This window comes from Rhodococcus chondri (assembly GCF_036327435.1).
GTDB classification, from domain to species: Bacteria; Actinomycetota; Actinomycetes; order Mycobacteriales; family Mycobacteriaceae; genus Rhodococcus; species Rhodococcus chondri.
On the sequence record NZ_JAUZMZ010000015.1, the window covers coordinates 1 to 48470 of the forward strand.

Here is a 48470-nt window from a genome sequence, read left to right on the forward strand (position 1 = left end):
GGACGGGGATGCCCTCGATGCGGCGGCGGACGCCCTGCTCGCGAGCGCCCGCGACGACTCCGGCCCGGCCGTCGACGTGCTGTCGAGTGCCGCGCCCGCGCTGCGGCGGCGTGCGGTGCGACAGTGGCTGCTCGACGAGGGTGTCTCGGCCCCGCCCAACCGGACCCTACGCGCGATCGACGATCTGGTGGCGGCCTGGCGCGGACAGGGGCCTGTCGCGGTGGGCGGAGGTCCACGTCCGGGCGTCAGGTTGGTCGTGTCGCGTCGGCGTGGCAGGCTGAACCTGGATTTCGTCGACCAGCAGAGGTGTGCGGACGACTGACGGAAGGTAGGACCGGTGTACGAGAACGACATAGCGTCGGTGTTGATCTCCGAAGAGGAGATCAAGCAGCGCACGACCGAACTGGCGCAGTCCGTCGCGAAGCGGTACCCGGTGGGTGCACCCGAGGGCGATCTGCTGCTCATCGGCGTGCTGAAGGGCGCGATCTTCTTCATGACCGACTTCGCCCGGGCCCTGCCCATCCCGACGCAGATGGAGTTCATGGCCGTCAGCTCGTACGGGTCGTCCACGTCCTCGTCGGGCGTGGTGCGCATTCTCAAGGACCTCGACAAGGACATCGCGGGCCGTCACGTCCTCATCGTCGAGGACATCATCGATTCCGGTCTCACCCTGTCGTGGCTGATGCGCAACCTGTCGCAGCGCAACCCGGCGTCGCTCGAGGTCGTCACCCTGCTGCGCAAGCCCGACGCCGTCAAGATCGACGTGGATGTCGCGGACGTCGGCTTCGACATTCCCAACGAGTTCGTGGTCGGCTACGGACTCGACTACGACGAGCGCTATCGCGACCTGCCGTACATCGGCACCCTGCATCCGAAGGTGTACAGCAGCTAATCCCATCCCTCGGTGACCTGCCTGACCGCCACCGACCGCTGGAGGGCTTCGAGGTCCTGCTCCATGAGCCGGAACAGCCAGTAGACCAGGACGAACGCGACGATGCTGCCCACCGACAGCACCCGTACCGCAACCTGCACCTGCGGGATCTCCTCGATCGTGAGGAATGTCGAACCGGCGACCGCGGCCAGCGGAACGGCCGCGGCGAGTGCAAGGTAGCGGACACTGCGCCGGTGCAGGCCCTCGAGTTCGCGGGCGTCGGTGGCGTCTGTCGCGCCGTGCGGCAGGAACGCCGGATACAGCGAGCGCACCATGTAGAACGCCACGAAGAAGAACGGGTACGCGACGGCGATCGCGCCGCACACCACGATGGACGCGACGAAGTGGGTGATCGCCCGACCGTCGAGGTCCCCGGTGATCTGCTGAATGATCACCGGGAACGCGATGCCCGAGATAACCCACAGCGCCATCACCACCACGATGACGCGGTCGGCGAGCAGCAGCGCATCGTGTCTGGCGCGGGCGAGTTCGACCGCGCTGTACGTGCGGCCGCGGTGCAGTCCGCGCGGCACCGTGATCACCCGGCGTCCGAAGTACACGATGACCGCGGTTCCGAGAGGAAAGACGGTGGCGTTGATGATCAGCGCGATCATCTCGAACAGTGCCTGCGAGTCGGGTGGCAGGCGGTCGACGATCAGCGTCGCGTTGTGCTGGTAGTTGTACAGGGCGCCGAGAATGTTCGGGATACCGATCGCGGCCGCCAGCACCGGCACCACCGGCCGTCGCAGGCGTGCCCGCCAGCTTCGCGCCGGAGGATCGACCAGGGCCCGCGCCCGGGCGTCGAGGCACAGATCGAACTGCTGCGCGAGGTCGGTGCCCGACGCCCACCGATCCGCCGGCCGGGGCGACAGGCACCGCACGAGAACGCGGCACAGCGACGGGGGACAGTCCGCCGGCAGTTGCGCGAGTGCCGCCTCACCCGGAGCGGTCCCTCGTCTCTGCAGCATCGAGTCGAGTGCGGTGACCGTGGGAGCGTCCGGGTCGAGGGCACCGCCCTCGGCGTCGTCCGGTCTGCTGCCGGTGAGCAGTTCCCACAGCATCACCCCGAGGGCGTAGATGTCGCTGCGGGTATCGAGTTCTGCCGCGTTTCCCGGCAGGTTCGGGTGACACGCCTCGAGTTGTTCCGGCGACATGTACGCCAGGGATCCGCCCAGATAGGCCACAGGAGAGCTGTTGTCGACGGTTTCGGCGAAGCTGATGTTGAAGTCGGCCAGTTTGGGGACGCCCTCGGCGGTCAGGAGAACGTTCGCGGGTTTGATGTCGCGATGCAGGACGCCGCGTCCGTCCGCGTAGTCCAGGGCTTCGGCAAGGCGTCGTCCGAGCCACGCCACGGTCTCCGGCCAGCTCAGCGCCCCGATCTCCAGTCGCACGGTGGAATCGGTCGGACGAATCTCCCCCTTTTCCCGCAGTGCGTCGTCGACGGCGTCGATCAGCAGCCGGCCGCTGCGCTGCTCGGCCGGTGTGCCACGGACCTTGTTGAGCACCCGCAGCAACGTGCCCCCCGGCATGTACTGCATGTAAAGCAGGCGAAGTCCGTGCTCGGGAAGGATCCTCTGGTCGAAGACGCGCACGATGTAGTCGTGGTCCAGTTGCGCGAGGGTCTGTGCCTCGCTGCCGCGATTCCGGGAGATCTTCACGGCCACCAGCCGTTGCATCGACACCTGGCGGGCCAGGAACACCCGGCCGAAGGCTCCCGCGCCGAGTGTCGTGAGCAGGTGGAAGTCGTCGATGCGCTCTCCCGCGTGCACGTCGTCGACGGTTGCGGGTTCGTCCGAGGGAAAGGGGTCGGTGACGGCCGGTGCCGTGCGTGTCAACGGAGGATTCTCGAAGGTCGCGGCGGTCGGCGCCATATCGGTCGCTGCGGTATCGGACGTCTTCGTCGGATCTGCAGCGACCGTGGGGTCCGGCTCCTGCGTGGCCATGGCGAATCATACCCACGTGCGGCATGCCCTCCGCAGGTGAAGCGGCACGTTCGGGCTTCGCCGCAGCCACGACTCCCGAGCCGGGTGGGAACTTCGGGGCATGTCCCGAACGTTGAGTGTCAGGGTAGGACCGCGCGCAGGCACACGGTCGTTCCCACGCGGTAACCTTGCGGTGCCCGGTTTGTCACCGGGCGAGTAGGGCACGAGCACCGCACAGATGACCGCACTATCGAAAGGACCGGCCGGCCGGGCCGAACCTGTATGAACCGCAAGACAGTGTTCCGTAATCTGGCGATAGTTGCCGGCATCCTGTTGGTCATTTACGCCTTCAGCTACTTCGGCGACGACACACGCGGCTTCACGAAGGTCGATACGTCCGTCGCGATCGCGCAGCTCGATGCCCAGAATGTCACCGAGGCCCGCATCGACGACCGCGAGCAGCAGGTCCGTCTGTGGCTCGAGAACGGCACCGACACCACCGAGGGCAGCACCGAGATCATCGCCAAGTATCCGGAGGCCGCCTCCGAGCAGGTCTTCGACAAGGTGGCCGCGTCGGGCGCAGAGAAATTCGACACGCAGGTCACGCAGGAGAGCTGGCTGACCTCCATCCTGCTGTTCGTCCTGCCGATGATCATCCTGCTCGGTGTCTTCTTCTTCGTCATGAGCCGCATGCAGGGCGGTGGCCGCGGCGGCATGATGGGCTTCGGCAAGTCGAAGGCCAAGCAGCTGTCGAAGGACATGCCCAAGACGACGTTCGCCGACGTCGCCGGCGCGAACGAAGCCGTCGAAGAGCTCTACGAAATCAAGGACTTCCTGCAGAATCCTGCCCGCTACCAGGCGCTGGGCGCGAAGATCCCCAAGGGTGTGCTGCTGTACGGCCCGCCCGGAACGGGCAAGACCTTGCTGGCGCGCGCGGTCGCCGGCGAAGCGGGCGTGCCCTTCTTCACGATCTCCGGTTCGGACTTCGTCGAGATGTTCGTCGGTGTCGGCGCCTCTCGTGTGCGCGACCTGTTCGAGCAGGCCAAGCAGAACAGTCCCTGCATCATCTTCGTCGACGAGATCGACGCGGTCGGGCGGCAACGCGGCGCCGGACTGGGCGGCGGCCACGACGAACGCGAGCAGACCCTCAACCAGTTGCTGGTCGAGATGGACGGTTTCGGCGACCGGCAGGGCATCATCCTCATTGCCGCCACCAACCGACCCGACATCCTGGACCCGGCGCTGCTGCGCCCCGGCCGTTTCGACCGGCAGATCCCCGTCAGCAACCCTGACCTCGCAGGTCGCCGCGCGATTCTGGCCGTGCATTCGAAGGGCAAGCCGATCGACGCGAACGCGGATCTCAACGGTCTCGCGAAGCGCACCGTCGGCATGTCCGGCGCCGATCTCGCGAACGTCGTCAACGAGGCTGCGCTGCTCACCGCCCGCGAGAACGGCACCGTGATCACCGAGGCGATCCTCGAAGAATCCGTCGATCGCGTGATCGGCGGCCCCCGCCGCAAGAGCCGCATCATCAGCGAGCACGAGAAGAAGATCACCGCTTACCACGAAGGCGGGCACACCCTGGCCGCGTGGGCGATGCCCGACATCGAGCCGGTCTACAAGGTCACGATCCTGGCGCGGGGCCGCACCGGCGGCCACGCGATGACGGTGCCCGAGGACGACAAGGGTTTGATGACCCGGTCGGAGATGATCGCACGCCTGGTGATGGCCATGGGTGGTCGTGCCGCCGAGGAACTGGTGTTCCGGGAGCCCACGACCGGCGCGTCGTCCGATATCGATCAGGCGACCAAGATCGCTCGCGCGATGGTCACCGAGTACGGCATGAGCGCGAAACTCGGTGCGGTGCGCTACGGGCAGGAACAGGGCGATCCGTTCCTGGGCCGTTCCATGGGCATGCAGTCCGACTACTCGCACGAGGTCGCGCGCGAGATCGACGAGGAAGTGCGCAACCTCATCGAGGCCGCCCACACCGAGGCATGGTCGATCCTCAACGAGTACCGCGACGCCCTCGACCTGCTCGCCGGTGAACTGCTCGAACACGAGACCCTCACCCGCAAGGACCTCGAACGGATTCTGGCCTCCGTCGACAAGCGTCCGCGCATCACAGCGTTCAACGACTTCGGTGAGCGAGTTCCGTCGGACAAGCCGCCGATCAAGACGCCGCGCGAACTCGCTCTCGAACGCGGCGAGCCGTGGCCGCCCGAGCAGGCGCAGCCGTCGCTCGAAAAGCAGCCCCAGCCCCAGCCACAGGCGCAGTACCCGCCGCAGCAGTACCCGCCTCAGGGTTCCGCGCCGCGGCCGCAGTACCAGCCTGCAGGGCCGGGCAACGGATATTCCGCACCGCAGCCTCCTACGGCCGCGCCGTCGCCGACGGCCCCACAGCCGGTGCCTTCCTCCGAGCCCCTGCCCGGCTTTCCGTCGCAGCCCCCGAATCAGGGTGGTCCACGGCACGCCACCCGGCCCGATTACGGTGCACCTGCCGGATGGTCGGCACCCGGATGGCCTCCGCAGGATCCGGCGGGAGAACAGCGCGGCTCGTACTCGGGTTACCCGGATTGGTCCCGCACCGGACCGTCCGAGCAGCCCGGCGAGCCCCGCGACGAAGACCGCCCGGCGCCGGAACCGCCGCCGACACAGCCCTGGGAGGGGCCGTCCGGGCAGCGTTGACGGCACCGTCCGGCAACGCCGAGTTCGAAGTCAACGAAGAGTGGAGGACGGTCGGGTGTCGGTAAACCACCTGAATACCAAGGCGATTCCCGGCTCGAAAGATCTCGATGGGGCAGAGTCGCTGAGCTTGTCGTCGGGCCGGGAGTTCGATCAGAACCGGGCCGAGGCGGCAGTACGCGAGTTGCTGATCGCCGTCGGTGAAGATCCGGAGCGCGAGGGTCTGCGCGAGACCCCGGCACGAGTCGCCAGGGCCTACCGCGAAGTGTTCGCCGGTCTGTTCACCGACCCCGACGAGGTTCTCAACACGACCTTCGACGAGGGACATCAAGAACTGGTACTGGTGCGCGACATCCCGATGTACTCGACATGCGAGCACCACCTCGTCTCGTTCCACGGTGTTGCGCACGTCGGGTACATCCCCGGTCCCACCGGGCGTGTCACCGGATTGTCGAAGCTCGCCCGGCTGGTCGATCTGTATGCGAAGCGCCCGCAGGTGCAGGAGCGTCTGACCAGCCAGGTCGCCGATGCGCTCATGCGCAAACTCGAGCCGCGCGGCGCGATCGTCGTGGTCGAAGCGGAACATCTGTGCATGGCCATGCGGGGCATCCGCAAGCCCGGGGCCAGCACCACGACCTCGGCCGTGCGTGGCCTGTTCCAGACCAGTTCGGCGTCGCGGGCCGAAGCCTTGGACCTCATTCTCCGCCGGTGAGTGCGCTCCTGAAAGCGCCGGCGCCTGTCGTGATGGGCGTACTCAACGTGACCAGCGATTCGTTCTCCGACGGGGGTCGCTACCTGGACCGGGACACCGCGATCGCCCGTGGGCTCGAGCTTCGAGCGCTCGGCGTCGACATCGTCGATGTCGGCGGCGAATCGACCCGTCCCGGTGCAGTGCGCGTGGATGCGGAGGTCGAAGCCGGCCGGGTCGTGCCTGTAATCGAGGCATTGACGCAGGAAGGCATCCCCACGAGTGTGGACACGATGCGTGCGTCCGTGGCCGAGGCTGCCATCGCGGCCGGAGTGACGATCATCAATGATGTGTCCGGGGGTCGTGCCGATCCCGCCATGGCACCGACCGTCGCATCCGCCGGGATCCCCTGGATCCTCATGCACTGGCGTCCCAGTGGAGGGTTCGTGCACGCCGGAGGCTCGACGCACTACGACGACGTGGTCCGCGAGGTCTGCGACGAGTTGCTCACCCAGGTCGACGTCGCCCTCGCGGCGGGTGTCGACCCGAAGAACCTGGTCCTCGACCCGGGGCTCGGTTTCGTGAAACAGGCCGATCACAACTGGGAGCTGCTCAATCGCCTCCCGGAAATGATCGATCTCGGATTCCCCGTGTTGATCGGAGCATCCCGCAAGCGTTTCCTCGGGTCGCTGCTCGCCGACCCGGACGGCACCGTCCGTCCGCCGGCCGGTCGTGAGGTGGCGACCGCGGTGGTGTCGGCGCTCGCCGCGACGCACGGCGCGTGGGGAGTGCGCGTGCACGACGTGCGGGCGTCGCGCGACGCCCTGGCCGTGGTCCAGGCGTGGCAGCAGGGACATTCGAAGGGGGTACGGGTGTGAGCGACCGCATCGAACTGCGCGGCCTGCGCGTGCGCGGCAATCACGGTGTCTTCGACCACGAGAAGCGCGACGGTCAGGATTTCCTGATAGATATCACGGCGTGGCTCGACCTTGCGCCTGCCGCGCGCAGCGATGCGCTCGGCGACACCCTGCACTACGGCGTACTCGCCGAACGGGCGGCGGCGATCGTCGCGGGCCCGGCTCGCGACCTGATCGAGACGGTGGCCGGAGAGATCGCCGCCGACGTACTCACTGATCAGCGGGTCGCGCGTGTCGAGGTGACGGTGCACAAGCCGTCCGCCCCGATTGCCCTGACGTTCTCCGACGTGGCCGTCGTCGTCGACCGGAGCCGGAGCGACGTATGAGCCGGGCGGTGTTGTCCATCGGTTCGAATATCGGAGATCGGTTCGCTCACCTGCAGTCGGTCGTCGACACGCTCGGCCCCCGGGTCGTTGCGGTGTCGGCGGTGTACTCGACTGCGCCGTGGGGTGGGGTCGAACAGCAGGACTTCCTCAACGCCGTCGTGGTCGCCGAGGACTCGACCCGGTCCGCGCACGACTGGCTGCTGCTCGGCCGGGAACTCGAGGCTGCCGCGGACAGGGTGCGTGTGCAGCGATGGGGTCCGCGGAGTCTCGATGTCGATATCCTCACTTGCTGTGACGCCGCAGGCGAAGTGCGCAGCGACGACCCCGAACTGACCTTGCCGCACCCGCGTGCGCATCAGCGGGCCTTCGTTCTGGTGCCGTGGCTCGACGTCGAAGGCGATGGGGAACTGACCGTCGGCGGGGTTCGACGGCGCCTCGCCGACCTGCTCGCCGAACTCGATCCCGCCGAACGCGGTGGTGTGCGGCGCTGTGACCTGTCGCTGTCCGCTCCCACACTGTCCGCTCCCACACCACCGGATGCATCGGGCCGGAGGCGCGAGTGCTGAGACCGACCCGGATCCGCGATCTGCTCGGGCTGGCACTGCTCGCTGCTGTCGTGGCGTGGCTGCTGATCCGCAGTATGTACGGGTCGTTGCCGCCGATACCGGTCTACGCCGGCGCGTCGCTCTACCCGGTCGCCGCTCTCGAGGTGGTGCTGGCATTCATGATCCGGTCCCGCGTCGGAAAGCACGAGATCGGTGACGGCCCGAGGCAGCTCCACCCGATCACAGCCGCGCGTGCCGTCGCGCTGGCCAAGGCATCGGCACTCGTCGGTGCGGCGAGCGCGGGAGTCTGGAGCGGATTCCTGCTGTTCCTGATGCCTCAGCGCGCTGTGGTGCAGGCTGCGGCGGAAGACACCTCCGGGGTGCTCGTCGGGGCGTTCGCGGGTGTCGCGCTCGTCGCGGCCGCCCTGTGGCTCGAACACTGCTGTAAGACGCCGGAAGATCCGGATGAACCGTCCGGAGGCGACCCCGCCACCTGAGCGGAGCGCCGCAGCGGCGGGTCGATGCCGGTCTTTTCCCGGGCCCCGCGCCACACTCGACCAGTACCCTGGTGCACATGGTGTTTCCGGGGCGAGGCAGAGAGAATCGTCGTCCGTGGCGCAGCCCCAGTTCGGTGATTGTGGCGGGTCTGCTCGGACTGGCCATGGTGGCTTCCCTGCTGCTGGTGTTCAGCGAGAGCGTGCAGCTTCTCCGGGTTGCCGTCGTCGTCGCGCTGTGGGCGGCCACTGTGGGAGCCATCGCGATGACGAAGTATCGCCGTGAATCGGCACTCGACAAGGCGAAGGCCGACGACCTGAAAACGGTGTACGAACTGCAGCTCGAACGGGAAATTTCGGCCCGGCGTGAATACGAGCTGACTCTCGAAGAGAAGGTGCGCACCGAACTGCGGATCGACGCCGACGAAATGGCAGCTCTGCGTACGGAACTCGTAGCGCTGCGCAGAAATCTCGAGGCGCTGTTCGAGGGAAAGCTCCCGGTCGACGCTGTCGCATTACAGACCGGCGCCGACCGCGCGCGCGAACTGGGCGGCGCCACCCGGGTCACGGCGCCCCGGCCGTCGGGTCCCGCCTTCGCCTCCCCGGACGACGAACCACTCACCGCCGAGACGACTGCCGTGTCGTCCGAGCAGAACGAGAAGCCGTCCGACGCGGCCGAGGAAACGATCGCTGCCGGAGCCACGGAAACCGGCGGCACGACACCTGCGGCAGAGGACGACGAGCCCACCGGACGACGGGGCCGCCGCCGTGCGGACGAGTCCGGTGGCGGCCACACGAAGGGGCGTAGCGTCGCCGAGATTCTCGCGGCGCTCTCGGCAGACCGCTGATCAGGACGAACATACACGCCGCATGAGGCGCAGATCACGTTCGGTCGGCATGGCCCCGATGGAACGCTGCACGCTATTCTCGGGCAGAACGTCTGGTACCCGCACTGCGGGACTGGAACGAACGAGAGGACTCCCGTGAATTCCTTCGGGATCACAAATGCGCCTGCCCCTGCGCGTCTGACGATCGGCATCGTCTCCGCCGGCCGCGTCGGCACCGCCATCGGTGCGGCGCTCGAACAGGTCGGCCATGTCGTGGCGGCATGCTCGGCAGTCTCCGAGGCTTCCAAGCATCGGGCCCGCACGCGTCTGCCCGAATCCCGCATCCTTCCGGTCGACGAAGTCGCGGCGCACTGCGAGTTGCTCGTTCTGGCCGTCCCGGACTCCGAACTGAACGAGCTGATCCGCGGTCTCGCCGCTACCGGCGTGGTGCCCCGCGGAACATTGGTCGTGCACACTTCCGGCGCGCACGGCGTCGGTATCCTCGCGCCGCTCACCGAACTGGGCGCGACTCCGCTGGCCATTCACCCCGCGATGACCTTCACCGGGCACGACGAAGACACCGCTCGACTCGCGTCGACCTGTTTCGGCATCACCGCCGCGGACGAGATCGGCTATGCCGTCGCGCAGTCACTGGTCCTCGAGATCGGCGGAGAGCCGGTCCGGGTTTCGGAGGAGATGCGCCCGCTCTATCACGCGGCCCTCGCTCATGGCAGCAATCACCTGGTCACGCTGGTGGCCGACGCTGTCGAGGCTCTCCGCGTCGCGCTCGAAGGTCAGGAACTTCTCGGCCAGCAGGTCGTCGACAGCGCTCCCGGCGGTGTCGCCGAGCGTGTCCTGCAACCGCTTCTCACCGCGGCACTCGACAATGTGCTGCGCCGCGGACCGTCCGCGCTGACCGGTCCGGTCGCGCGAGGCGATGCGGAGGCGGTCGCCACACATCTGCGGGTCCTGGCCGACGTCGACCCGCGGATCGCCGCGGGATATCGCGCACTGTCGTTGCGGTCGGCGCAGCGCACCGGTTCGAAGCCGGAACTGATGGAGATCCTCGAAGGGGCTGATCACGGTGAGTGACGCAGGACAGGGCGGATACGCGCGCGGGGAGCTGACCGTTCACCATGACCCCGCGGCGCTGACGAAGGTCACGAGGGCACTGCGTGCGGTCGGACGGACCGTTGCCCTGGTACCGACCATGGGTGCTCTCCATTCGGGGCACATGGAGCTGGTGCGGCAGGCCAAGCTGACCGGCGCGGTCGTGGTCGTGTCGATTTTCGTCAATCCCCTGCAATTCGGTGCCGGCGAGGATCTCGACGCGTACCCGCGAACCGTGGACGCCGACCTCGAGCTGCTGCGCGAGGCGGGAGTCGAGCTGGTGTTGGTGCCCTCGGTGGCCGCGATGTACCCGAACGGGCAGCGCACCATGATCCATCCCGGCCCGCTCGGCGCGGAGCTCGAGGGTGCCTCGCGTCCTACCCACTTCGCGGGCATGCTCACCGTGGTCGCGAAGCTGCTGCAGATCGTCGGTCCCAACGCCGCCTACTTCGGTGAAAAGGATTACCAGCAACTGACGCTGATCCGGCAGATGGTTGCCGATCTGAATTTCGACATCCGCATCGTCGGGGTTCCCACCGTGCGCGAGGCAGACGGGATGGCGTTGTCGTCGCGCAACCGCTATCTGGGTGAGGACGAACGCGAGATCGCGACGGCGTTGTCGGCGGCGCTGGTCGCCGGAGCGCACGCGGCCGCCGGGGGATCGGACGCGATCCTGTCGGCCGCGCGTGATGTCCTCGCGTCCGCGCCGGACATCGACGTCGACTATCTGGAACTGCGCGGAGTCGATCTCGGGCCGGCCCCGGAGCGCGGTGACGGCCGGCTGCTGATCGCCGCGCGTCTCGGTACCACCCGGCTCATCGACAACGTCGGGGTCGCGGTGGGTACCGGATTCCTCGAGCGCGCGACCGGGCCCGTGGACCCGAACACCGAAGACGACCTGCTGACCCGCTGATCGAGCAAGAGAAGAACAGAAAGAGCTGAGGCCGAACATGTTTCGTACCATGATGAAGTCGAAGATCCACCGCGCGACCGTGACGCACGCGGACCTGCACTATGTCGGTTCGGTGACGGTCGACCAGGACCTCATGGATGCGGCGGATCTGCTCGAAGGTGAGCAGGTGTGCATCGTCGACATCGACAACGGCAATCGTCTCGAAACGTACGTCATCGCCGGCGAGCGCGGTTCGGGAATCATCGGAATCAACGGTGCTGCAGCGCGTCTCGTCAGCCCCGGCGATCTCGTCATCCTCATTGCCTACGGCGTGATGAACGAGCAGGAATGTAAGGACTACAGTCCGGCCGTGGTCTTCGTCGACGCGGACAACCGGCAGGTCGAGCTCGGAAACGATCCCGCGCACGCGCCCGAGGGGTCCGGTCTGATCACCCCCCGCATGCTCGCCACGCTCGAGTCCCCCTCGTTGGTTTAGCGGTGCTCCTCACGGTCGACGTCCGGAACACCAATATCGTTCTGGGCTTGTTCACCGGCAGTGGTTCGCATGCGAAATTGCTGCAGGACTGGCGTGTTCGAACCGATCCGCGGATGACGGCCGACGAACTCGCGTTGCTCTTCCGCGGGTTGCTGGGCCGCGACGCGGAGCAGATCACCGGTGTCGCCGCGTTGTCCACCGTGCCGTCGGTGCTCCGTGAACTACGCGTGATGCTCGCGCGCTATTGGGACACGGTTCCGCACGTGGTCGTCGAACCGGGGGTGCGTACGGGCGTGCCGTTGCTCGTCGACAACCCGAAAGAGGTCGGTGCCGACCGTATCGTCAACAGCCTCGCTGCCCACCACTTCTATGGAAGTCCGTGCATCGTCGTAGATTTCGGCACCTCGACCTGTGTGGACGTCGTGTCGGGCAAAGGCGAATTTCTCGGTGGCGCAATCGCTCCCGGGGTCGAAATCTCCATGGATGCGCTGGCCTCACGGTCGGCTGCGTTGCGCAAGGTCGAACTCGCGCGTCCCCGCGGAGTTCTCGGCAAGAACACCGTCGAATGCATGCAGGCCGGCGCGGTTTTCGGATTCGCCGGAATGGTGGACGGACTCGTGCGCCGGGTGTGTGCCGAAGTCCCCGGTTTCGCCGGATCCGATGTCGCCGTGATCGGCACGGGCGACAGTGCGCCGCTGATCATGCACGAGTCCCGCACCCTCGAACATCACGAGCCGGATCTGACCCTCGAAGGGTTGCGTCTGGTGTACGAGAGGAATCTGGCGCGCCGGGCGGCGCGTGGCGGTGCTGCCGGCAACTTCCGCGGTGGCTCCGGGGATTCCGTCGGTAGCGATTCTGTGTCATAATTTTCGCCATGATCCGCTGCATGAGTGCCCAGGAGTGTTGTCGAGGCTGACGTCCGCCTCGACCGATAACACTTTCCTGGGAGTTTTCTCATGCGCGCTGCGCTCATTTCTTCGGCACCTGCTTCTGTATCTTCCACCGCTCCGGTAGCGCTGTATCCGCTCGCTGTCGAGCGCACCTACGCCACCGAGCTGGCCGCCGCCGTCACCCGCGGCGCCGTGGTGATCGACATTCGTACCCACGCCCAGCGCGCCCTTCAGGGGACTCTACCCGGCGCGCTGGCAATCGACACGGATCTGGTGGCCGAACGGCTCGATCCGACTCGTCCGGGTCGGCTCGCCGTCGCGGTCGATCACCACGTCGAGTGGATCCTCGTGTCGGCAGAGGGCTCCGATTCCCACCGCACGGTTACCGACCTGCATCAGCGTGGTTTGCGGGGGGTCACCCACCTGGTCGGTGGATACGCGGCGATCCGGGCTGCCGGGATGGTCGAGGCGGTCACCGAGGCCCGGCACATCGCGGAAGACGTGGCTCGCGTCACCGCTCACTGACCTCTCGCACGTGCGGGTGGTATCGGCGGCATATCCGTCCAGGGGTTTCGGATAGTCTGGTTACCCGTGAGTGATGCCAGCGTTCAGCAGCCCGACGATACCCCCGAACAGATCAGGGTCCGCCGCGAAAAGCGCGAACGACTCCTCGCCCAGGGCAAGGACGCGTACCCCGTGGTGGTGCCGCGCACTCACACACTCGCGGAAATCCGTGCCAAGTATCCGGATCTCGAACCCGACACCACGACCGGCGAGCAGGTCGACGTCGTGGGCCGGGTCATGTTCTTCCGTAACACCGGGAAGTTGTGCTTCGCGACGCTGCAGGAAGGCGACGGTACCCAACTCCAGGTCATGATCAGTCTGGCCGGTGTCGGCGAGGAGTCCCTGGCCGCATGGAAAGCGGACGTCGATCTCGGCGATTTCGTCTCGGTACACGGTGAGGTCATCAGCTCCCGCCGCGGCGAACTCAGTGTCATGGCCGATTCGTGGAACATGGCGGCGAAGGCCCTGCGCCCGCTGCCGGTTGCACACAAGGAGATGAGCGAGGAGTCGCGGGTCCGGCAACGGTATGTCGACCTCATCGTGCGGCCAGAGGCCAGGCAGAACGCCCGTACGCGCGTCGCGGTCGTTCGTGAACTGCGTGACGCACTCGAGCGGCGCGGCTTCCTCGAGGTCGAGACACCCATGCTGCAGACGCTGCACGGTGGTGCGGCCGCGCGGCCGTTCGTCACGCACTCGAACGCGCTGGATCTGGATCTGTATCTGCGAATCGCGCCGGAGTTGTTCCTCAAGCGGTGCGTCGTCGGCGGCATCGACAAGGTCTTCGAAATCAACCGCAATTTCCGTAACGAGGGTGCCGACTCGACGCACTCGCCGGAATTCGCGATGCTCGAGACCTACGAGGCGTACGGGACATACGACGATTCGGCGCTCATGATCCGCGAGATGGTCCAGGAGATTGCCCTGGCGGTCTTCGGCAACCACGTCGTCACGCTCGCCGACGGCACCGAATACAACTTCGGTGGGGAATGGAAAACCCTCGAAATGTACCCGTCGCTGTCGCAGGCGATCGGCACCGAGGTGACTCCCGACACGACACTCGACGAATTGGTCGCGCTCGCCGGGCAGGTCGGCCTCGATATTCCCGAGGGGAAAGGCTGGGGTCACGGCAAACTGGTCGAGGAACTGTGGGAGCACATGTGCGGCGACCAGCTGTACGAGCCCACGTTTGTGCGCGATTTCCCCGTCGAGACCTCGCCGCTGACACGCGATCACCGGAGTATGCGTGGCGTGACTGAAAAGTGGGATCTCTATGTCCGGGGCTTCGAACTCGCGACGGGCTATTCGGAACTCGTGGATCCCGTGATTCAGCGTGAGCGCTTCGTCGATCAGGCGCGGCTGGCGTCCGCCGGCGACGACGAGGCCATGGTTCTCGACGAGGACTTTCTCGCGGCGATGGAACAGGGTATGCCGCCGACGACGGGCACCGGAATGGGAATCGATCGATTGCTGATGGCGCTCACCGGTCTGGGAATCCGGGAAACAATCCTGTTCCCAATTGTTCGCCCCACGAGCCGGTAATTCAAAGCGTTATCGGTCGTATTGCCATGCGTTAATTCCCCTGTATCGTAGTTCTCGTCCCGTGGGGGGAAGCGCGTTTCTTCATTCGAGAGGATTTGCACACATGGCAAAGAAGGTCACCGTCACCCTGATCGACGATGTCGACCAGGAGACGACTGCGGACGAATCTGTGGAGTTCGGGCTCGACGGTGTCACTTACGAGATCGACCTGTCGGAGGACAACGCGACCAAGTTGCGCGAGCAGTTGGATTACTGGATCGAGCATGCGCGAAAGGTGGGCGGTCGCAAGCGCAGCAAGGTGACTCCTGCCGTGCCGGTCGGTCGTAAGGGAGTTCGCGGAGCCTCGGATCGTGAGCAGACCGCGGCCATTCGAGAATGGGCCCGCAACAACGATCTCGCTGTTTCGGCCCGCGGTCGTATCTCGGCCGAAATTGTCGAGGCATACAACAAGGCGCACTGAGGTATCGACGCCGGTCACTACGGCGTCCATCGGGTGCGGGGCGATATCTGAAATTTATTCACGTGGATATCACCCCGCACTTGTCGTCTGCGGGCTAATTGTGAGCGGAAACACCGCCCGGACCGTTCTGCGAGCCGATGTTTTCCGTGAATGCCCCGAGATATCGGTAGTAACATCCGCGGCATGGCCCAACGAGTGCTCGAGCCGGGCACAACCTGCTGGCGCACCGAGCGCGCCGATCATCTGACGTCGATCGTCGACGCCGCCGACTATTTTCGGCATGCCAAGTCCGCGATGTTGCAGGCGCGCAAGCGCATCATCCTGATCGGCTGGGACTTCGACACCCGTATCGCCTTCGAACCCGATCGCCGCACCCTCGAAGGTCCCAATCGGCTCGGTGCCTTCCTGAAGTGGCTGCCGAAACATCGGCCGGATCTCGACATCTACCTGCTCAAGTGGAACATCGGCGCGATCAGCGCGCTCGGCCGCGGCATGACCCCGGTGTTCGTACACAACTGGTTCAGCAATCCGCGGCTGCATTTCGAGATCGACGGAGCGCACCCCGTCAGTGCCGCGCACCACCAGAAGATCATCGTCGTCGACGACGCCCTGGCGTTCTGTGGTGGCATCGACATGACCGTGGACCGGTGGGACACCTCCGAGCACGCCGACCGCAGCCGCTATCGGCGCGAGCCCACCGGCCGGCGCTACGGACCGTGGCACGACGTGACCACCGCAGTCGACGGGCAGGCTGCTCGCGCCCTGGGCGACCAGGCCCGGGCACGCTGGCTCGCGGCAACGGGCGAAGAGCTCGAACCGGTGGAGCCGGCACACACGATCTGGCCCGACGGGCTGGAACCCACGTTGCATGACGTGGACGTGTCGATCGCCCGCACCCTGCCGGAATACGGGGACCAGAAAGGCGTCCACGAAATCGAGGCGCTCTATCACGCGGTGATCGCCGGTGCCCGTCACAGCCTCTACCTCGAGAGTCAGTATCTCGCGTCGCGCAGCATCGCCGAGGCGCTCGCCGAGCGCCTGCGCGAGCCGGACGGCCCCGAGATCGTGCTGGTCCTTCCGCGTAACGCCGAAGGGTGGCTCGAACAGAAGGCAATGGACGGAGCCCGCCGGACCCTGCTGCACACGTTGTGGGAGGCCGACATCCACGGTCGGTTCGGGGCGTACTATCCGGTCACCGCGGGGGAGCGGCCCATCTACGTCCACGCCAAGGTCGTGGTCATGGACGACACGCTGCTGCGCATCGGATCGTCGAATCTCAACAACCGCTCCATGGGTTTCGACAGCGAATGCGATCTCGCGATCGAGGCGGTCGAGCCGGGTGACGACATCGGACGTGCCGCCGTGGATCTGCGCAACAAGCTGATCGCCGAGCACCTGGATGTGCCCTTCGACAAGGTGGCCCAGGAGATCACGAACACCTCGCTGATCTCCACGATCGAACGCCTGCGGGGACCCGGCCGTTCGTTGCAGCCGTTCCGGCGCGATACCGTTGCCGACGAGGACAGTGTCCTCGCGGAGAATGCCCTGATGGACCCGGAGCGGGCCCCCGACACCTTCGGTCGTCGGCTCGGTCAGCTACTGAGCCGCTGATCTGCTTGTTCGCTGTTGGCGTACAGCTTGCGGAAACGTACCGACCACGTGCAGCGTTAGCACTCGTAGCGGGGTTTGCGACCTCCGCCTTTCGAGGTGGAGGGGAAGCGCGTGGATACCACGCCAACTAGAGTGTCGAGTGGGATCGTGGAATCGATATCGGTTCTGTTGAACGACTCGAGTGCCGGAGCGAAAAGCGGCTACCGGATCCGGGACAATCCGCGTACCGGGACCGAAGGTCGAGAGTGTGAGGGAGTGCGATGTTCGAAAGGTTCACCGATCGCGCGCGGCGCGTCGTTGTCCTGGCTCAAGAAGAGGCCAGGATGCTCAACCACAACTACATCGGCACGGAGCACATCCTCCTCGGCCTCATCCACGAGGGTGAGGGTGTGGCGGCGAAGTCGCTCGAGTCGTTGGGGATCTCCCTCGAGGGTGTCCGCAGCCAGGTCGAAGAGATCATCGGCCAGGGTCAGCAGGCGCCGTCAGGGCATATCCCGTTCACTCCTCGTGCCAAGAAGGTCCTCGAGCTGAGTCTGCGTGAGGCGCTGCAGCTCGGACACAACTACATCGGTACGGAGCACATCCTCCTCGGTCTCATCCGCGAAGGCGAGGGCGTCGCAGCCCAGGTGCTCGTCAAGCTCGGTGCCGACCTCAACCGGGTGCGTCAGCAGGTCATCCAGCTGCTCTCCGGTTACCAGGGGAAGGAACCGACGGAATCCGGCACGAGCCGCGGCGAGGCCGGCACCCCGTCGACGTCACTCGTTCTCGATCAGTTCGGCCGTAACCTCACGCAGGCCGCACTCGAAGGCAAGCTCGATCCGGTCATCGGTCGTGCGAAAGAGATCGAGCGGGTCATGCAGGTGCTCAGCCGCCGCACCAAGAACAACCCGGTGCTGATCGGTGAGCCCGGTGTCGGTAAGACCGCCGTCGTCGAGGGCCTGGCGCAGGCGATCGTCAACGGTGAGGTTCCCGAGACCCTCAAGGACAAGCAGCTCTACACGCTGGACCTGGGGTCGCTGGTCGCGGGCAGCCGTTACCGCGGTGACTTCGAAGAGCGGCTGAAGAAGGTGCTCAAGGAGATCAACAGCCGGGGCGACATCATTCTGTTCATCGACGAGCTGCACACGCTCGTCGGTGCCGGTGCCGCCGAGGGCGCGATCGATGCCGCGTCGATCCTGAAGCCGAAGCTCGCCCGCGGTGAGCTGCAGACCATCGGCGCGACCACTCTCGACGAGTACCGCAAGTACATCGAGAAGGACGCCGCGCTCGAGCGCCGCTTCCAGCCGGTGCAGGTCGGAGAGCCGACGGTCGAGCACACCATCGAGATCCTCAAGGGTCTGCGCGACCGGTACGAGGCGCATCACCGCGTCTCGATCACCGACAAGTCGCTGGTGGCTGCCGCGACGCTGGCGGACCGCTACATCAACGACCGGTTCCTGCCGGACAAGGCGATCGACCTCATCGACGAGGCCGGTGCGCGAATGCGCATCCGCCGGATGACCGCGCCGCCGGATCTGCGCGAGTTCGACGACAAGATCGCCGACGCGCGCCGTGAGAAGGAGTCTGCGATCGACGCGCAGGACTTCGAGAAGGCGGCAAGCCTGCGCGACAAGGAGAAGCAGCTCGTCGCGCAGCGCGCCGAACGCGAAAAGCAGTGGCGTGCAGGCGATCTCGACGTCATCGCCGAGGTCGACGAAGAGCAGATCGCCGAGGTCCTCGCGAACTGGACCGGTATCCCGGTGTTCAAGCTCACCGAGGAGGAGACCACGCGTCTGCTCCGTATGGAAGATGAGCTGCACAAGCGGATCATCGGCCAGGAGGATGCCGTCAAGGCGGTTTCCAAGGCGATCCGTCGTACCCGCGCCGGCCTGAAGGATCCGAAGCGCCCGTCCGGCTCGTTCATCTTCGCCGGGCCTTCCGGTGTCGGTAAGACGGAGCTGTCCAAGGCGCTCGCGAACTTCTTGTTCGGCGAGGACGACGCACTCATCCAGATCGACATGGGCGAGTTCCACGACCGGTTCACCGCATCGCGTCTGTTCGGTGCCCCTCCCGGCTACGTCGGCTACGAAGAAGGCGGCCAGCTCACCGAGAAGGTGCGCCGCAAGCCGTTCTCCGTCGTCCTGTTCGACGAGATCGAGAAGGCCCACCAGGAGATCTACAACACTCTCCTGCAGGTTCTCGAGGACGGCCGTCTCACCGACGGCCAGGGTCGCACCGTCGACTTCAAGAACACGGTGCTGATCTTCACGTCGAACCTCGGTACCGCCGACATCTCCAAGGCGGTCGGGTTGGGCTTCACGTCCGGTAAGGGCGACGAGTCGAACTACGAGCGCATGAAGAACAAGGTCAACGACGAGCTGAAGAAGCACTTCCGGCCCGAGTTCCTCAACCGCATCGACGACATCATCGTCTTCCACCAGCTGACGAAGGATCAGATCATTCAGATGGTCGATCTGATGATCGGGCGTGTCGAGGTGCAGTTGAAGAACAAGGACATGGGTATCGAGCTCACCGACAAGGCGAAGGCGTTGCTCGCCAAGCGCGGCTTCGACCCGGTGCTCGGGGCTCGTCCGCTGCGTCGGACGATTCAGCGTGAGATCGAGGATCAGCTCTCCGAGAAGATCCTGTTCGGCGAGATCGGCGCCGGCCAGATCGTTCTGGTCGATGTCGAGAACTGGGACGGTGAAGGCGCCGGCGAGGACGCGAAGTTCACGTTCACGCCGAGCGAAAAGCCGGCCGAGGTGCCGGATTCACCGGCGGTGGTTCTGGCCAAGACCGGTGAGGGCGAGGCAGAAGCCCAGTAGCTTCGAAACTCGTCGAGTACGAGCAATACGCCCAGGGGCGGCACTCCTTCCGGAGTGCCGCCCCTGGGCTTTCTCGTCCCGTCCGGTCAGCGGCTGCTGCCCGCCCGGTCGCGCCACGGTGCGCTCACTCGTCCGGCCCAGTTGGCGAGCCGCTCGGTGGGGCCCGCGTCGGCCGCGGGCCGGACGACGTCACCGAAAGGCACCCGTCCGCCACGGGGAGTTTCGGGTAGGGCCTGCTGCATGATGGTCAGTGCCGCCTGGGCGGAGGTGGGGTCGGCCTCCGGGTTCTGTCCCGTAGCGACTGCAAGATCCCATCCGTGGACGAGCGCCTCGTTCAGTGCGATGAGTACTGCCGCTCGCCCCGGGAAGGTGCCCCACGGCGCGGTGACGGTGCTGTCGAGCAGCGCATCGTCGTCCCACACGGTCCAGTAGCGGTCGGCGGCGGAGCGCAGGACGGTGGTCCAGGCATCGTCGGGCGCGGTCGCGCTCTCGGGGACCGCGAGGGGATCGCCGCCCGCGCCGATGATGCGGCCGCGGTCGACGGTGCCGACGATGTGCCCGATCAGCGAGCGGACATCGAACTCGGGGCAGGGGGTGGGGTCGGTGAACTGCTCGGGCCGAACACCGTCGATGAGGGTGGCGACCCAGTCGAGTGCGTTGCGGAACAGAGGGCGGGGATCGGTCTGTGTTGAGGTCATGAACCAATGGTCGTCCCGATACACGACATCTTCTGTCATGTATTCGTGGAAAGATTTCCGGTCGTGCGAGCCGAACGATTGCTGTCGCTGACGTTGATGCTGCGGTACCGGGGCAGGATGACGGCCCCGGAGATCGCACGCGAACTCGAGGTGTCGGTGCGCACCGTGCTGCGCGATATCGAGGCGTTGTCGTCGGCGGGGATCCCGGTGTACGCCGAACGTGGCCGTGACGGAGGATTCGCTCTGCTCCCCGGCTTCACCACCGATCTCACCGGACTGACCGTCGACGAAGCTACAGCTCTCCTGGCCGCGAGCACGTCCGCAGCTCCCGCGACATTGGGCATGGCCCCGGCGTTCGCCGCGGCGATGCGGAAGGTGACGGTTTCACTGCCCGAGGTCCAGAGGGCAGCAGCAACGCGGGCGTCGGAACGGATTCTCGTCACCGGATCGGGCTGGCTGGCAGAGCCCCCATACGACCCGCACCTCGGACTCGTGCAACAGGCGGTGTTCGACGACCGGCGGGTGCGTATCTTGTACCGGCCTCGCGACCGCGAGCCGGGCTGGCGCACCGTCGATCCGCTCGGACTGATCAGTGCTGCCGGACGCTGGTATCTGGTGGCGTTGCACCGCGGCGCCCAACGCACCTACCGGTTGTCGCGCATCGTCGATGTACGGAAGCTCGACACTCCGGTGCGCCGCCCGGAGGGGTTCGACCTCGCGCAGGTCTGGCAGCGCCGCCGCGCCGATTTCCGCGCGGAATTGACCACCGTGACCGCGACGGTGCGGGTGCGGTGCCACCGCTCGGCGGAATTGGCCGCGGGTGGAATCTCGGTGGGCCGGATACGCGACGACGGCGACGGGTGGCAGCGAGTCGACATCGAATTCGGCGGCGCCGCGCACGCCGGGGCCCTGATGTGGCAGCTCGGCGACGACGCCGAGTTGCTGAGCCCGTCTGCCCTACGCGACGAGATCCGGGCACGGGCGGAACAGCTGGCCGTGCGGCACGGATCGTCCGCACCGGACCGGACGATTGTCGGCGAACCGGCCCGGAGGCCGCCGGACGGGCGGTAGGTTCGGCCGTGAGTGATTCGTCTTCACAGATCTTGTGGATCCTACGTAGCGACGAGAGGGAACGAGCATGCCCACACGCACTTCGCGCACTGCCTGGAACGGCGGACTGCAGGACGGTTCCGGCCAGGTCGAACTCACCAGCTCCGGACGCGGCACGTTCGACGTGTCCTTCCCCAAGAGGGCTGCCGACGATGCCCAGGGCGCCACGAGCCCCGAAGAACTGATCGCCGCCGCGCACTCGTCCTGCTTCGCGATGCAGCTGTCGGCGCTGATCGCCGAGGCCGGGGGAACACCGCAGAGCCTCGACGTGAAAGCAGATGTCTCGCTCGGCCCGGACCCGGCCGGAGGCTTCCGCCTCACGGGCATCAAGTTGACGGTGCGCGGTGAGGTCGAGGGCCTCGACGCCGACGGATTCGCGAAAGCCACGCAGGCCGCGAAGACCGACTGCCCGGTGAGCAAGGCCTTGACCGGCGTGGAGATCACTCTCGACGCCGCACTCGAGTCCTGAGGGAACATCGCCCGGCCGGGCGGGGTTGAATCGGCTCGTGACCCTGCCTACCGAAACCGCCGTTCCCACCGCCCACATCGAAGTGTGGTCCGACATCGCGTGCCCGTGGTGCTACATCGGCAAGCGGCGGTTCGCCGAAGCTCTGGACAGCTTCGAAGATCGCGACCGCATCGCAGTGACCTGGCGTTCGTACCAGTTGTCTCCCGACACTCAGGTGGGCCTGCGTAAACCGGAGGTCGAGGCACTCGTCGAGATGAAGGGGATGCCGGCCGACCAGATACGGCAGATGTTCGCGCAGGTCGCGGCCACCGCGACGCAGGTCGGTCTCGACAGCGATTTCGACACGGACATCGCCGCGAACACCTTCGACGCGCACCGGCTCGTGCATCTGGCCGGCGACAAGCGCGACGATGTGCTCGAGGCGTTGTTCCGGGCGCATTTCCTCGAGGGCGAGGTCGTCGACGACCGGGATGCACTCGTGCGCATCGGCGCGTCCGCAGGACTGGACGCGGAGTCGGTCCGGGACGATCTCGCCGCCGGCGCGGGAGCCGACGCGGTCCGCGCGGATCTGGCCGCCGCACGCGAGCTGGGCGTGACCGGGGTGCCCTTCTTCGTCGCGAATCGCGCCGTCGCGGTGTCCGGTGCGCAACCGAAGGACGTTTTCGTGGCCTTGCTGGAGCGCGCGCTCGCCGACGTCGACGCCGAGACCGAAGCCTGACCCGGCGACGGCCTTACGTACCGGCCAGGGCGTCGAGGTAGCGCTGCGCGGTGCGCCGCTGCACGAGGTGGCCCACCGGCCCGGCGATTTTCGTATACCAGCGACCGTGACGTGAGAACGCGACAACCCGGCCCCTCACGACGCCGTCGGTGCCGCGCTCCACGAGGAAGGTTTCCTCGCCGATCTCGGGGTGCCCGGTCAGCGTGCCGTATGTGAAACCGCGGGTGTCCGGCTCGTCGAGGACATCGACGACGCGGCACCACGCCGGCAGCCGCAGCGGCCCGAAACCGAACTCCAGCCGCACCTCGAGCCCTACCGCCGCGGGCGGCGTTCCGGGGGCGATGCGCAGGCCGGCGGCGCGATGCATGTCCCAGCGCAGCAACCGGTCGGCGGCTGCCCGGAATGTGGCGTCGCCACTGCCCAGCACTCGCTCGACCTTCAGATGCCGGTAGCCGGCCGGGAGCGTCCCCCGGCTGGCACCGACCTCCGGATAGGTAAGTGCGCGCCCTGCGTCGTCGGACACGGTGCTGTCAGGACTTCTTGACGTCGAGGACGACCTCGAATTCGAGCAGCGACGCGCCGCTGGCAACCGGCTTCTCGGCCTCTCCGGCATGCGCGGCCTTCGCGCCGCCGTCGCGCCAGGCAGCGAAGTCCTCCTCGGACTCCCACTGCGTCACCACGAAGTAGCGATTCTCGCCCGCGGTGGGGCGCAGAAGCTGGAAGCCCAGAAAACCGGGAGAACTGTCGACGGTGTGGGCGCGGTTCGCGAACCGCTTCTCCAGTTCGGGGCCGGCGCCCTCGGGAATCTCGATTGCGTTGATCTTCACGACTGCCATGCGCGAGAGCCTACTCCGCTACCTTGGGCGTTTGTGTTGCACGACGAAGGCGGTACCGGGCGTCCGATCCTGCTGCTCCACGGCCTGATGGGCAGTGCTCGCACGTGGCATCGGCACGTGCCCTGGCTGCGCACATTCGGGCACATCCACAGTTTCGACGCCGCCGGTCACGGTCGTCCGGCCCCGGCCGAACCCGGCACGGAAGCGTTCGTCGCCGACCTTGCGGCGCACCTCGACGGATTCGACGAACCGCTCGTGGTGATCGGGCATTCGATGGGCGGTCTGCACGCGTGGTGCCTGGCCGCGGCACATCCGGACAAAGTGGCGGCGCTCGTGATCGAGGACATGGCACCCGACTTCCGTGGCCGCACCGCCGCGGACTGGGCGGCGATGATCGAGCAGTGGCCGCAGCCGTTCCCCACCGACGACTCCGTCCTCGAATTCTTCGGACCGGTCGCGGGCCGGTACTTCCTCGCTTCCTTCGAGCGCCGCCACGACGGCTGGTACCTCCACGGTGACGTCGCCACCTTCCGGGACATCTCGGAGGAGTGGGGGAGCCGGCACTTCTGGGACGAGTGGCGTTCGCTGACGGTCCCCGCCCTCCTCGTCGAGGGTGAGCACACCATCACCCCGCACGGTCAGATGCGCGAGATGGCCACTCGCCCCGGCACGGAGTACGTGCGGATCGAGGGCGCAGGGCACCTCGTGCACGACGACCGGCCCGACCGGTACCGCGAGGTCGTCGAGCGCTTCCTCGGGGGACTGGGATAGCCGCCGACCCGTCTCAGCCGTTGCCCTCCCCGGCGAGCGCGAACCGACCGTCGTCGGTCTGTTCCACGAGCCCGTCGACGAGCAGCGAATGCAACGCCCTGTCGCGCTGGCCGGGATCGCTGAGCCACACGAGGTCGAGGGCCTGCCGTTCGACCGGTGTGTCGCTCTCACGCAGCACCGCCATCAACTTGCCGCGCACCTGCCGGTCCGTTCCGGCGAACTTCTGTACGCGCTTCGCCGGCCCGTCGTGCGCAGGCCGGCCCGCATCCACCCACGCGCAGTTCGAGAGCGGGCAGCGTCCGCAGTCGGGGGTGCGGGCGGTGCACACGGTGGCGCCGAGTTCCATCAGCGCGGCGGAAAAGGTCGCGGCACGGGCGCGGGTGCGCGGTAACAGCGCCTCTACGTCGGCGAGGTCTCTTGTGGTGGAAGGGTTTCCGGGTTCAGCGCGACCGTGGACAGCCCGTGCGACGACACGGCGCACGTTGGTGTCGACGACGGGAACACGTTGTCCGTATGCGAAGCACGCGACCGCTCGCGCCGTGTACGCGCCCACGCCGGGCAGCGACAGCAGCACGGCGACATCTTCCGGTACGCGGTCGCCGTGGTCGGCGGCGAGCACACCGGCGCACTCGTGCAATCGAAGTGCGCGACGCGGATAGCCGAGCTTGCCCCACGCGCGCAGGATGTCGGCCCGGCCGGCGGCCGCCATCGCGGAGGGCACCGGCCAGCGGCGTACCCACTCCTCCCAGATCGGCGCGACCCGCGCGACCGGGGTCTGCTGCAACATCACCTCCGACATCAGGATCTGCCAGCCGGTGACCCCGTCACGTCGCCACGGCAGATCCCGTGCCTCGGCGGCGTACCACCGTTGCAGTACGGTCGTGTCGACCGGCACTTCACGTCTCCCTCCAGGACACCCTGAGGTGTTGCTTACTTTCCGGTAACCCCTCCGCGCGAAACCGGTCACCCGTACGGGTGAATAATGTGCGCATGCCGAACTCCAACCCGATTTCAGCGTGGAAGGCCCTTACCGAGGGTAACCAGCGCTTCGTCAGCGGCGCCTCGCTGCATCCCAGCCAGGGCATCGCCCGCCGTGCCGAACTGGTCAACGGACAGCATCCCACCGCGGTGCTGTTCGGTTGCGGTGACTCGCGCGTTGCCGCAGAGATCATCTTCGACCAGGGCCTGGGCGACATGTTCGTCGTCCGTACCGCAGGCCATGTCATCGACAGCTCCGTGCTCGGATCGATCGAGTACGCGGTGGAAATCCTCGACGTGCCGCTCGTCGTCGTCCTCGGCCACGACAGTTGTGGTGCGGTCGGTGCGACCCTCAAGGCGCTCGACGCCGGCGACGTGCCCTCCGGCTTCATTCGCAGCATCATCGAGAGGGTGGCCCCGTCGATCCTCATCGGTCGCAAGGAGGGCCTGACCACCGTCGACGAACTCGAGGGCCGCCACGTGGTGGAGACCGGCAAGCTGCTCGAGGAGCGTTCGCAGATCGTCGCCCGGCGGATCGCCGACGGCCGGTGCGCCATCGTGGGCGTGACCTACAAGCTCGAAGACGGCCGTGTGCGCCTGCAGGGCAACATCGGCGACATCGGGTTGACCCCCACCGGTGTGACCGCCGACTGAGCGACACGCCGACGCCGATGTGGCAAGCCGTCGCGGGCGGCACATACCGTATGAAGCGTGCTTGAACCCAACGGGCCGCTGCCCCCCGAGATCTACTGGCGACGCCGCCTTCTCGCCATCGCCGTGTCGGTGGTCGTGTTGGCGTTGGTCGTCTGGCTGGTCGTGGCGCTGACCGGCGGCGACGACCCCGAAACGGAACCGGTGGCCGCCGAGTCGCCGTCCACATCGCACACCACCACGAGTGCGCCGGACGGCTCCGCGGAGGCGGCGTCCGCGTCGGGGAGTTCCTCGGATGGCCGTTCGGATGGCGGGGACGACGAGGAGTCGTCCTCGCCGGCATCCGAATCCTCGGCGAACTCGGGTTCGACCACCAGTTCCGTCTCCACGTCGGGTGCTGCCACTTCGGGTGCCGCGACAGCGGCCGCGGCGGGTCAGTGCCCCGACCAGTCGCTGGCCGTGCGCGTCACCGCGGGCGAGGCCAATTACCGGGCCGGTGCGGAACCGGATTTCACGATCGTGATCACCAACATCGGCACCACTGCCTGCGAGCGCGACCTCGGAGCGGGATTGCAGCAGGTGCTGGTCTACACGCTCGACGGCAACCAGCGGCTGTGGGCGAACACCGATTGCTTCCCCGAAGCTACGGCCGACATACGTTCCCTCGAGCCCGGCGATCAGGCCGCGTTCTCGGTGAAGTGGTCCGGTACGACGTCGGAGCCCGGCTGCGAGGCTCCGCGCGAACCGGTCGGTCCGGGCGCCTACACGGTGGTCGGTCAGCTGGGGGGTCTGCGCAGCAGCCCCGAAGCCTTCAACATCACGCCGTGATCAGTCGTAATGATTGATCGAGGTCTCGGCGAGCCGTGACAGTCCTTCGCGGATGTACCGCGCCCACAGCGCGCCGATACCGTCGACCGCCTGCAGGTCCGCGGCAGTAGCGGCCAGCAGGCCTTGAAGCGTGCCGAAGGCCCCCACGAGGCGGTGGATCTGCCGTGTCTGCAGTCGTGGGACGCGGTGCAGAACGCGATAGCCGCGCGGACTCATCGGCGTATCGAGCGCCTCGATCGTGCCCGGAAATCCGAAGGCCCGCGCGAGCGTCGTCAGATCCAGCAGGTCCACGTCGGTCAGGTGGGCGAGCTTCTCGAGGGCATGGTCGACGTCGAAGGTCGACGGCGCTTCGTCACCCGACAGGTAATCGCGGACGATGAGCTGCCGCGCCAGTTGGTTGTCGCCGACGAGTTCCTCGAGCTGCAGGGCGAGCTGTCGGCCGTCCGTGCCGAGCTCGAGGACGTCCTGCTCGATCTCCATCGCCAGGCGGTGCATCATCTCCAGTCTCTGCGCAACGGTCAGGGTGTCGCGCAGCGTCACGATGTCCTCGATCTCGACCACCGACAGCTGGCGCGTGACATCGTCGAGCCGGGCCTTGTACCGCTCGAGAGTCGCGACGGCCTGGTTGGCGCGCGAGAGAATCATCGCGGAGTCGTTGATGACGTGACGGTTGCCCTCGACGTAGACGCTGACGATGCTCATCGACTGACTCACCGAAACCACGGGATACCCGGTTTGGATGGCGGTCCGCTCCGCGGCGCGGTGCCGGGTGCCGGACTCGACGGTGGGGATCCGCGGGTCCGGAACCAGTTGCACGTTGGCACGCACGATCCGGGAGCCGTCGGTGGAGACCACGACGGCGCCGTCCATCTTCGACAGCTCGCGCAGACGGGTCGGAGCGAATTCGACGTCGAGCTCGAAGCCGCCGTCGCACAGCGTCGCGACCTGCTCGTCGAACCCGAGGACGATCAGGCCTCCCGTGCGTCCCCGGAGAATGCGCTCGAGTCCGTCCCGCAGCGCCGTGCCGGGGGCCAGACGGGCGATCGTCTCGTTGAGGGTCGCGGAGACCGCCCGTTCGCTCATGTGCGGTCGTCCTCCCCGTTCGATCGTGCGGTGTTCATCGTGCGGTAATCATCGTGCGGTAATCATCACAGTTGCGCGCACTGCCCATCGGAGGCAGCCGAACGCGGAACTACATTACTTGCTTATGAGCAGCACCTGGATCTTGCCCGACGACCTCGTCGTTCCCGAACTTCCCGCCGGCCATCCGGGCGTCGGCGCTCCGATGCCCGAACACTGGTCCAAGTGCTTCGGATGCGGCGACGATCAGCCGACAGGTCTGGCGATGCAGTTCACCGTGGGCGAGGGCCTTGCGGTGCACGGGCGTTTCGAGGTCGCCAAGCGCTACCAGGGCGGACCGGGCTTCATCCACGGCGGCATCCTGATGACAGCGTTCGACGAGGCCCAGGGCATGGCCTGCAATGCGGCGCTGCGCACGGCGGTGGTCACCGGGCATCTCGGCACCGACTTCAAGCGGCCCATTCCGCTCGGCGCGGTCCTCGAGTTCACCGCGCGTGTCGACGGTGTGGTGCGCCGCAAGGTGTACACGAGTTCGGAGGCACGCATCGTCGACGGCCCTCTCGCGGATCCCGACGTGGTGGTCGGCACGTCGCACGGGCTGTTCGTCGTCGTCGGACACGAGCACTTCGCGAAGGGCACGGCCTTTGCCGACGGACTCCCCGGGTCCGGCCGGGACATCTCGGCAGTCTGACCGCGGCGGCTTCAGTCGGGTAGCAGCGGGACGCCCGGCCGGTGGTCGCGGCCGAGCAACGTCGCCGACGTGAGCGCCCCGGACCCGAACCGGCCGTGCACGTCGTCGAGTACCGCGTCGAGCGCGTGGCGGTCGACCGGCCGATGCGTCGCGACGAGGTGCGATCCCGCCGACGGCGGCACAACTGCGTCGAACGGCAGCTCGAGCTGTTCGGTGCCTTCGCCATCCAGATTCGTCACCGCGATGCCTATCAGCGTCAGGCCACGGTCGGCGATCAGCGGCAGCGCCGACTCGAGCAGATCGCGTGCCGCGCGGTCGATGAGGTCGGTGCGTGCGGTGGCGCCGTCGAGGGTGTGCGACCGCGTCACCCTGGTGTAATCGGCGAACCTCAGCCGCAGCACCACGGTGCGACCGAGGCGGTGAGCGCGGCGCATCCGGCGGCATACCTTCTCGACGAGCAACTGCAGCGTCGCGTCCACCGCGTCGAAGCTGTGTGGTCCGCGGCCGAGTGCGTGCTGAGCGCCCATCGAGCGCCGGCGGCGTCCCTGTACGGGCCGTGGGTCGTGCCCGTTCGCCAGGGCGTGCAGGTGCCGCCCGGTTGCCCGTCCCAGCAGAGCGACGAGGTCGGATTCCGATTCGCGGGCCACGTCGGCAACCCGTCGCAGTCCGTGCGCATGAAGAGTCGCCGCGGTCACCTTGCCCACGCCCCACAGCCGCTCGACGGGCAGGGGATGCAGGAACGCGAGTTCGCCGTCGGGCGGGACGAGAAGCAACCCGTCGGGCTTGGCGACACCGCTCGCGACCTTCGCGAGGAACTTGGTGCGCGCCACCCCGACAGTGATGGGCAGGCCGACCTCGGCAGCGACCTCCCGGCGCAGCCGAGCGGCCACGTCGACCGGTTCTCCCGCGATCCGGCGCACACCGGCGACGTCGAGGAACGCTTCGTCGATGGAGATGCCCTCCACGAGTGGAGTTGTCCGGTCGAAGACCGCGAACACGTCCTTGCTCGCGCGTGCGTACGCCTCCATGCGCGGAGGCACGTCGATCACGCCGGGGCACAGCGCGCGGGCAGCGCGGCCGGACATCGCGGTCTTGATGCCGAAGGCCTTCGCCTCGTAGCTCGCCGCGAGGACGACGCCACCGCCGACCACCACGGGCCTACCGCGCAGCCACGGATGGTCGCGTTGTTCGACCGACGCGTAGAACGCGTCGAGGTCGGCGTGGAGGATGGTCGCTTCCCCGGACACGAACATATGTTCGCACGCGGGTGCGACACTGTCACCGGGTGAGGGTCATGAGTGCCTGCCCGACGCTCGACACCTCGTAGGTCTTCATCGACGGGGGGATGCCCTCCACGTCCCGGGGGATCACGCCGCGTGTGAAGCCCAGCCGGTTCGCCTCCGCGAGACGTCTGCCGGCCCCGGCCACCCGGCGCACCTCACCCGCGAGACCCACCTCGCCGAGCAGGACGGTGCCCGCGGCCACCGGCTGATCGCGTACCGCGGACGTGACGGCGAGTGCGAGTGCGAGGTCGGCGGACGGATCGGTGATGCGCATGCCGCCGACCGTCGATGCGTACACGTCGCACTTTCCGAGGCCCTTGACGTTGCATCGCCGTTCGAGCACGGCGAGGACCATCGCGACACGGGCGGAATCCAGCCCGCTCACCGCACGCCGGGGCGACGGGTTCTGGGTGGGCACCACGAGGGCCTGCACTTCGCCGAGCAGCGGCCTCTTGCCGTCCATCGTGACCGTCACCGCGGTGCCCGCAACCTCCTCGGTGCGGTGCTGCAGAAACAGGCCCGACGGGTCGCTGACGCCGACGATGCCACCCTCGGTGAGCTCGAAGCAGCCCACTTCGTCGGCGGCCCCGAAACGGTTCTTCACGCCACGCACCATGCGCAGCGTCGAATGCTTGTCGCCCTCGAAGTGCAGTACGACGTCGACGAGATGCTCGAGTGACCGCGGTCCCGCGACGGCGCCGTCCTTGGTGACATGCCCGATGAGCAGCACCGGCACGCCGCTGGACTTGGCGAGGGACGTCAACGCGCTCGTCACGGCGCGCACCTGCGTGACGCCGCCGGAGACACCGTCGACGTCGGCGGCGAGCATGGTCTGCACCGAGTCGACGACCAGCAGGGACGGTTTGACCTGCTCGACGTGACCGAAGATGGTGGCGAGATCGGATTCGGCGGCGAGGTACACCCGCTCGTGCACCGATCCGGTGCGCTCGGCGCGCAGCCGCACCTGACCCGCGGATTCCTCACCGGTGACATACAGCGACCGCTCGTCGTTGCCACGTTGCGCCCACCGGTGCACCACCTCGAGCAGCAGCGTCGATTTGCCCACACCGGGCTCACCGGCCAGCAGAACCACCGAGCCGGGCACGACTCCGCCGCCCAGAACACGGTCGAGTTCGGAGATCCCCGTGGGTTTCGCGTAGGTGGCCTTCCCGTCGATCCGGGTGAGCGGGGTGGCCGGCGTGGTCGGCAGTACCGCTGCGGCACCTGCCCTGGCAAGAGAGGTGCCGGTCCGTGCCGCGACGGCGGCGGGTTGCGCAGGGGCCTCGTCCATCGATCCCCAGGTGCCGCACTCGGGACACCGGCCGACCCACTTCGCCACGGTGTGCGAGCAGTCCGAACAGCGGTAGAGCGATTTCGTTTTGGCCACGGCCGCAGGATAGGCGCAGATGCCGACAGGGCCGGGGTGAGGAGAGCGAAAGGCCCGGGGGAGTCGATGACTCCCCCGGGCCTTTCGTAGGAATTATCCGGAAGCCGCGAGAACTCTCGGCTGCGTCAGTGGCTTTCGCCGACGATCGGCGACAGTTCCGACTCGTGGCGCGGAGTCTCCGGGCCGGCGTCGACGGGCACGGAGAGCGTCACGTCGCCGGCCTCGGCGAAGGAGAAGGTGACCGGAATGGTCAGGCCCGGGCGGACGCCTTCCTCGAGGCCGGTCAGTTCGACGGTCTCGACGGTCGGAACGATGCCGGGGGTTTCCTGGGTGTCGGCAGGCTGCGGCGACTCGTCGGTGCCGACGGACTCCACGAGCTGGGTGGCCGCCGGGGAGAGACCCGCCACAACCGATCCTTGCGGGGCGATCTCGATGTTGTCGCCGCCGGTCACCGATGCCGCGAACTCGGACTCGATGCCGGTCAGGGTGTCGGGGGTGTACTCGTCGAGGTTGATGATGGTGAACCCGAGCAAGGCCTTGCCGCCCGGTTCGAGGGAATACTCCTCGGTGTCCGGGTAGATCACATGCACGTTGCGCAGCGCGATATCGCCCGAGGTGGCGCTGTTGCCGTTGACGGCCGCGACCTGGGTGGCGGTCTGGCTGATCTGGCCGGCGCCGCACGCGGACAGCGTGAGCGTCGCTCCTGCAGCCAGGGCGAGAGCTGTCACGACTCGGCGAGTCGGCGCTTTGAGAGCAGTCACGGGGTTGTCCTCCACTCGAGTAAGGCTCGCTATCCACTAGGCAGAGTAGTAGTCGGTGGGCGTGGTGCGCGCGCCGGGGGACTCCATTGTGCCGCGCGATGCCTCCGAACAGGACGAAAGCCCCGACTCGCCCGATGTGTCGCAGCTCACTCGAAGCACGTAACCGGTTGCCTGTCAACCCCTACGCCCACTTGCCGACGCCCCTGACCTGCATCGTTGATGAGAGGGCGATGTGGTCACGTGTTAAACTCGAAGAATCGAAAGGGGCACGGGACACATGATTTTCAAGGTCGGAGACACCGTCGTATACCCCCATCACGGTGCGGCGCTGATCGAAGCAATCGAAACACGCACCATCAAGGGTGAGCAGAAGGAATATCTGGTTCTGAAAGTCGCGCAGGGCGATCTGACCGTACGGGTACCTGCTGATAACGCGGAATACGTCGGAGTTCGCGACGTCGTGGGGCAAGAAGGCCTCGACAAGGTTTTCCAGGTGCTGCGCGCACCGCACACAGAAGAGCCGACCAACTGGTCGCGGCGCTACAAGGCCAACCTCGAGAAGTTGGCCTCCGGCGATGTCAACAAAGTGGCCGAGGTCGTCCGCGACCTCTGGCGCCGGGAGCAGGACCGCGGTCTTTCCGCAGGTGAGAAGCGCATGCTCGCCAAGGCTCGTCAGATCCTCGTGGGCGAACTCGCGCTCGCCGAGGGCACAGACGATGTCCGGGCCGAAAGCATGCTCGACGAGGTACTCGCCGCAGCTTCCTGATGCGGCGGTTTCCTCGGCGAAATGAACCTGTACGGCATGAACGTCAGTGGCGTGACCGGTCGATGCAGCATGACCACCGAATGCAGCATGACCACTGAATGCAGCAAGTGAACGATCGCAGCGGGCCGGTCGTCGGAATTGTTCCGGCGGCCGGCCGCGGCGTTCGTCTGGGAGAACAGCGGCCCAAGGCGTTCGTCGAACTCGACGGCCGCACAATGCTCGATCGTGCGGTCGAGGCGATGCTCTCGTCCGGCGCGGTCGATCGCGTCGTCGTCGTGGTACCGCCCGAACTCGCCTCTCAGGGCGCGAACGATCTCGTTTCCAGCGGCTTTGCCGAGCGGGTGGCTGTGGTGCCGGGCGGTAGCGAGCGCGCCGATTCGGTGCGTGCCGGCCTCGTCGCAGCGGCGGGCGCACGCTTCGTGCTCGTCCACGACGCCGCACGGTCGTTGACGCCACCGGAACTGTTCGCCCGGGTCGTCGAGGCGCTACGTGCCGGTCGGCGGGCGGTGATCCCGGTTCTTCCGGTTGCCGACACCATCAAGGCGGTCGACGCCGCAGGCATCGTGACGGGCACACCGGACCGCGCGTCGCTGCGGGCCGTGCAGACACCGCAGGGCTTCGACGCGGAACTGCTGGCCCGTGCGAACCTCGATGCCGGTGACGCCACCGACGACGCCGGTTTGGTGGAGCGCCTCGGTGAGCACGTGTACACCGTCGCGGGCGATCCGCTGGCATTCAAGATCACTACACCGTTGGACCTGACACTGGCGCGGGCGCTGCTCGCGGTCGGCCGACCCCCGGAACAGGAGTGCTAGCGCAGTGCGAGTCGGAATCGGAACGGATGTACACCCGATCGAGGCCGGACGGCCGTGCTGGATCGCGGGCCTGCTGTTCGACGACGCGGACGGCTGCGCCGGGCACTCCGACGGCGACGTCGCCGCACACGCCCTGTGCGATGCCTTGCTCTCCGCCTCCGGACTCGGCGACCTGGGCTCGGTCTTCGGTACCGATCGTCCGGAGATGGCCGGCGCGTCGGGTGCCGCGATGCTGGCCGAGGTACGCCGACTGCTCACGGACGAGGGGTGGACGATCGGCAACGCCGCGGTCCAGGTGATCGGGAATCGGCCGAAGATCGGGCCGCGACGCGCGGAGGCGCAACAGGTACTGTCCGACGTGCTCGGCGCTCCCGTGACGGTGTCCGCGACAACCACGGACGGTCTCGGATTGACCGGACGCGGTGAGGGTGTGGCAGCGGTCGCGACCGCGCTGGTCCTGCGACGCGAAGACGAACGGTAGGATCGCTGGTCGTGACCTTGCGCCTTTTCGACACCGAAACGCGGGCCGTGCGGGATTTCGTGCCGCTGGTCCCCGGCCGTGCGTCGGTGTACCTGTGTGGTGCCACCGTGCAGGGTGAGCCCCATATCGGTCATGTGCGCAGCGGCGTGGCGTTCGATGTACTGCGCCGCTGGCTGACCGCGCAAGGCCTCGACGTCGCTTTTGTGAGAAACGTCACAGATATCGACGACAAGATCCTGCGGAAGGCCGCCGAGGCCGGTCGGCCGTGGTGGGAGTGGAAGACGACGTACGAGCGGGCCTTCAGCCGCGCCTACGACGCCCTCGGGGTGTTGCCACCGTCCGTGGAGCCCCGCGCGACCGGGCACGTCACCCAGATGGTCGAACTGATGCAGCGGCTTATCGACGCCGGCCACGCGTACGCCGCCGAGGGCGACGTCTACTTCGATGTCCGCAGTTTCCCCGAGTACGGCTCGCTGTCGGGGCACAAACTCGACGACGTCCACCAGGGTGAGAGCGCCGCTGCCGGCAAACGCGATCCCCGCGACTTCACGATGTGGAAGGCGGCGAAGCCGGGCGAACCGTCCTGGCCCACGCCGTGGGGGCGCGGTCGCCCGGGATGGCACCTCGAGTGCTCCGCGATGGCCGAGTTCTACCTCGGTGGAACATTCGACATCCATTGCGGCGGCATGGATCTGGTGTTCCCGCACCACGAGAACGAAATCGCGCAGGCCCGCGCGGCGGGAGACGGCTTCGCCCGGTACTGGCTGCACAACGGCTGGGTGACCATGGGCGGCGAGAAGATGTCCAAGTCGCTCGGCAACGTGCTCTCCATCCCCAACGTGTTGCAGCACGTCCGCCCGCAGGAACTGCGCTACTACCTCGGCAGCGCCCACTACCGCTCGATGCTCGAATACTCCGACGCGGCACTGCAGGAGGCGGCCGCCGCGTACCGCGGTCTCGAATCGTTCGTGATCAAGACGCGCGACCGCGCGGGTGAGGTTCCGGTGGGCACCTGGACGGATGCGTTCGCCGCTGCGCTCGACGACGATCTCGGTGTGCCCAAGGCGCTCGCCGAAATCCACGGTCGCCGCAGTGAGGGCAACAAAGCTCTCGACAACGGCGACCTCGACGACGCGGTGCGGATAGCGTCACAGGTGCGGGCCATGCTCGGCATTCTCGGTGTCGACCCGCTCGATCCGCACTGGACCGAGCGCTCGGGCGACGACTCGGCGGCGCTGAACGCGCTCGACGTGCTGGTCCGGGCAGAGCTCGAGCGGCGCCAGACCGCGCGGGCGGAGAAGAACTGGGCGGTTGCCGACGAAGTGCGCGACCGGATGACAGCGGCAGGTATCGAAGTTGTCGATACGCCGAACGGACCCGAGTGGTCCCTGAAAGCAGGACAGTGATGGCAGGCAATTCCCAGCGCCGCGGCGCGATTCGCAAGGGCGGAACGAAGAAGGGCCAGACCGTAGGGTCCGGTGGCCAGCGTCGCCGCGGTCTCGAACCGCGCGGTGCCACCCCGAAGGCCGAAGAGCGGACGTACCACCCCGCGGCCCGGCGCGCCCGTGCTGCGGCGAAGGCGACGGACACTCGTGGTCGTCGCCCGGCCGGACGCAAGCCCGAGGACGGCCCGGAGATGGTGCTCGGCCGCAACCCCGTCGTCGAGTGCCTGCGCGCGGAGGTGCCGGCGACGGCGCTCTACGTCGCGGTCGGCGCCGAGGCCGACGAGCGGCTCAAGGAGTCGGTGCAGCGCGCTGCCGACATGGGTATCTCGATTCTCGAGGTGGCTCGCACCGAACTGGACCGGCTCTCCGCGAACGGCATGCATCAGGGCATCGGGTTGCAGGTGCCGGCCTATCGCTATGCGCACCCCGACGATCTGATCGCGCAGGCCCGGCAGTCGCACGAGAAGCCGCTGCTGGTGGCGCTCGACAACATCACCGATCCGCGCAACCTCGGCGCGGTGATCCGTTCGGTGGCCGCCTTCGGCGGGCACGGTGTGGTGATCCCGCAGCGACGCAGCGCTGCGGTGACGGCAGTTGCGTGGCGTACCAGTGCGGGTGCGGCAGTGCGGTTGCCCGTTGCGCGGGCCACCAACCTGACCCGCACGCTCAAGGACTGGCAGTCCCAGGGTGTGCGCGTGGTGGGTCTCGACGCCGGCGGCGACACGTCCCTCGACGACTTCGACGGCACGGACCCCGTGGTGATCGTTGTCGGCTCGGAGGGTAAGGGCCTGTCGCGACTCGTCCGCGAGACATGCGACACGATCCTGTCCGTCCCGATGGCCGGCGACATGGAATCGCTCAATGCGTCGGTGGCCGCGGGTGTCGTGCTCGCCGACATCGCCCGACAGCGCCGGGCGTAGCGGCACGGGTGTAGAGCTGTGCCCCGCCACCGGTGGGGTGACGGGGCACGACGTGCTCTGAGATCAGCGGATCAGCGGATCACGGGATGGTCAGCACCTGACCGGGATGAATCAGGTCCGGGTTGGACACGCCGCTGGCATCGGCGATGCGCTGGTACTGGCTGCCGTCGCCGTAGAAGCGCTCCGAGATCGCCCACAGGGTGTCGCCCGAGGCGGCCGTGTAGGTGCGCGGCGCCGGAGGGGCAGCGGGTGCGGCTTCGGGAGCCGGGGCAGGAGCGGGAGCTGCCTCTGCGGGTGCGGCTTCGGCTGCCTTCGGGGCAGCGCTGTTGCTGGCCCACAGCGGCTTGTTGTCGCGGGAGTACAGCACGAGGTTGCGGTCGTCCTGCAGAGTCAGGCGCACGCCCGGGTTGCCGCTGGTCTCCGACGCCCACACGGCCTCGTTGTTGTCCTTGTACAGAACGAAGTTGCCGTCGTCCTGAACATCGGCGCGCACGGCACCGGAGCCGTTCGTGCCCGCCGCCCACACGGCCTTGCCGCGCTCGGACAGCACCAGATTGCCGTCCTGCTGCAGCGTCAAGGTGTACGCGCCGTTACCCGACCCGAGTTCCTGTCCTGCGCCGAGGCTTTGGCCCGCATTGAGAGAGCTCACGCTGTCCCTTTCGATCGAAGAAGTTCCACGGAGCCGGCACCGGGCCGAGCACCGCTACGCACAGTACTGCCGAACCACACAAACCGGATTTACCACCCCTCGAACGTCTCCTGAACTTCGGTGAAATCAGGTGGCGTCAGGGGAACCTCCCGGGTCGGCGCTGCGTCGAAACGGGCAGGGGCCACGGAGCAGAGGGGGGATCGATGGGATACAGCGTCGAGTTCGAAGGCCGATTCGAGATCACGCCGCCGTTGAATCGGCACGAGATCGAATTTCTTGCCGGGTTCGCAGGTTCTGCGAGCGGGCCGCACAACGCCGCGCACGACCGACTGCCGACCCGCGACCGTCCCCTGTCGTGGTGTCAATGGATCCCCACGGACGACGGCACGGCACTGGTGTGGGACGGCGACGAACGGTTCTTCCGGTACTCCGAGTGGCTCACCTATCTGATCGACGTTTTCCTCTCCCCGCGTGCACGGTTGCTGCGCGCACTGCGCGGGCGGCGGGATCGATATCCGGAATCGTTGGCGTACTTCACATTCGATCATTCCGTCAGCGGCATGATGCATGTTCGCAGCAGCTCGGGGCGCGTCGAGCGGATCACTGTGTGCGCCAACGTCGTCGGATCACCGCATTCGAACGAAGCGCACCCGGTGTCCGGGGCGCAGCTGTGCCGCCACGGGACGATCGGCTGCGGTCACCACCGCGATCACCGGATCTCCGCCGGTGACAGGGTGATCCGCGAGAAACAGCACGGGATTCCCCTCGGGCGGAACCTGCAGCGATCCCGCCACGAGTCCCTCGGTGGGTAGTTCGCCGTGCCGTGCCCGGTGCAACGGTCCCGGGCCGCGTAACCGAATCCCGATACGGTCGAGTTGCGGTGTGACCATCCATGTTTCGTGTAGAAGCGCATGTACGGAACCGGGAGTGAACCAGTCGTCGCGCGGGCCCGGCCTCACGCGCAGCGTCGCCGGGTCCGGAAGAGGTGGAGGCGGCGGGATCTGATCCTCGGTGGGGAGCTCGTTCGCCAGAGCACCCACCAGCAGGCGGTCGCCGGCGCGCACCGGGTCGGGGCCGGTACCGGACAGGGTGTCGGTGGCGCGGCTGCCGAGTACCTCCGGTACGTCGACGCCTCCGCGGACCGCGAGGTAGGTCCGCAGTCCCTCGGACGGGGTGCCCAGCCTCACCACGTCCCGGTCGTGCAGCCGGAGCATCGCGTAGTCGCCGACCGGCCGGTCGCCTACGGAAACCTCCACCCGCGCCCCCGTGACGGCGACGATCGTTTCGCCGATGCTGCGGACGGCGAGCCCGCCGCCGGTCACCTCGAGGGTCGCGGCGCTCGGATGGTTTCCGACGAGCCGGTTCGCAGCGTCGTGCGCCGCGCGGTCGGCGGCTCCCGATTCGGTGAGCCCGACTGCCGCGTGTCCGGGGCGGCCGCGATCCTGCACCGTGGTGAGCAGTCCGCTGTGAACAACCTCGAGCCATGCCATGCACGCATTCTCGCGCATGCCGGCCTGTGCTCACACCGCTTCGAACCGCACCGTCATGCCGGGCCGCAGCAATGCCGGCGGTGTCCGGTCCGGTTGCCACAGCACCTCGGTGGTGGTTCCGATCAGTTGCCAGCCGCCGGGAGAACGGCGCGGATAGACGCCGGAGAATTCACCGGCCAGCCCGACCGCTCCCGCGGGGACCGCTGTGCGCGGAGATCCGCGCCGCGGCACGTGCAGGCGCTCGTCACTCCCGGCGAGATAGGCGAAGCCGGGTGCGAATCCGCCGAACGCCACGGTCCAGATTCCGCTCGTATGAGCCTCGACGACACCGTCGACGCCCAGTCCGGTCAGCTCGCCCACCTCGACCAGATCGGGGCCGTCGTAACGGACCCCGACCACCCGTTGCCGATCTTCGCCGGGGTCCGGAGGGACAGGTGCGGTGCTGTCGACCCAGCGCCGCACCGCGTCTGCCGTCGTCACCATGGGGTCGAAGCGCACGAGCAGCGTGCGCGCGGCGGGCACGAGGTCGACGATGCCGTGCGGTCGTGCAGCATCGAGTCCGCGGAAGCACGCGAGCACCTCGCGCAGAGAATCGAATTCGGCCAGCACAGCCGCGTCGCCGGAACGGAGGAGCCTCACTGCCCGGCCCCTCACGTGAATGCGCGGACGTCGATGTTCTCGGCGTCCAGCAGGGCCCGCACAGCCGTGGCCATAGCGGCGGCGTCCGGGGAATCGCCGTGAATGCAGACCGATTGCGCGCTGACCCGGACATCGCTGCCGTCGATCGCGGTGACCACGCCTTCGGTCACCATGCGCAGGACCCGCCGGGCCACCTCGTCCGGATCGCGGAGCACCGCGCCCGGTTCCCGGCGGGAGACGAGTGTGCCTTCGGGTGTATAGGCGCGGTCGGCGAACGCTTCGGTCACCACGGCCAGCCCGGAGTGCTCGGCCTCCTCGAGGAAAACCGAGCCGGACAGACCGAGGACGGGCAGCGAGTCGTTGTATGCGCGGATCGCGGCGACGACCGCTCGCGCCTGATCGCGATGGTGCACGATCGCGTTGTACAGGGCACCGTGGGGTTTGACGTACGAGACGTGGGAGCCCGCGGCCCGGGCCAGACCATCGAGGGCGCCGATCTGATAGATCACCTCGGCCGTCAGATCGGCCGGAGCGACGTCGATGAAGCGGCGTCCGAATCCGGTGAGGTCGTGATAGCCCACCTGGGCGCCGATCCGCACCGTGAGTTTCGATGCCGCCCGGCAGGTATCGAGCAGCAGCGCCGGATCGCCCGCATGGAAACCGCACGCGATGTTGGCGCTCGTGACCAACTCGAGCATGGTCTCGTCGTCACCGAGACGCCACTCGCCGAAGCCCTCGCCGAGGTCGCTGTTGAGATCGATACGGGTCACGACGCAATTCTAGGACGGACGGTGAGACAGCTCCGACCGTGAGACAGCTCCGACGGTCACGCAGCCACGGGTGCGCGTCGTCCACCGCCGGTTCGGCGTCGAGCCGACCCGATGATCCGGCACACCACGTAGATGGCGAAGGCGATGGTCGTGATGAAACTCGACACCGGCACCCCCGGGGCGAGCGCGAGCAAGATCCCGCCCACCGCCGCGACTTCGGCGAACACCACCGACAGCACGGTCGCGGCGAGCGGCCCCCGGGCGACCCGCGTCGCGGCTGCGGCGGGGGTGATGAGCAGGGCCATGACGAGCAGCGCGCCGACGATCTGCACGCCCAGAGCGGCGGTGATGCCGACGAGCACCGCGAAGACGATGGACAGCGCCCGCACGGGAACGCCGCGTGCGGCAGCGACCTCCGGGTCGGTGCTGGCGAACAGCAACGGGCGGTACATGAAGACCAGTGCGCCGATCACGATTGCCGCGCATGCCGCGAGGAGCGCGATGCCGGTGCCTCCGGGAGCGACGATCTGACCGGTCAGCAGCGAGAATGCGGCACCGGTGCGCCCGTCGTAGGCCCACAACAGGAGCACCGCGACACCGAGCCCGAACGCCATGACCACCCCGATCACGGAGTCGCGTTCGCGGGCGCGCGTGCCGAGCAGACCGAACAGGATTGCCGCTACCACCGCGCCGGCCACCGCGCCGAGCCCTACCGACACTCCGACGAGCAGGGCCGCGGCCGCGCCGGTGAGCGACAGCTCGGACGTTCCGTGCACCGAGAACGCCATCTGGCGGCTGATGATGAGCGGTCCGATCACACCGGCGAGCAAGCCGAGGATCGCGCCCGCGAGCAACGCCTGCTGCACGAAGTCGTATTGCAGGAGCTCGGCGGTGGTTTCGAAATCGAACAGCCGTCCCATGGCGTCGGTGAACTTGCTGCTCATCTAGTGATCCTCGTGATGGTGGTGGACGCCCTCGCCGGGGCGCAATCCGCCGGCGCTGCCGAGCGCGTCGATGGCGTCGCCGGTGCCGACCACGACGAGGCGGCCGCGCATCTCGAGTACCTCGACGTCGGTGCGGTACAACTCGGACAGCACCTCGGAGGTCATCACCTCGGCGGGTGTGCCGATGCGGAACTGGCCGTCGACCAGATACAGCACGCGGTCGACCAGCGGCAGAATCGGGTTGATCTCGTGGGTGACGAACAGCACCGCGGTGTCGTGGTCGCGGCGGCGTCGGTCGATGAGCGACGACACCAGATGCTGGTTGGCGAGGTCGAGGCTCAGGAGCGGTTCGTCGCAGAGCAGAACCTGCGGATCGCCGACGAGGGCCTGTGCGACACGGAGCCGTTGTTGCTCGCCGCCGGAGAGCGCGCCGACGGGTGCGTCCGCGTACGCTTCCGCTCCGACCTGAGCGATCGCGGCCTCCACCGCTGCCTTGCGGGTTTTCCAGTAGCGGATGCCGGTGCCCCAGCGGTGCCCGTCCACCCCGAGGCCGACGAGGTCGCGTCCCCGCAGCGGCACACCTTCGTCGAGGGTCTTCTGCTGCGGCACGTAACCGACGTGGGAGCTGCCGGCGTGTGCCGGCACACCGGCGACGGTGGCCGTGCCGGAGCTGAGCGGGAGCTGCCCGAGCAGCACCTTGAGCAACGAGGTCTTTCCCGCGCCGTTGGGTCCGAGCACGGCGACGAACTCGCCGGGACGGACCGCGAGATCCAGGTCGCGCCAGAGTATGCGTTCACCGAAAGCCAGTTCGGCACCGCATAATTCGACCGCTGGTGGGCGGTCGGAAGTCGAAGGTGTCACCAGAGTCCGTGTTCTCGATCGGGCGGTCAGGGTGCGGTGTCGAGCGCGGCGGCGAGCGACTCGGCGGTCCGGGTCTGCCACTGAATGTAGTCGACGTTCTCGGGCAGAGTTTCGGAAACCTCCACCACGGGGATGCCCGCGCTTTCTGCGGCGCCGCGCATTTCGCGGCTCACCTTGTCTTCGGTCTGCGGGTTGTAGATCAGCACACGGACCTGCTTGTCGAGCAGCAGCTGCCGGGTCTGCGCAATCGCAGCCGGTGACGGGTCGGTGCCGTTGTCGATCGCATTGCTGAAATCGGGGGGCGTGAGGTCTTCGAGGCCGGTGGACGACACCAGGTACTCGGCGATCGTCTCGGTCTGCGCGATGGGTGCCCGCGGATGATCGGTGGCGATTGCGCTGGTCACGTCGGAGATCTCGTGCAGGCTCGCGTGGAATTCTGCGGCATTGGCGCGGTAGGTTTCGGCGCCTTCGGGGTCGAGCTCGGCAAGGCGTTCGGCGACGGCGTGTGCGACCGCGTCGGCTGTCGCGAGGTCGTACCAGACGTGCTCGTTGATGCCGCTGTGATCGTGTCCGGCGTGGGGATCGTCCGTGGTTTCGCCCGCGTCGCCGGCGTGCTCGTCTTCGCTGTGGCTGCCGGCGTCTGCCGTTGTTTCGGGGGCGGCGTCTGCTTCGGTGCCGTGGTCGTGGCCTGCGTGCAAGTCACTGTATTCACCGGATTCGAACAGTGTGAACGCATCGACGGTCAGTGCGTTGTGGTTCGTGGAATCCAGGATGTCGTCGACGAACTGGTCGTAGCCGCCGCCGTTGTAGACGACGAGTGACGCGTCGCTGATCGCGGCGGCGTCGAGCGGGCTGGCTTCGTAGGAGTGCGGATCGGCGGACGGTTCGTCGATCAGCGACTCCACCTCGATGCGGTCACCTGCGACGGCCTGGGCGATCGATCCCCACACGTTGGTCGACGCGACGACGCTGAGTTCCTCGCCGGAGCCGGATGCGCTGCCGGAGGTGTCGGTACCGCATGCCGCAAGGGCGGTCGCGCACACCGCGGCAGTGGCCGCGAACGCGGCGCGGGAGGGCAGTCGCACTGATCTTTCTCCTGGGTTCGACGTCGGGAGGAAGCCACCCAAACGTTATTGGAAACCGTTACCGTTCCACTTTAGCGGATTCTCGGGCCCCTTTTACCCGGCCCGCCTGCTCGTGACGAGACACACAGGGATACCGTCCGTGCATGTCCAGGTCCCGTCAGCCGCGTCGACAGGCGACGCTGGCGTCGATCGCCGCCGAGCTGAAAATCTCGCGCACCACCGTCTCCAATGCCTACAACCGGCCGGACCAGCTGTCTGCCGACCTGCGCGACCGCGTCTTCGAAGTCGCCAAGCGCCGCGGATACGCCGGACCCGACCCGATGGCGCGCTCGCTGCGCACCCGCAAGGCCGGTGCCGTCGGCGTGCTCCTCACCGAGGCGCTGAGCTATTCGTTCCGCGACCCCGCGGCGATGGCGTTCCTGTCGGGCCTGTCCGAAGCATGTGAATCGGCAGGCCAGGGCCTGCTCCTGATTCCCGCCGGTCCGGGGCGCGCCGACGAGGAGGCCGCACAGGTCGTGCATCGCGCCTCCGTGGACGGCTTCGTCGTCTATTCGGTGCCACCCGGCGACCCGTACCTCGCGGCCGTGCTCGAACGGCACCTGCCGGTGGTCGCCTGCGACCAGCCGCGCGAGATCGAGTCCGCGCCCGTGGTCGGCATCGACGACCGGCGCGCGATGCGCGATCTCGCCGCGCATCTGATCAGTCTCGGACACCGTGAGATCGGGATGCTGTGCATGCGCCTGGGGCGGGACCGGCACGACGGTGTCGTCGACGTCACCGATCTCGGGGCAGAACACTTTCACGTCCAGCGCGAACGGATCCTCGGGGTGCAGGATGCGATGCGCCAGGGCGGGCTCGACCCGGCCGGACTGACCGTCGTCGAGCGCTTCACCCACACGTCCGACGACGGGTACTCCGCGGCCGCCCAGATCAGTGCGGTGGCTCCACGAATCACCGCCCTGATGTGCACCACCGACGTGCTTGCCCTGGGCGCGCTGCGGTGGGCGCAGGAGGCGGGGCTCGATGTGCCCGGGCACCTGTCGATCACCGGGTTCGACGGCATCGACGAAGCGCTGCGCGAGGGCTTGACCACCGTGCGCCAACCGCAGAAGGACAAGGGCCGCCGCACCGGTGAGCTGCTGCTCGCGGCGCCGTCGCACACCGGGGTGCCCGCCGTCGAGACCCTCGACACCCAATTGTGGTTCGGGAAGACGTCGGGTCCGGTCGAGAGCGCGGAGTGGTACGCCGAATAGCAGCGGTGTTCGGGGATCAGTCCGCGGCCAGCAACTGCGCGCAGCGCAGCAATCCGATGTGGCTGTAGGCCTGCGGATGGTTGCCCAGCGACCGTTCCGCCACCGGATCGTATTCCTCGCTGAGCAGACCGGTCGGCCCGGCCACCGCGACGAGCTGCGTGAACAGCGCTTCCGCGTCGGAACGGGCGCCGATGAGTAGATACGCCTCCACCAGCCACGCCGCACACAGATGGAATCCGCCCTCGGTGCCCGGCAGGCCGTCGTCGTGCCGGTAGCGGTAGACCGTGGATCCGCTGCGCAGCTCCGCTTCGGTGGCCTGCACGGTGGCGTGGAATCGTTCGTCGGTCGGGTCGATCAACCCGGTCAGTCCGATGAACAGGGTTGCAGCGTCCAGATCGGTGCCGTCGTACGCGGCGGTGTACGAGCGGACGTCGTCGTTCCAGCCCGTCCCGCAGCTCGGCCCAGCCGTCACCGGCGGGCCGGCCGAAGGTGTCGGCCAGGATCAGTGCCCGGTCCACGGTGACCCATCCCATGACCTTCGAATACATGTGGTGCCGGGGATTGTCCCGGATCTCCCAGATCCCGTGGTCGGGCTCGAACCAGCGTCGCTCGACGGCCGTGACCATCGAGCACACCAGATCCCAGTCGCGGTCGGTGAGTGCCTGCGCGTGCGGGACACCCTGCTGTTCGCGGTGGTGCGCGAGCGCCGCGATCAGGTCGACGATCGGGCCGAACACGTCCAGCTGCACCTGCTGATTGGCGGCGTTGCCCACGCGAACCGGCCGCGATCCGGCGTACCCGGGCAGCGAGTCGAGCACGGCCTCCGGCGGCAGCGGACCGCCGGCAAGGGTGTACAGGGGGTGCAGCCGTTCGGGTCCGGGCAGTGTCTCGAGAACCTGGTGCACCCAGTCGAGGTAGTTCTCGGCTTCGGTGAGAGATCCGACGCCGACCAGTGCGTGGGCTGTAAGCGCGGCGTCGCGAAGCCAGCAGTACCGGTAGTCCCAGTTGCGGACGCCGCCGATCTCCTCGGGCAGCGACGTGGTCGCTGCGGCCATGATGGACCCGGTCGGTTCGTGTACGAGGCCACGCAGCGTCAACGCGGACCGCTTGATCAGGTCCGGCTTGAGCGACGGCAGCCGGAGGCTGGCCGCCCACTTCCACCAGTACGCTTCCGCTTCCGCACGACGATCCACTTCCGACACCGGATGCGGCTCGAGATCCTCTGTTCCGCAGCGTAATTCAAGGATGATGTCGTTGTCGGTGGGGTCGACGACGGCGTGGGCGGTCTGGTGGGCGCCGTCGGTGGTGATGTCCCAGCGCACGCCCGGCGACCGCAACACGTAGGGCTCGTTGAAGCCGAAGACCCTGATGCCCTCGTCCTCCACCTCCAGTTGGACCTGCCCCTGTCCGAACTCCGGGCGGGGCGCGAAGGTCACGACCGCGGTCGCCCGGCCGGTGATGACCCGGGTCAGATCGGTGCGACCGGGCGCCACGTCGTGCGGCAGGTAGTCGATCACCGCGAGACTCGCCCAGCGGGTGACGACCGTCATGGTGGCGTCGACGTAGCGCTGGCTCAGTGGCAGCGCATTCCGGGTGGGGCCGATGGTGAAGTGCCCGGCAGCGTCACCGCCGAGAAGGTGCGCGAACACTGCCGCCGAATCGGGTTCGGGGTGGCACAACCAGGTGATCGTTCCGTCGGGTGTCACAAGCGCCTTCGACCGGGGACTCGCCAGCATGGTGAGCCGCTCGATCGGCGCGACGTGTGCTCCCGACAGCCACGTGCGACGCTCCTCGAGCAGGAATGCGAGCGCGGCGATCACGTCTTCCGAGGTGTCGATCCGGAACGGGGCGGTCGTGTCGCCGTCGCCGACCTTGATGCCCACGTCGGGTCCGTGCAGCGACGCGAACGCCTTCTCGTCCGCGACGTCGTCGCCGAAGAACACCGTTGCCGTGGCGGCGTCCTGGTGCCGGATGATGTCGAGTGCGCTGCCCTTGTCGGTGGGTACCACCGACAGGTCGATCACAGCTCTGCCCTCGGTGACCTGCACGCCCGGCCGGAGCGCAAGCTCGCCGCGCACGATCGTGACGGCACGCTCTGCGTCCTCGGACGTGGCATTGCGCACGTGCAGTGCGGCGCCGGCGGGCTTGATCTCGACATGGACACCGTCGAACCGTGATGCCACTGCTTCGAGACCGGTGATGATGGACCGCAGCAGCTGTTTGGCCTCGACATCGATGTCGTGGACGAAGCCGATGTCGAACTCGGAACCGTGACTGCCGACCAGCTTCACCTCGACCGGAAGCCGGGACAGCGCGGCAAGATCCTTCAGCGCACGGCCCGAGATCACTGCCGCCGACGTCGACGGCAGGGCAGCGAGCCCGCGCAACGCCCGGACGGCCTCGGTATGCGGATACGCCCTGTCCGGATCGGAGACGATCGGAGACAGGGTGCCGTCGTAATCGGTGGCGACCAGCAGTCGCGGCGTGCGCGCGACCGCCACGAGGGCACGACGGAGGTCGATCGGAAGGTCTTGGGCACTCACCAGTTCAAAGGTAAGGGACCGCGACGGGATAAGCTCCCCCGCTACCGCCCCGAAGACGGTGTTTCCTGTTACATCGCCCGTCGTTTCGGACGAAAGCCGCTACCCGGCGTCAGGCCTGGGCGGGAGACGACAGTCGAGGTCCGTCGCCGAGGAGCAGGTCCACAGTCAGCTCGAGGCGCCGCGCGACATCCGTCGCGGACGAGCGGCGGGTCAGCCACGCCACGAGGTTCGACAGCCACACATCGCTGATGACGCGCGCGATCGCCAGTTCTTCTTCGGTGGGTTCACCCTCGTTCATGGCCTTCGCGAACAGCCGGTCCATGAGCTTGCCGACCTGGTCCACTTCGGCCGCCGCGGACGCGTCCGCGAACATGAACGCGCGGGTCATGGCTTCGGTGAGCAGAGGATCGCGCTGCATCGCCTTGGTGATGAGGCTCAGGATCAGGTGCATGCGTTCGAGGGGGCCGTGGCCGGGCGGAATCTTGCCTTTACCTTCGATCCGGGCGAATTCCCGGCCGAGTGCCGACACCAGCAGGTGCACCTTCGAGGGGAAGTACCGGTACAGGGTGCCCACGGCCACATCCGCGCGCTCGGCGACGGCGCGCATCTGCACGGCCTCGTAGCCGCCCTTGGACGCGAGCGCGAGCGTGGCGTCGAGGATCCGCTTGCGTCGTTCCTTCTGCGCGTTGGAGCTGAGGTCGTCCTCGGTGAGTGCGGTCAGCGTTCCGTTTCCGCTGGAACGTGAGCGAGACGGGGTGGTCATTGATCGTTTCCTCACACCTTGACTCTGAACCGGTGTCATATTAGAACACGTTCTAGGCAATGATGTCATTCCGAAAGGCGGAGATCCGCTGTGAGTATCGCCACCACCGAAGAGCAGCGGGCTGTTCAAGCATCCGTCCGGGCCTGGTCACGCGCCTCGGCGCCCATCGACCACATCCGTCGACACCCCGACGACACGTGGCGGAAGGGGTGGGCCGCACTCGCCGAATTGGGACTGTTCGCCGTCGCCGTTCCCGAGGCGTCGGGCGGATTCGGTGCCACCACCGTCGACCTCGCCGTGATGCTCGAGCAGGCCGGGTACGAACTCGCCACCGGACCGGTGCTGACCACTGCCGCTGCGGCCGTCGTGTTCGGACGCGGGGGAAATGTCGCGGCCGAGACCGCCGCGCTGCTGGCCGAAGGGGCCCTGCCCACCGCCCTCGCGCTCGATGCTGTGGTGGCAGCGGAACCGACCACGGACGGTTTCGTCCTCACCGGTGACGCCGGGCCTGTGCTCGCGGGCGAACCCGGTGTCGCCGTCCTGGTGCGCTTCACGGACACCGGCGCCGGCACTGCCGACGGCGGGACCGAGCACTGGGCGCTCGTCGATGCCGGCGCCGGTGGACTGCATGTCGAGGCGCTCGACACGATCGACAAGTCGCGGGCACTGGCCCGCGTGCGCCTCGACGGCGTCGCTGTCGCACGCGACCGTGTCGCGACCGCTCCCGCCGGTTTCGTCCGCGATGTCGCGGCCGCCCTTGCCGCAGCGGAACTGGCCGGGGTCGTGGGATGGGCCCTGACCACGGCCGTCGAATACGCCAAGATCCGCGAACAGTTCGGTAAACCGATCGGCTCGTTCCAGGCGGTCAAGCACCTGTGCGCCGAAATGCTGTGTCGCGCAGAGAAGGTGCGTGCGGTGGCGTGGGATGCGGCCGGTGCCGTCGACGCTGCCCCCGGCGAACTGCCGATCGCCGCCGCGGCAGCGGCCGCGGTCTCGCTCGACGCCGCCGTACAGACCGCCAAGGATGCGATTCAGGTTCTCGGGGGCAGCGGATTCACGTGGGAGCACGACGCGCACTTCTACC

Annotated in this window: 49 protein-coding genes and 1 pseudogene; 32 read left to right on the forward strand and 18 right to left on the reverse strand. The window is 67.6% G+C overall.

Annotated elements, in window-relative coordinates; all coding sequences use genetic code 11:
- A partial coding sequence (locus Q8814_RS04495; RefSeq protein WP_330150817.1) for a TilS substrate-binding domain-containing protein occupies window positions 1-322 on the forward strand: 322 nt, incomplete at its 5' end.
- Between the two features lie 15 nt (window positions 323-337).
- The gene (gene hpt / locus Q8814_RS04500) at window positions 338-892 is read left to right on the forward strand and encodes a hypoxanthine phosphoribosyltransferase (protein ID WP_330150818.1); all 555 of its coding nucleotides are present in this window, start codon (window positions 338-340) and stop codon (window positions 890-892) included.
- Here hpt and Q8814_RS04505 read toward each other — a convergent pair.
- The gene (locus tag Q8814_RS04505) at window positions 889-2874 is read right to left on the reverse strand and encodes a serine/threonine-protein kinase (protein WP_330150819.1); all 1986 of its coding nucleotides are present in this window, start codon (window positions 2872-2874) and stop codon (window positions 889-891) included. The two genes, hpt and Q8814_RS04505, sit on opposite strands and share 4 nt — an antisense overlap.
- Before the next feature lie 261 nt (window positions 2875-3135).
- Here Q8814_RS04505 and ftsH point away from each other — a divergent pair, with 261 nt between their 5' ends.
- The 16 genes from ftsH (at window position 3136) to Q8814_RS04585 (ending at window position 19701) form a co-directional block, all read left to right on the forward strand.
- A complete protein-coding gene (gene ftsH / locus Q8814_RS04510; protein ID WP_330150820.1) occupies window positions 3136-5541 on the forward strand; it encodes an ATP-dependent zinc metalloprotease FtsH in 2406 nt (801 codons plus the stop codon).
- A 40-nt stretch (window positions 5542-5581) separates the two neighbouring features.
- Window positions 5582-6250, forward strand: a complete 669-nt coding sequence (folE, locus tag Q8814_RS04515; RefSeq protein ID WP_408015831.1) for a GTP cyclohydrolase I FolE — start codon at window positions 5582-5584, stop codon at window positions 6248-6250.
- Window positions 6251-6282: 32 nt separating this feature from the next.
- On the forward strand, window positions 6283-7104 hold the full coding sequence (folP, locus tag Q8814_RS04520) for a dihydropteroate synthase (RefSeq protein WP_330150861.1): 822 nt from the start codon (window positions 6283-6285) through the stop codon (window positions 7102-7104).
- Entirely contained in the window at window positions 7101-7469 is a 369-nt protein-coding gene (gene folB, locus Q8814_RS04525) for a dihydroneopterin aldolase (protein WP_330150822.1), read from the forward strand. The genes folP and folB overlap by 4 nt, the downstream gene beginning before the upstream one ends.
- Window positions 7466-8035, forward strand: a complete 570-nt coding sequence (folK, locus tag Q8814_RS04530) for a 2-amino-4-hydroxy-6-hydroxymethyldihydropteridine diphosphokinase (protein ID WP_330150823.1) — start codon at window positions 7466-7468, stop codon at window positions 8033-8035. The genes folB and folK overlap by 4 nt, the downstream gene beginning before the upstream one ends.
- A complete protein-coding gene (locus Q8814_RS04535; protein WP_330150824.1) occupies window positions 8029-8511 on the forward strand; it encodes a DUF3180 domain-containing protein in 483 nt (160 codons plus the stop codon). The genes folK and Q8814_RS04535 overlap by 7 nt, the downstream gene beginning before the upstream one ends.
- A 77-nt stretch (window positions 8512-8588) precedes the next feature.
- On the forward strand, window positions 8589-9356 hold the full coding sequence (locus Q8814_RS04540; RefSeq protein WP_330150825.1) for a DUF6779 domain-containing protein: 768 nt from the start codon (window positions 8589-8591) through the stop codon (window positions 9354-9356).
- Between the two features lie 135 nt (window positions 9357-9491).
- On the forward strand, window positions 9492-10427 hold the full coding sequence (locus Q8814_RS04545) for a Rossmann-like and DUF2520 domain-containing protein (RefSeq protein WP_330150826.1): 936 nt from the start codon (window positions 9492-9494) through the stop codon (window positions 10425-10427).
- Entirely contained in the window at window positions 10420-11358 is a 939-nt protein-coding gene (gene panC / locus Q8814_RS04550) for a pantoate--beta-alanine ligase (protein WP_330150827.1), read from the forward strand. The genes Q8814_RS04545 and panC overlap by 8 nt, the downstream gene beginning before the upstream one ends.
- Before the next feature lie 37 nt (window positions 11359-11395).
- Window positions 11396-11833 carry an aspartate 1-decarboxylase gene (panD, locus tag Q8814_RS04555; RefSeq protein ID WP_330150828.1) on the forward strand — a complete coding sequence of 146 codons (438 nt, stop codon included), beginning with the start codon at window positions 11396-11398 and terminating at the stop codon, window positions 11831-11833.
- 2 nt (window positions 11834-11835) lie between these two features.
- Complete coding sequence (locus Q8814_RS04560) at window positions 11836-12699, forward strand: type III pantothenate kinase (RefSeq protein ID WP_330150829.1); 864 nt, start codon at window positions 11836-11838, stop codon at window positions 12697-12699.
- A gap of 90 nt (window positions 12700-12789) precedes the next feature.
- Window positions 12790-13248, forward strand: a complete 459-nt coding sequence (locus Q8814_RS04565) for a rhodanese-like domain-containing protein (RefSeq protein WP_330150830.1) — start codon at window positions 12790-12792, stop codon at window positions 13246-13248.
- Window positions 13249-13314: 66 nt separating this feature from the next.
- A complete protein-coding gene (gene lysS, locus Q8814_RS04570; protein ID WP_330150831.1) occupies window positions 13315-14826 on the forward strand; it encodes a lysine--tRNA ligase in 1512 nt (503 codons plus the stop codon).
- A gap of 103 nt (window positions 14827-14929) precedes the next feature.
- Complete coding sequence (locus Q8814_RS04575; protein WP_330150832.1) at window positions 14930-15286, forward strand: histone-like nucleoid-structuring protein Lsr2; 357 nt, start codon at window positions 14930-14932, stop codon at window positions 15284-15286.
- Between the two features lie 183 nt (window positions 15287-15469).
- Window positions 15470-16897: a phospholipase D-like domain-containing protein gene (locus Q8814_RS04580; RefSeq protein ID WP_330150833.1), complete on the forward strand. Its 1428-nt coding sequence runs from the start codon at window positions 15470-15472 to the stop codon at window positions 16895-16897.
- Between the two features lie 260 nt (window positions 16898-17157).
- Window positions 17158-19701: an ATP-dependent Clp protease ATP-binding subunit gene (locus tag Q8814_RS04585; protein ID WP_330150834.1), complete on the forward strand. Its 2544-nt coding sequence runs from the start codon at window positions 17158-17160 to the stop codon at window positions 19699-19701.
- 86 nt (window positions 19702-19787) lie between these two features.
- On the opposite strand, the gene Q8814_RS04590 is transcribed toward Q8814_RS04585, so the two are convergent.
- Window positions 19788-20399 (reverse strand): TIGR03086 family metal-binding protein, encoded by a 612-nt coding sequence (locus Q8814_RS04590; protein ID WP_330150835.1) that lies wholly within the window; start codon window positions 20397-20399, stop codon window positions 19788-19790.
- Window positions 20400-20444: 45 nt separating this feature from the next.
- Here Q8814_RS04590 and Q8814_RS04595 point away from each other — a divergent pair, with 45 nt between their 5' ends.
- The 3 genes from Q8814_RS04595 (at window position 20445) to Q8814_RS04605 (ending at window position 22696) form a co-directional block, all read left to right on the forward strand.
- On the forward strand, window positions 20445-21470 hold the full coding sequence (locus Q8814_RS04595) for a helix-turn-helix transcriptional regulator (RefSeq protein WP_408015832.1): 1026 nt from the start codon (window positions 20445-20447) through the stop codon (window positions 21468-21470).
- A gap of 67 nt (window positions 21471-21537) precedes the next feature.
- Window positions 21538-21978 carry an OsmC family peroxiredoxin gene (locus Q8814_RS04600; protein WP_330150836.1) on the forward strand — a complete coding sequence of 147 codons (441 nt, stop codon included), beginning with the start codon at window positions 21538-21540 and terminating at the stop codon, window positions 21976-21978.
- Window positions 21979-22015: 37 nt separating this feature from the next.
- Window positions 22016-22696 (forward strand): DsbA family oxidoreductase, encoded by a 681-nt coding sequence (locus tag Q8814_RS04605; RefSeq protein WP_408015833.1) that lies wholly within the window; start codon window positions 22016-22018, stop codon window positions 22694-22696.
- Between the two features lie 13 nt (window positions 22697-22709).
- Here the strand turns inward: Q8814_RS04605 and Q8814_RS04610 are convergent, their stop codons facing one another.
- Together Q8814_RS04610 and Q8814_RS04615 are read right to left on the reverse strand one after the other, a co-directional pair.
- Window positions 22710-23219, reverse strand: a complete 510-nt coding sequence (locus Q8814_RS04610) for a DUF1990 family protein (RefSeq protein WP_330150837.1) — start codon at window positions 23217-23219, stop codon at window positions 22710-22712.
- A 7-nt stretch (window positions 23220-23226) separates the two neighbouring features.
- Complete coding sequence (locus tag Q8814_RS04615) at window positions 23227-23532, reverse strand: antibiotic biosynthesis monooxygenase family protein (protein WP_330150838.1); 306 nt, start codon at window positions 23530-23532, stop codon at window positions 23227-23229.
- A 33-nt stretch (window positions 23533-23565) separates the two neighbouring features.
- On the opposite strand from Q8814_RS04615, the gene Q8814_RS04620 reads away from it, so the two are divergent.
- Window positions 23566-24303: an alpha/beta fold hydrolase gene (locus Q8814_RS04620; protein WP_330150839.1), complete on the forward strand. Its 738-nt coding sequence runs from the start codon at window positions 23566-23568 to the stop codon at window positions 24301-24303.
- A 13-nt stretch (window positions 24304-24316) separates the two neighbouring features.
- On the opposite strand, the gene Q8814_RS04625 is transcribed toward Q8814_RS04620, so the two are convergent.
- A complete protein-coding gene (locus Q8814_RS04625) occupies window positions 24317-25198 on the reverse strand; it encodes an A/G-specific adenine glycosylase (protein WP_330150840.1) in 882 nt (293 codons plus the stop codon).
- A gap of 95 nt (window positions 25199-25293) precedes the next feature.
- Between Q8814_RS04625 and Q8814_RS04630 the strand changes: the two genes are divergently transcribed.
- A complete protein-coding gene (locus tag Q8814_RS04630) occupies window positions 25294-25935 on the forward strand; it encodes a carbonic anhydrase (RefSeq protein WP_330150841.1) in 642 nt (213 codons plus the stop codon).
- Between the two features lie 57 nt (window positions 25936-25992).
- Window positions 25993-26760 (forward strand): hypothetical protein, encoded by a 768-nt coding sequence (locus tag Q8814_RS04635; RefSeq protein WP_330150842.1) that lies wholly within the window; start codon window positions 25993-25995, stop codon window positions 26758-26760.
- Here the strand turns inward: Q8814_RS04635 and disA are convergent, their stop codons facing one another.
- On the reverse strand, window positions 26761-27843 hold the full coding sequence (gene disA / locus Q8814_RS04640; RefSeq protein WP_330150843.1) for a DNA integrity scanning diadenylate cyclase DisA: 1083 nt from the start codon (window positions 27841-27843) through the stop codon (window positions 26761-26763).
- A 124-nt stretch (window positions 27844-27967) separates the two neighbouring features.
- Between disA and Q8814_RS04645 the strand changes: the two genes are divergently transcribed.
- A complete protein-coding gene (locus tag Q8814_RS04645; RefSeq protein ID WP_330150844.1) occupies window positions 27968-28531 on the forward strand; it encodes a PaaI family thioesterase in 564 nt (187 codons plus the stop codon).
- Between the two features lie 11 nt (window positions 28532-28542).
- Here the strand turns inward: Q8814_RS04645 and dinB are convergent, their stop codons facing one another.
- The 3 genes from dinB to Q8814_RS04660 all read right to left on the reverse strand — a co-directional run bounded on the left by dinB (window position 28543) and on the right by Q8814_RS04660 (window position 31962).
- Window positions 28543-29784: a DNA polymerase IV gene (gene dinB, locus Q8814_RS04650; RefSeq protein ID WP_330150845.1), complete on the reverse strand. Its 1242-nt coding sequence runs from the start codon at window positions 29782-29784 to the stop codon at window positions 28543-28545.
- A gap of 25 nt (window positions 29785-29809) precedes the next feature.
- Window positions 29810-31201 carry a DNA repair protein RadA gene (gene radA / locus Q8814_RS04655; protein ID WP_330150846.1) on the reverse strand — a complete coding sequence of 464 codons (1392 nt, stop codon included), beginning with the start codon at window positions 31199-31201 and terminating at the stop codon, window positions 29810-29812.
- Window positions 31202-31326: 125 nt separating this feature from the next.
- Window positions 31327-31962, reverse strand: coding sequence for a copper chaperone PCu(A)C (locus Q8814_RS04660; protein WP_330150847.1), 636 nt, complete (start codon window positions 31960-31962; stop codon window positions 31327-31329).
- 277 nt (window positions 31963-32239) lie between these two features.
- Between Q8814_RS04660 and carD the strand changes: the two genes are divergently transcribed.
- The 5 genes from carD (at window position 32240) to rlmB (ending at window position 36389) form a co-directional block, all read left to right on the forward strand.
- Complete coding sequence (gene carD, locus Q8814_RS04665; protein ID WP_330150848.1) at window positions 32240-32728, forward strand: RNA polymerase-binding transcription factor CarD; 489 nt, start codon at window positions 32240-32242, stop codon at window positions 32726-32728.
- A gap of 98 nt (window positions 32729-32826) precedes the next feature.
- Window positions 32827-33543 carry a 2-C-methyl-D-erythritol 4-phosphate cytidylyltransferase gene (gene ispD, locus Q8814_RS04670; protein ID WP_408015834.1) on the forward strand — a complete coding sequence of 239 codons (717 nt, stop codon included), beginning with the start codon at window positions 32827-32829 and terminating at the stop codon, window positions 33541-33543.
- Between the two features lie 4 nt (window positions 33544-33547).
- Complete coding sequence (gene ispF / locus Q8814_RS04675) at window positions 33548-34024, forward strand: 2-C-methyl-D-erythritol 2,4-cyclodiphosphate synthase (RefSeq protein ID WP_330150849.1); 477 nt, start codon at window positions 33548-33550, stop codon at window positions 34022-34024.
- A gap of 11 nt (window positions 34025-34035) precedes the next feature.
- A complete protein-coding gene (gene cysS, locus Q8814_RS04680) occupies window positions 34036-35430 on the forward strand; it encodes a cysteine--tRNA ligase (protein ID WP_330150850.1) in 1395 nt (464 codons plus the stop codon).
- Window positions 35430-36389 carry a 23S rRNA (guanosine(2251)-2'-O)-methyltransferase RlmB gene (rlmB, locus tag Q8814_RS04685; protein ID WP_330150851.1) on the forward strand — a complete coding sequence of 320 codons (960 nt, stop codon included), beginning with the start codon at window positions 35430-35432 and terminating at the stop codon, window positions 36387-36389. Before cysS ends, rlmB begins: the two co-directional genes overlap by 1 nt.
- Window positions 36390-36468: 79 nt before the next feature.
- Here the strand turns inward: rlmB and Q8814_RS04690 are convergent, their stop codons facing one another.
- From Q8814_RS04690 to Q8814_RS04720, 7 genes are all read right to left on the reverse strand, one after another.
- A complete protein-coding gene (locus Q8814_RS04690) occupies window positions 36469-37038 on the reverse strand; it encodes a LysM peptidoglycan-binding domain-containing protein (protein WP_330150852.1) in 570 nt (189 codons plus the stop codon).
- Between the two features lie 626 nt (window positions 37039-37664).
- Window positions 37665-38528 (reverse strand): 5-oxoprolinase subunit C family protein, encoded by an 864-nt coding sequence (locus Q8814_RS04695; RefSeq protein ID WP_330150853.1) that lies wholly within the window; start codon window positions 38526-38528, stop codon window positions 37665-37667.
- Between the two features lie 30 nt (window positions 38529-38558).
- On the reverse strand, window positions 38559-39167 hold the full coding sequence (locus Q8814_RS04700) for a 5-oxoprolinase subunit B family protein (RefSeq protein ID WP_330150854.1): 609 nt from the start codon (window positions 39165-39167) through the stop codon (window positions 38559-38561).
- A gap of 11 nt (window positions 39168-39178) precedes the next feature.
- The gene (locus Q8814_RS04705; protein WP_330150855.1) at window positions 39179-39937 is read right to left on the reverse strand and encodes a LamB/YcsF family protein; all 759 of its coding nucleotides are present in this window, start codon (window positions 39935-39937) and stop codon (window positions 39179-39181) included.
- 56 nt (window positions 39938-39993) lie between these two features.
- On the reverse strand, window positions 39994-40881 hold the full coding sequence (locus tag Q8814_RS04710; protein WP_330150856.1) for a metal ABC transporter permease: 888 nt from the start codon (window positions 40879-40881) through the stop codon (window positions 39994-39996).
- Window positions 40882-41742 (reverse strand): metal ABC transporter ATP-binding protein, encoded by an 861-nt coding sequence (locus tag Q8814_RS04715; RefSeq protein ID WP_330150857.1) that lies wholly within the window; start codon window positions 41740-41742, stop codon window positions 40882-40884.
- A gap of 26 nt (window positions 41743-41768) precedes the next feature.
- Complete coding sequence (locus Q8814_RS04720) at window positions 41769-42827, reverse strand: metal ABC transporter solute-binding protein, Zn/Mn family (RefSeq protein WP_408015835.1); 1059 nt, start codon at window positions 42825-42827, stop codon at window positions 41769-41771.
- A gap of 143 nt (window positions 42828-42970) precedes the next feature.
- On the opposite strand from Q8814_RS04720, the gene Q8814_RS04725 reads away from it, so the two are divergent.
- Window positions 42971-44080, forward strand: a complete 1110-nt coding sequence (locus tag Q8814_RS04725; protein WP_330150858.1) for a LacI family DNA-binding transcriptional regulator — start codon at window positions 42971-42973, stop codon at window positions 44078-44080.
- Between the two features lie 16 nt (window positions 44081-44096).
- Here the strand turns inward: Q8814_RS04725 and otsB are convergent.
- Together otsB and kstR are read right to left on the reverse strand one after the other, a co-directional pair.
- Window positions 44097-46623 (reverse strand): annotated as a pseudogene (otsB, locus tag Q8814_RS04730) (trehalose-phosphatase).
- Window positions 46624-46732: 109 nt separating this feature from the next.
- Complete coding sequence (gene kstR, locus Q8814_RS04735; RefSeq protein ID WP_330150859.1) at window positions 46733-47386, reverse strand: cholesterol catabolism transcriptional regulator KstR; 654 nt, start codon at window positions 47384-47386, stop codon at window positions 46733-46735.
- 90 nt (window positions 47387-47476) lie between these two features.
- Between kstR and Q8814_RS04740 the strand changes: the two genes are divergently transcribed.
- Window positions 47477-48470: acyl-CoA dehydrogenase family protein (locus Q8814_RS04740; RefSeq protein ID WP_330150860.1), on the forward strand; the 994-nt coding region annotated here is incomplete at its 3' end.

Bases quoted from the DNA above. Each gene is read 5' to 3' on its own strand.
- Q8814_RS04540 (WP_330150825.1), top strand. From the start codon at position 8,589: ATGGTGTTTCCGGGGCGAGGCAGAGAGAATCGTCGTCCGTGGCGCAGC.
- disA (WP_330150843.1), bottom strand. From the start codon at position 27,843: ATGAGCGAACGGGCGGTCTCCGCGACCCTCAACGAGACGATCGCCCGT.
- Q8814_RS04600 (WP_330150836.1), top strand. From the start codon at position 21,538: ATGCCCACACGCACTTCGCGCACTGCCTGGAACGGCGGACTGCAGGAC.
- Q8814_RS04725 (WP_330150858.1), top strand. From the start codon at position 42,971: ATGTCCAGGTCCCGTCAGCCGCGTCGACAGGCGACGCTGGCGTCGATC.
- rlmB (WP_330150851.1), top strand. From the start codon at position 35,430: ATGGCAGGCAATTCCCAGCGCCGCGGCGCGATTCGCAAGGGCGGAACG.
- panD (WP_330150828.1), top strand. From the start codon at position 11,396: ATGTTTCGTACCATGATGAAGTCGAAGATCCACCGCGCGACCGTGACG.
- Q8814_RS04630 (WP_330150841.1), top strand. From the start codon at position 25,294: ATGCCGAACTCCAACCCGATTTCAGCGTGGAAGGCCCTTACCGAGGGT.
- Q8814_RS04585 (WP_330150834.1), top strand. From the start codon at position 17,158: ATGTTCGAAAGGTTCACCGATCGCGCGCGGCGCGTCGTTGTCCTGGCT.
- ispD (WP_408015834.1), top strand. From the start codon at position 32,827: ATGCAGCAAGTGAACGATCGCAGCGGGCCGGTCGTCGGAATTGTTCCG.
- kstR (WP_330150859.1), bottom strand. From the start codon at position 47,386: ATGACCACCCCGTCTCGCTCACGTTCCAGCGGAAACGGAACGCTGACC.
- Q8814_RS04505 (WP_330150819.1), bottom strand. From the start codon at position 2,874: ATGGCCACGCAGGAGCCGGACCCCACGGTCGCTGCAGATCCGACGAAG.
- Q8814_RS04695 (WP_330150853.1), bottom strand. From the start codon at position 38,528: ATGGCATGGCTCGAGGTTGTTCACAGCGGACTGCTCACCACGGTGCAG.
- dinB (WP_330150845.1), bottom strand. From the start codon at position 29,784: ATGTTCGTGTCCGGGGAAGCGACCATCCTCCACGCCGACCTCGACGCG.
- ftsH (WP_330150820.1), top strand. From the start codon at position 3,136: ATGAACCGCAAGACAGTGTTCCGTAATCTGGCGATAGTTGCCGGCATC.
- Q8814_RS04590 (WP_330150835.1), bottom strand. From the start codon at position 20,399: ATGACCTCAACACAGACCGATCCCCGCCCTCTGTTCCGCAACGCACTC.
- Q8814_RS04710 (WP_330150856.1), bottom strand. From the start codon at position 40,881: ATGAGCAGCAAGTTCACCGACGCCATGGGACGGCTGTTCGATTTCGAA.
- carD (WP_330150848.1), top strand. From the start codon at position 32,240: ATGATTTTCAAGGTCGGAGACACCGTCGTATACCCCCATCACGGTGCG.
- Q8814_RS04575 (WP_330150832.1), top strand. From the start codon at position 14,930: ATGGCAAAGAAGGTCACCGTCACCCTGATCGACGATGTCGACCAGGAG.
- folK (WP_330150823.1), top strand. From the start codon at position 7,466: ATGAGCCGGGCGGTGTTGTCCATCGGTTCGAATATCGGAGATCGGTTC.
- Q8814_RS04615 (WP_330150838.1), bottom strand. From the start codon at position 23,532: ATGGCAGTCGTGAAGATCAACGCAATCGAGATTCCCGAGGGCGCCGGC.
- folP (WP_330150861.1), top strand. From the start codon at position 6,283: ATGGGCGTACTCAACGTGACCAGCGATTCGTTCTCCGACGGGGGTCGC.
- Q8814_RS04565 (WP_330150830.1), top strand. From the start codon at position 12,790: ATGCGCGCTGCGCTCATTTCTTCGGCACCTGCTTCTGTATCTTCCACC.
- Q8814_RS04580 (WP_330150833.1), top strand. From the start codon at position 15,470: ATGGCCCAACGAGTGCTCGAGCCGGGCACAACCTGCTGGCGCACCGAG.
- Q8814_RS04645 (WP_330150844.1), top strand. From the start codon at position 27,968: ATGAGCAGCACCTGGATCTTGCCCGACGACCTCGTCGTTCCCGAACTT.